Below are 57671 nucleotides of genomic sequence, written 5' to 3' on the forward strand. Positions count from 1 at the left end.
ATATCAGGCCACGCTGGGTCAGTTCTCAGTGGCAATCAACACCTGCACTTCCATCAGCGGAATCAGTTCACGCGCCACGAAAGGTGAAGTGACGAAGAGACTGACAAGGAAGATCGCCGGAACCGTAAACATCACCTTGATGTCATAAGTTTCCAGCAATGGCCCCAGCAAACCTTGTGATCCATACAGGAAGAGATAGGTCACGCCGGCCACGATGGGCGAGACTGAAAACGGTATCTCAACGAAAGTGATCAGCAACCGCCGCCCCGGAAAACGGAACTTGGTTACAAGCCAAGCAACACAAACACCGAACGCCATATTGATCGGCACCACGACGATTGCTGTGAGAATGGTCAGCCAGACCGCATGCAATGTATCAGGCTTCAATATTTCACCGAAGAAGACATCGACGCCCTTGCTGAATGCGTAGGAGAAGATAATGGCCAGAGGCGCTCCAATGCAGACCACCGACAAGCCAGCCGCCAGCCAGATCAACAGATTGCGCACCGGTCCGGAATTTCGTGCCTGCAGGCTTGCGCTAGCGTTCTGCATAACGAAGCTGCCTTGCTTGAATGAGATTGGTCACAAGAAGCATCACGAAAGCCGTAATGAGCATCACGAATGCAAGTGCAGCGGCTGCAGGATAGTCATACTCGTCGAGTCGGATGAAAACGAGCAACGACGTCACTTCGGTTTCAAAGGGGAGATTGCCAGAGATAAAGACAATCGAACCAAACTCACCGAGGCTGCGGGCAAAGGACAGCGACGAGCCTGCAAGGAAAGCTGGAAAGATGGTCGGCCAGATAATGTGTGAGAATGTCTGCCAGGAGCTGGCCCCAAGGCTGCGGGCAGCTTCTTCCACATCAGCACTCATATCTTCAAGCACCGGCTGAACCGTGCGGATAACGAACGGGATGCTGGTGAAAAACATCGCGATCATGATGCCGAGCGGCGCATAAGCAACCTTTATCCCGATCGGTTCAATGAACCGTCCAAACCAGCCATTTTGGGCAAATAGCGTCACCAATGCCAGACCGGCTATGGCAGTCGGCAGCGCGAAAGGAAGATCGACGGCGGCATCGATCAGACGTTTGCCGGGAAATTCATATCGCGTCAGTACCCAAGCCAGCAGAAGACCGAACAAGCCGTTAAAAACAGTGGCCACTGCGGCTGCGCTCAAGGTGATCTTATAGGTCGCTAGCGCCCGATCTGAAGTCACAATGCTCCAGAAGTCACTCCAGCCAAGACTTGCCGTTTTCAGAATCATGGCCAGCAGTGGCAAGGCCACGATAACAGCCAGATAAAGCAAAGTGCAGCCGAGGGTCAGTCCGAACCCCGGCAGCACAGAATTACGTTTCATGCTTAGAAGCGCCACTGGATTTTTCCAAAAAGCAAGGCGATCCCGTCCGGGATCGCCAGTTGGCTTTGTTATTTGCCTGTGAATAGCTGATCAAGCACCCCGCCTTCGGCGAAATGTTCCTTCTGCACCTTCTCCCAGCCACCGAAAGCATCTTCAACCGTCACGAGACGCACATCAGGATAGATGTCCTTGTGCTTTGCAATGACATCCTTGTCGTGCACACGGTTGAAGTTCTGAGCCAGAATTTCCTGACCTTCCGGCGAATAGAGATAGTTCAGATAGGCTTCCGCTATCTTGCGCGATCCACGCTTGTCTACCACCTTGTCGACGACCGTAACGGGAAACTCTGCCAGCAGGCTGACTTCCGGTACGACAACATCATATTTGTCCGGTCCGAGAACCTTTTCGGTTCCGCGTGTTTCTGCTTCAAACGTCACCAGCACGTCGCCAATGCCACGTTCGGCAAAAGTCGTCGTTGCTCCACGTCCGCCGGTATCGAAGACTGGAACATTCTTGAAAATCTTCCCGATGAACTCGTGTACCTTCGCCTGATCACCCTTGAACGCCTCGTTCGCATAGGCCGTCGCAGCAAGATAGGTATAGCGCGCATTGCCTGAGGTCTTCGGGTTCGGGAAGATCACCTTCACGTCGTCACGCGCCAGATCGTCCCAATTCTTGATGTTCTTCGGATTGCCCTCACGAACGAGGAATGCAGGGAGCGAATAGTAAGGCGAGGAGTTGTTAGGAAGCCGCTTCTGCCAGTCCGCGGGAATCAGATTACCCTTGTCATGGAGGACCTGAACGTCGGTCACCTGATTGAAGGTCACCACATCCGCCTCAAGCCCTTCCAGAATAGAACGCGCCTGCTTGGAGGAGCCAGCATGGGATTGATTGACGGTTAGGTCCTCGCCGGTCTTGGTCTTCCAGTCAGCGATGAAGGCTTGATTGATCTGTTCGTAGAGTTCCCGCGCAATGTCATAGGAAACATTGAGTATTTCCTTCGGCTCCTGTGCCTGAACCGGTGCAGAGCCGAGACCGAGGGCTACCGCCGCATATAGAATAATTTTTCTCATTAGACCCATCCCCACCACGCTGTTTGCGAAAAGCGCTCTAAACTGGATTGTTTTCGGAAAACAAATCTAACGAGAGAAGAGACAAAATCAATCTAAATCATTGATTTAAATATATAAACTACTTTTATCACCATTCATGGAACCCGTACCCAAACCTCATGCTGGCGTGAGAAAATAATTCTCATCAGGAGCGAAACCATAAAATGAAATGCAAAAAGGCAGGAGACCTCCGTCTCCTGCCTTCATAACTTTCTTAGACTCTGGACTTACCAGAAACCGCGATGCTGCCAGCACCAGAGAAAGTTATGCTCGCCACGCTCCAGCCGACTACGGCGGCGGGCTGCAATCTCTTCCGCATTCAACTTCATCTCACTCCAAGGCCGCTCCAGAAAGCCCGGAACACGCAAAACCGTATTCTTCATTTTCGTAGCGAGCAGCTGAACGGTTCGCTTCATGCCTGGCCTCCTCATTGCCTTACGCTCAAATATCATCGCGTTTTCGCCGCAACAATGAACGATAGGTTAATTTTGAAGGCTTCTCGGCTTTTGTCAATAACCCACTTATTTTATCGGAGTTAACTGCGTGAAATAATTTGCGAGCCAGACCAAACAACCCGCAAATTCATTCCTGTTAAACCTCATAGTCGGATGAGGGGACAATGCGTACCTTGCCGATATGACGACCATTCATCGACTCAATCTTGAACTCCAGGCCATCGGCAACGAAGCTTTCTCCACCCAAAGGCAGGTGTCCGAGATGCCAGAGAACATAGCCAGCAAGGGTAGTATAACGGTCACCGTCATCCAGAAGGTCGCGTTCCAGAAGGCCGCTTAACCGGCGAATATCGGTAAAGCCGTCTACAAGATAACCACCCTGCCCGTCCGACTGCGCGACAGCCGCCTCTTCGTCTTCATCCGGGAACTCACCAGCAATGGCTTCCAGAACGTCGGTCGGCGTCACGACACCTTCGAAAGAGCCATGCTCATCGACGACGACTGCGATCTGGACAGGTGAATTACGCAACTGCTCCATAACGCGCAGCACGTTTGCATTTTCATGCACGACAAGCGGCTGCTTTACGATCTTGTCCCAGTCGACAGGCTTCTTGTCACCAATGTCGAGCAAAAGGTCCCGGACCAACGCCACACCGATGAACTCGTCCACCTGACGGCGCGCGACGATGACGCGAGAATGTGACAGCTCCCGAATGGCCGCATCAAGTTCTGCTTCGTCTTCATCGAGGTCAAGCCACTCGATCTCGTTGCGCGGCGACATGATGGAACGCACAGGTCGATCAGCCAGATCAAGAACGCCGCGGATCATTTCCTTTTCTTCCGGCAGGAAGACATCACTGGCCGCTGTCTGCTGGGCAATCACGTCAACCGTGTCGGAAAGCGGGCTTTCGCCGCGACTGCCACCGAGTAGACGTAGGACGGCACCCGCAGTGCGCTCTCGCAGATCGTTGGTCGTGACCAGCTTTTCGCGATTGTGTCGCGACATCTGGTTGGCCGCTTCGATCAACACCGAGAAGCCGATCGCCGCATAAAGATATCCCTTTGGAATATGGAAGCCGAAACCCTCCACGACCAGACTGAAACCGATCATCATCAGGAAGCCAAGACACAGGATGACAACGGTGGGGTGTTTGTTGACAAAATCCATCAGCGGCTTGGAAGCAAGCATCATCACGCCGATGGCGATAATGACAGCAATCATCATGACCGGCAGATGCTGAACCATGCCCACAGCCGTGATGACACTATCCAGCGAGAACACGGCATCAAGCACGACAATCTGAACGATCACCTGCCAGAACACAGCATGTACGACCTTGGAACTCTTAGGCCCATGATCATCCTCCAGCCGCTCATGCAGCTCCATCGTGCCCTTGGCAAGGAGAAACAGACCACCAATTAGCATGATGATGTCTCGGCCCGAGAAAGACATCCCCATCAGCGAAACCAATGGCTCACGGAGGGTGACGATCCAGGAAATCGACGCCAGCAACACCAGACGCATCAAAAGAGCCAGAGTAAGGCCGATAAGTCGCGCGCGATTACGTTGGTGTGGGGGCAGTTTGTCGGCCAGAATGGCAATAAAGACGAGATTGTCGATACCGAGAACAATCTCGAGCACCACCAATGTCACCAAACCTATCCAGGCATTGGGGTCGGCAATCCAGTCCATGGACCAGTCCATGATGTGTCGGCTCCTTTAAAGATCAGCAGAAATGGAAATTGGGAAATTCGTCGCAACAGCTTTGTGACCGGGCTGCATTTGTGCAGTCCAGTCTCTTCCGGGCGCAGTCTATCGGGAATTGTTCAATGCGCTGGAAGCCCGACCCCCCCTCCGGGGAATTCGGACTTCGAGAAGACGAATCGTCAGAACTGTCGTCGGGCATAAAGCGCGATGAACCTTATATGAGGTGTCGCGAGGCCTGAATCCTCAGCCACACCGGTTGCCACATGGAACATATGGTCTGTTATTATGCAGACCGAAGCCTGTAGCACAAGAGGTCGATTATTCGGCTGGAGAGACCTGAACGCGGCGCTTACGCTCCCGACGTGGACGAGCTTTGAAAAAGCGCACACCGATAACCGTCGCAATGATGGTGACGATAGTGATTCCGATCACGAACCAGAACATGTGATCGCCATCCATTCTGGCGAAAACGCCTGCTCCACGACCTGCCAGCCAGCCCGGAAGGAACATCAGCGGAGCCCATACAAGCGCGGAGAGGACATTGGCTGTCTGGAAGCGCGTCTGATCCATAGACATCATACCGGCAACCATCGGCACGGTACAGCGCACGGGGCCGAAGAAACGACCAAGGAACACTGCAGAAAAACCATAGCGACGGAAGAGAAGGCGTGCACGCGCCACACCGCTGCGGTGCTTGTTGAGCGGCCACTTGTGAATAATATTGCGGCCCAGCCACCAGCCCAGGAAATAGGAGATGATATCGCCAATCACTGCGCCGATAATCGCACCGATTATAACGGGAATGGGTTCGATGATTCCGGCACCCACGAGGCCGCCAATAGCGATCATGATCGGCGTAGCTGGAATGAACATTCCTATAATGGCGAGAGATTCGCCGAAGGCGATAACGCCCACGATAGGCCCAGCCCATGCCCGATGATCGGAAATAAACTGTCCGAGATCGCCTATTATACTTTCCATTCCGTCCTCAAATGTCGCGAACCGGATTTTGAAACGATATGAGCCGTTTCTGTTTTCTTCGGCAAGGGCAACCCGGTGCATAAAGCGCCTTGCTCTGACAAATTTTAGGGGCGGCGCCGGTGTCCGTGACTTCAGAACCACTACCAACCGATCAAGTCTTTTATATGCCGTAGTTTCTCAGACAAGCATCAATAATTGATGACATGGCTGCGACATTTGCAGCGTGACTCTACTCCCTGAACGAAACCTCCCCACCGCACGTATTAGTCCAGCATCGGCGAATATGGAGCCGCAGGGTTCCGCTTACAACGCCGAAAACGTGAAAAAATGAATCAAATCAAGAATCTCTCATTTTTGATTCTCAAAAGAGCGACCAGAAAACACAACCAGAATGCACATACCCTGAAAAAGACACCGGTAACGCGCAGATATGGATTTTCGGAAGGCCCGCATTTCCGGGCTTTTTACGCAAGCTGTTATTTTTTTCAGAAATTTTGCAGTTGGAGGCTGGACAGGTGGAAAAGAGGCCGTTATAGAACCGCTCACTTCACCGGGGCCGCTGCCTCGGCAAAGCGAGTGGGTGATTAGCTCAGTTGGTAGAGCAGCTGACTCTTAATCAGCGGGTCGTAGGTTCGATCCCTACATCACCCACCATTTTCTCTTCTGAAAACAAACGCTTCCGCTGATAACTGATCCTGATGGATCAGAAAAATTCTTCTCGCCCGAACGAATATGTGTCTCAGTGCCTGCGGATGCTTTTTCGCTTTGGAGAATGCTTCAGCTCTGGTTTGCTCATACACTCCCCAATACATTACCGATAATTAATTGGCATATTCATATGCGGTTCATCTAAAAAGACAGACATTACTCGCACGCCTTTTAGCGGCGCCCCTGTAAAGAGTAATGGAGTCAAATAGCCATGAAATCGAAAACCGCATTTATCGCTGTAATTGCAACATCTTTGCTTGCTGTACCCGCACTGGCACAAGAAAATAGCAATGCAAATACTGATAAACCGGCAGCAGAGACGGCCGTTGCCCCAAACAAGGACATGAAGGGCAAGCGTGGCCCTGTCGACCTTGAGAAATTCTCACGCATGGATGACCTCAAGGCCGCCGATACCGATGGCGACGGCGTACTTTCTCGCGCCGAAATCGAAGCACTGGCACTCAAGCGCATCGTGAGCCGGGCAGCTGACCGCATGGAGCGTCGCCTCGACGTCAATGGTGATGGCAAGGTTACGCTTGCGGAAGTGGAGAACCAGCGTAAGAAGGAATTCGCTGCACTGGATCGAAATGAGGATGGCAAAATCGATCGCAGCGAAATGCGCGCCGCGAAGATGCATCACCAAGCCAGAGGCTCTCACCACAAAGGTCCACATCACATGGGCAACCACAAAGGTGGTGAGCACAAAGGCCCGATGAAGGATCAGGCAGAGAAGCCACAGGAATAAAGCTGAAATAAAAAAACCCGGGCTCAATGCCCGGGTTTTTCATACGCCGATGTCAATTTCACCGTTCAAGAGCGGATGACGCCCTTCTTGAAAATGATATTGCCATAAAGCCGCTTCTCACCGGTCCGAATGATCGCGAACGCATCGCGAGCGCGGTGATAAAAAGCAAATCTTTCAACTGGATCGACGGAAATCTTTCGCCCTTCAGCCTTTTCTATGACCGATTCAAATTCCTTGAAAATCGCCGGCGTTTCATTGGGCGCCTGCATGACGGCGGCTGGCTTGTCGACAAAATCGTCCAAAGGCAACAGCGACAACACAGCCTCGGCCATATCCGTTGCAGTGATCCCCGGAAAGTCCAGCACGTGGACACCAGAGGACTGCGCCGGATAATTGGCATCAACAATCACGAGATCGTCTCCGTGCCCCATATCGGCAAGAACCTCGAGCAGCGAGCCGGTCAGCAATGGATTGATGTTCTTCAACATAAGACGTCAGTTCCTATAATAATTCTGTCGCCTCACACTAAACAACTCGCTTTCAGAATCGCAAGGTCCAAGTGTTGGAAGGTGACCGGTCTTATCTCGTGGTCGGGTCCAGCTTGTCGCGTAGCCAATCACCCACAAAGCTGATCGACAGCGTCGTGAACATGATCACAAATGACGGCGCGAGCATGATCCACGGTGCGCGAGTGAGATATTCGCGACCATAACCAACCATATTACCAAGGCTGGTCATCGGCGGCTGCACACCGAGGCCCAGAAACGAGAGGCTGCTTTCAAGGAGAATAATCTCCGGGAATGTCAGCGTCATCGAGACGATTAGCGTTGAAGCAATGTTCGGGAGGATGTGTTTGAGATACACTCGCGACGGCGTAGCGCCGAGCTGGGTAACCGCTGCTGCATAACCCTGTGCATTCGCTGAGACAGCCAGCCCACGCGCGATACGGGCATAACGTTCCCAGCCGTAGAAGCCCATCAGGCAGGTCAGCAAAAGAAGCGAGCTTCCGAAAAATGCCAGCACGGCAAGCGACAAAATCAGGAATGGCAGCGCCGCCTGAAAATCAGCCAGCATGACTACAACCTGCTCCACCGCGCCTCGAAAATAAGCTGCGAGGAAACCCAGTGTCGTCCCGAACACCGCTGAAATGATCGTCGCACCAAACGCGATGAGCAGCGAAATGCGAATGGATTCGATAAGGCGTGAAAGCACGTCACGTCCCAGCTCATCGGTACCCAGCCAATGCTGTGCGTTCCCCGGCAGTGCGAGGCGGTTTTTCAGGTCAAAGGCTGTGATGTTGTAGGGTTTTATCCAGTCCGCAGTCAGCGCAATCAGGATCATTGCGGCGATCCAGATAAAGCCGATGATAACCATCAGCGGAATGCTTTTACGGCTCTTTTTCGGTTGCGTGGAAACAGTGGCAGTATTGGCGGTCATATCCGTCATCGGTTCAGCCTCACGCCTTGCCCTGCGCCTGACGCAGACGCGGATCGAGATAACCATAGAGAAGATCAACAATGAAATTGGAGATCACCATCGTCGCGGCCACGAGAAGCAATATGCATTGCACGATAGCAAGATCGCGATTGGCTACCGAAACCACGAGCAATCTGCCCACGCCTGGCCAGGAAAAGAGCGATTCAACTACCACCGCACCTGCAATCAGCGATCCGACCATAAATCCGACGATAGTGACAATCGGAATGGCCGCGTTAGGCAGTGCATGACGCCAGACAACATTTCGCCAGGACACACCTTTGGCACTCGCCGTGCGAATATAGGGCTGCCCCAGAATCTCGATCATTGCGCTGCGGGAGAACCGCGCCAGAATGGCCGCGCCGCCGAGCCCCATGGTGATTATGGGTAGAATGGCATGCATCCAGCTGTCCTGCCCGCCCGAGGGCAACCAGCCCAACGAAACCGAGAACACCAGCACGAGCAACAAGCCAAGTACAAAACTCGGTAAAGTGAAGCCGATGACGGCAGTAGCCATGACAGCCCGGTCAATGAAGCTGTTGCGATGCAACGCAGCATAAATTCCGGCCGGAATGCCAAGCCCAAGTTTGATCAACAATGCCGGTATCGTAAGTTGAAGCGTCGCGGGAATGCGCTCGGTCACCAGTGCGATTGCAGATTGGCCATCGCGCATCGATATCCCAAGATCGCCGCGCGCAATAGCGCCGAAATAGCGCAAATATTGCTGCCAGAGCGGATCATCGAGCCCCCAGTTTTTCCGGAAGGCAGCTATCGCTTCCGGTGGCGCGTCCGGTCCCATGATGATCTGGGCCGGATCACCGGACATACGCAAAACGACGAAAGCAAATGTCACCACAAGAAGAATGGTCACAAATGCGCGAACCCCGCGAACCATCAAAAATCTAAGCATGAATATTGTCCGTCTGCAGGCTTCCTGCAAAATGGCAGGCCACTTTGCGTCCCGCTGGCATGTCGAGAAGTTCAGGTGTCTCGCTGCTGCAGCGCGGAGCCGCGAAACGGCAGCGGGGGTGAAACGCACAGCCATTAGGTCGCGCGGCAGGGTTCGGCGGCTCTCCCTGCAGGATGATGCGATCACTGAGAGGAGTTCCAGCGACAGGGACACTGGACACCAGCGCCTGCGTGTAGGGGTGAAGCGGTTTGGCAAAAATCTCGTCCGAGGACGCCTCTTCGACGATCCGGCCCAGATACATGACCGCAACACGATCCGAAATATTGCGTACCACCTTCAGATCATGGCTGATGAAAACCATGGCGATGCCTTCGCGTTCCTGCAAATCGCGCAAAAGATTCACAACCTGCGCCTGAATGGAAGCATCCAGCGCCGATACAGGTTCGTCGCAAACAATGAGTTGCGGCTTGCATGCGATGGCGCGTGCAATGACGACACGCTGGCGCTGCCCGCCTGAAAGCTCATGCGGATAGCGCGAAGCCTGATCGGAACGAAGGCCGACCGCTCGCATCAGCTCTGCAACACGCGCTTTCTGCTCAGCAGCGGTTCCAATTCCGTGAATCTCCAGTGGCTCGGCAATCTGACGGCCAATCGGCAACCGTCGGTCCAGAGCTGCCAGAGGGTCCTGATAGACAAGCTGCATACGCGCCCGCAAAGCGCGCCAGCTTGCGGTCTTCTGGCGAGGTAGGGCTGAACCTTCAAACGTCACCTCTCCCTCGCTGGGATCTTCCAGACCGAGAAGCAGCCGCCCGGTCGTGGATTTACCCGAACCGGACTCGCCAACAATGCCCAGTGTTGTTGCCGGAGCGACCGATATGGAAAGCCCGTCGACCGCGCGCACCGCGACCGGTTTTGCGAACGGACCTTTGCGCGATGTGTAGGTTTTGACAAGGTCACGAGCTTCGATGAGAGCGGCTGTCATTGTGCTATTGCCCTTGTGCTCGTCGGGACTGAAACATGGTCACTCATGGATGGCAGCAAATGCGAGGTAGCCGGATAGGGATGAAAGCACGAGACCATGCGCCCCTCACCGGCATCGTCCTGCGGAACACCGAGTCTGGGGAGGCTTCGCGCGCAGAGATCATTCGCGCTCAAGCAGCGTGGCGAAAATGCGCAACCTTGCGGAAGCTTGCCCGGCTCAGGAACTGTGCCCTCAATGGGGATCAGACGATTGCGCCCGCCATCAAGGTTCGGAATGGAATCGAACAGGCCGTGCGTATAAGGATGGCGCGGAGCAGCAAAGAGCGCTTCGGTCCGGGCCTGTTCAACGATACGCCCGGCATACATGACGGAAACACGTTCGCAAATTTGCGACACTGCACCAAGATCATGGCTGATAAAGACCACAGCCATGCCGGTTTCCGCACGCAATGCAGCCAATAGATCAAGAATTTGAGCCTGAATCGTAGCATCAAGTGCTGTCGTGGGCTCATCCGCGATAAGGATATCGGGATTGCCCGCCAGCGCCATGGCAATCATCAAACGCTGGTTCTGGCCACCGGAAAATTCGTGCGGATAATTATCGATGCGGCGACGCGCATCGGGTATTCCCACCAGTTCCATCAATCGCAAAACTTCTGATCGGGCTGCAGGTCCTCTCAGATTGCGATGAAGCCGCACGGCCTCCTCAATCTGGCGCCCGACCCGAATAACCGGATTTAGGGAACTCGATGGATCCTGAAAGATCATCGCAATACGGCCACCCCGAACACCTTCGAGCGTGCTGCGCGATGCGGTCAGCAATTCTGTTCCTTCAAGGAGAACACTACCGGAGATCGACGCCTTTTTCGGCAAGAGACCGAGCGCTGCCAGCCAGGTGACAGACTTGCCGCAGCCGGACTCCCCGACTAATCCGACAGCTTCGCCTCGCTCAATCGAAAGGTCGATACCATGCAGAACCGGCACGCCATCAAAGGCCACTTTGAGATTGGAAATTTCGACCAGCGGCATCATGCAATCCTTCTGGTTCATTCACAGTCGCGGGGTTTGAAACCCCAAAGGAAAAGCGAGCCCGATTGAACCGGGCTCGCCTCTACAAATGGATCAGGCCCAGTTGTTTTTGCGGAAGTCCATCGCGAAAGCGGGCGCCGCCTTCCACTTCAATGACTTAGGCTTGGCGGTGAAAGTCGCGTTCTGGTGGAGGACGGTGTAGGCTGGATCTTCACGTTCGCAGATTTCCAGCATCCGTTTGAATGCTTCCTTGCGCTTGGCGTGATCCGTGCTCGTTTCCATAATGACGGAAAGCTTGTTCGCCTCCTCATTCGTCCATTCACCAACCTGTTGCTGCTGACCATTCGGGCCATGCTGGCTGACGATAGACGAAACCGGATCGTTGAACGGTGCGGAGTTGGACCAGTCGCGCACGGCACGCCCCGGGCTCTTCTCCAGAACCTGCTGCCAGTTTTCCTGCATCTGAATTTCGACGTTCAGCCCCACCTGGTTCCACATCTCCACAAGGATCTGCGCGGTTGGGGTCTGGTTCGTGTAGTAGTTGTTGAGCAGGCGGTAAGGGATGGCATCGCCCTTGTAACCGGCTTCCTTCAGAAGCTGCTTGGCGAGATCCGGGTTATATTCCGGAACACTCCAGCCCTGAACGAACATATCGCCATAGTAGTCCCACTGGAGACCAGCCGGAACGACCGTACGACCGGCCCACAACGAATCCACGATCGCCTGACGGTCGATCGCATGGGTAAATGCGCGACGCACCAACGGATTTTCCAGCTGCGGATGGAACTTGTCGAACACAGTTAGACGGTGGTTGAGGATCGTACCGCCCTGAACCTCGAAAGCGTCATTCTTTTCGATACCTTCGATCTGATCCGGTGGAATATCGCAGGCAAACTGATATTCGCCCGAGAGCAGACCATTGATGCGGGAGGCAACTTCCGGCACCTCGATGAAACGGATTTGCTTCAGCGGTGGGCGTCCACCCCAATATTCGTCGTGAGCTTCGAGCACCAGCATGTTGTCCGGCTTGAACTCGACAACCTTGTAGGGCCCGGTGGTAACCGGCTTGCGCGCCCAGTCGAGATAGCTAGGCGACTCTTCCCAGCCACGACGGCTCATAATCTGGCTGCCGTAACGGGAGATACGGCCTTCCATGGTGACGTCTGGCGTACCGTTCTTGAAGCGCACCGTGTATTTGTCGACAATTTCGACACCCAGCAAAGCTGGCCAGGAACGACGTGCCGTCGCTGGCACTTCAAGCGGCAGTTCCTTGCTTTCACGACCGAGCGGATTTTTCTCCGTGACGTAAATCGTCTTGCCTTCGGCTGGTTGCGTGTCGCCAAACATGCGCTCCTTGCCAAAAGTGAAGGCAACGTCTTCGGCGGTCATCTCATCGCCATTGTGGAACTTCACCCCCTGGCGGAGCTTTAGCTCGACCGTCTTGTCATCGATGCGGGTCCATTCGGTCGCAAGACCAGGCACAGCCGAAAGACCGCCCAGCCAGTCGCGGTCGATCAACGCCTCCCAGATACTGGAAAAGAAAACGCGTTCGCCGACATTCGACTGTTCGCGAAGAACGTCGAGCGTGTTGCTGTTTGCCACCTTCTGCACAGCAATGGTGATCGATGGGCGATTGTCAGCCTGTGCGATTGCAAATCGCGGCAGGACGAGCGAACCGGCGGCACCGGCTGAAAGGCCAAGCATCCCGCGTCGGGTCAGATTGATCATTTGGTTGCTCCTGAGATCAATGGTTGCGCGTTGTCAGCCCTTGCGGGCCGGATCTGTAATGGGTCAGTGTCCGGTCGGCATGAGACAGCCGCCACGACAAAGCCTTCTGGGCGTAGTCGCGAACGAGAGCCGCATAAGCGGGGTCTTCAGCCAGGTTGTTGAATTCGTGCGGGTCCGCCTTCAAATCGAAGAACAGCGGCGGCAGGGCCGCAAAATGCACGTATTTGTAGTTTTCGTCCTCGATCACACAGAGGCTGCAATCATCCTGGGAGAGCTGCACCGAGTTCTGCGGCTGATCGTAGAAGACGTCGCGGAAGTCGAATTCGTAATGCAATTCTGTGCGCCAGTCGGCGGGTTTTCCCTCACCCAGAAACGGCAGCAGCGAACGCCCGTCGCAAGCGCGCGGCGTTTCCCCACCCAGCCATTCGAGGATGGTTGGCATAACATCGATGCTTTCGGAAAAACCATCTTCGATCTGGCCAGCGTGCCGGTTCTCCCCCGCGTCCTTTATAACCAAAGGAATACGGAAACTTTCGTCGTTGTAGCCGATCTTGCCGAGCAGATGATGATCGCCGAGCTGCTCACCATGGTCGCTGGTGAAGATGATTAGTGTGTCGTCCCACTGACCAGTTTCATCAAGGTAAGCGAAGACCCGCCCCAGACAATCGTCGATTTCCGTAATCAGGCCGCAATAGGTGGCGCGCATCTGGCGAATCTCGCCTTCGTCCAGCGTTGCGCCAGAGCCTTCCGCCCCATGGAAAAACGAACCACGCCTGATATGATCGATATAGTGCTTCATAAGCGGATGCTGTGCCGCTTCGGCATCCGGACTTTCCGCCCGAACCGGCGCAGGCATATCTTCGGCCTTGTACATCGCATGATAAGGCGCGGAAGCGACGAATGGCGGGTGCGGGCGGTAGTAACCGAGATGCAGGAAGAAGGGCTTGCCGTCCCTGCCCTTCAGATATGTCAGCGCACGTTCGGTGAAGAATGTAGAATCCGAGAATTCCTTCGGGATACGCGACGGTTTGTCGGTAGCACCGGGAACGGAATGCTCACCTTCTGGCAGCCAGATATCTTCCCGGTTCTCCGGCAGTTCAAAACCGTTCTGCGCCACCCAGCCGAAATATCCGTCCATATTGGGTTCGAATGCGCCCACTGAGCGAAACCCGTCCATGATATCGCCAAGAACCGTGAAACGCGGATCTCTTGGGGACGTCGAACGCGGGTCAGGCGTCGTCGTCGTGTAACCAATGAGCGCGGGATCATAGCCGATGGCGCGGAGGGCTTTGCCGAGGTTCAAATGGCGCTGATCAAGCGGAACAGTGTTCTGCACTGCCCGATGGTTCATCAGGTAAAGGCCAGTAAGCAGGCTTGCCCTTGCTGGTCCACATGGCACACAGGTTGTGACGTGGTTGCGGAAGGTCAAGCCTTCCCGGCAAAGGCGATCAAGATTGGGAGTTTTGAGGAAGGGGTCGCGCCCCTCCGCCCGCATCAGGTGGGGGATAAAATCTGCTCGCCATTGATCAACGACGATAAGCAGGACATTTTTTCTGGTCATGTTGGCCTCGTTATTTCCGAGGCTTACTAGGACCCTTATATATCAAGGGCATGACCCTTGTGTAATGTTTTGGTGAAGCTCTGATTACAGAAACGCCGGCCAAAGGCCGGCGTTTCGCTCAGATCAGCGGAATAGTCGATCATTCCGCCTTGGCTTCGATATCGACCTTGTCGAGCAGCAAGGTCGGATCCTGCGATGCAGCTACCATTTCGAGAGCGCCAATGCCTTTTTCGGCTTTCGACTTGACAGTCAGCTCGAAAATATTCGGCTTAGCCAGGAACGTCGAAAACGCCGTCGCAACATCCTGCAACTGTGGCTGCTCCGCTGCCAGCTCTTGCAGAGCGGCTGCAGCCATCAGAGACATCGTGCCGCGTACTTCGTCTTCCGACATATCTTTTTCTTCGGCATAAATTTTGATCGCGTTGGCGATAATGCCCTTTTCCTCAACCTTCAGGTTTACCTGCTTGGCCTTGAGCCCGAGCAGAGCGACCTGCATCATCACCTTATCGCCAGAGAAGAATTCCTTCGTCAGGCCGCCCATCAAACCAGACATGGATACGGAACCCATATCCTTACCGCTGATCGAAATGTCCTTGATGATCAGATCCTGATTTGCCTCATCCCAGCTTGCTTCGAAGTTTGAAGACATGGTGAGACTATCATAACCAAGCTTCCGAAGCTGCTGGTAGAACTCGTCATCAGCCTGTGTCGGCACTTTGATCGACATGTCTTCGTAAGCGACGCGCACATCGGTCGGAATACCGTTGTAAGGCTTGTTGAGAGCGACTTCATAGCTCTTCATGGCAAACTGAATGCGTTCAGGCAGCGAAGGAACCGACGATTCTTCGGTTGCAGCCTGCTCTCCTTCATCCGCATTTTCCTCGCCTGCGTCCACATCTTCAGACTTTTCGTATGGCAGATCGGCGTCGATCCCCACTACCCGAAGCGTGCCGAATTCCGGAAGCATGGTCGTGAAAGGGAAGTTTTCAACTTCGTCCTCATTCAGCGCCGCAAACTTCTTCAAGGCTTCGACTGAAGTCGCCCAGGAGAAGCCCTTCAAGGAAGCTTCCTCCATCTTCATGTAGTCCTGACCTTCGGAGAAGGCCAAGCCTTTGATGGTCGCGTCCATCTTCTGATTGTCGAAAGCAACTGCGACGCGTTCGATACCGCCCTTGCCTTTCGATGCATCAGTTGGCTCGATCTTCATGCCGAGCATTTCGACATCGCCCTTACCGATCGTGTCGAACAGGGAACTCAACTGAAGAATAAGCTCGCGCGTCTCATCCTGTGAAAGTTCGTCCGCATTTTCGAGAGACTGGAGCTTCTCCAAGGTTTCGGTGAACGGTACGGCGGGCATACGAGCCGTGAAACCGTTGCTGCGAATCTCATCGTAGCTGAAGTTCGCATCCTTCGTCTTCATGACGATGTTCTTCGCCGAAAACGGGCCATAGACCGGCTTTGCTTCCTTATCGTCCGGGCCTGCCTTTTCGGTATAGAGGCGGGCGAGGAAGACACCATCAATGTCTTTGCCCTCTGCGGCACCCATGGTGCCTGTCATCTTGTCCGTGACTTTTTCACCGTCTTCACCCGGCACTTGGATCGTGAAGTCGAAAATCGTGCCGCCCGCCGTATAACGAGCAACCTTACCGAGGTTGATATCTTCCAGCGCAACGTCTTTATAGACGATGTTCTGTTCGTTATTCGCGACTGTCTGGACAACCTTGATTTCCTGCGCAGTCAGGCGCTTTGCCGAGAAACGACCAACGCGTTCCGGCAGCGTCAGACCGCTATTGCCGAAAGTATCCTTCAGCATGGCTGTATCGAAATTAGCGTCTTCGATTGCCACGCTTGGAATGGAAATCTTGTAGTTTCCGATCTCCGTATCAATGCCCGACGCATTCAACATGCCGGTCAGGAACAGAAACTTGGGGCGACCGTCAACCGAAGCGATACGGACGTTGGAGCCATCCTTCAACGGCAACGTCACGTCGCGCAGATGAATACGTCCGAGAAAGTCGGCTTCGACGGAAGATGCTTTGCCGCCACGCTTTTCAAGCTGCGACGTGATCGTCTTCTCAAGTGTGATCTTGTATCCGGTCAAACCGGCGGCAGCGATAGCGATTACCGCAACTGCCGCCCACAGCGCCTTGCGCCCACCCTTACGGGTTCCGTTCTTTGCCTGCTCCACGATGCTGGTCCTTTCAGCGCAAATTAAAACGGTGTCTGTGCAAGCCATTGCCAGAACGAATTCGCTGACGAAAGGGAGGTTTCGACATCGCGTAAATACGGCTGAAACAACTGCTTAAAACACACAGCCTGAATCGGTCAGGCAGACAGATGCTCTAACTACCTGAAATTGCAAGCGCAAGCAGGATCGTAAAAGTTCCTCACAATATTTTTGGGCTTTCTCAAGCAATACTCGAACAAGGCAACACAAAAATCATTGGTAATTTCAACGAAATACCTTCCGCGCCATTTCAGCTATTGAGCCGGTTACTATCCCGTTCATTCAAACACACAGATACTATCAAACGCTCAAAGCGGCTGATCGGGATGCGGAGATGAACCGTAAGCGCCCCAAATGGATTGATCGAAATTCACGATGGCGCCAGTCATCAAGCCGGATTCTTCCGAAGCCAGAAATGCTATCGCGCGGGCAACTTCGACTGGTTCAATCAGCCTTCCGAAAGGCTGGCTCTTAGCCGCTTCATCCAGCCAGTTCTCCGGCGCATTGTGAAACTCGCGTTGGATACGGTCTTCGCCGTCTGATGCCATCCAGCCAATATTCAGGCTATTGATGCGAATACGATTGCGCAAAACCGAATAGGCTACGTTGCGGGTCAGTGTATCCAACGCCCCCTTGGAAGCGCAATAGGCTGCAATGAAAGGCTGGCCGCCCATGGACGACATCGAAGAAATATTGACAATCGTTCCCTCGATCTTGTCGCGCCGGAACAGCTCTATCGCTTCTTGAATGAGGAAGAATGGCGCTCGTGTATTCACCGCAAACAAACGGTCGAACAATTCCGGGCTCGTATCCAGAATAGTGCCCCGATCCGTCAAACCAGCAGCGTTTACGAGAACGTCAAGCCTTCCAAAAACACGGTCGGCTTCCGAAACGATCCTGCGGCAGTCTTCCACCTTCTCAAGATCAGCCTGCACGAAGACCGCTTTGGCTCCGAGATTTGCTAACTGATCGACTTGCGCTAGCCCTTTTTCAACCGAACGCCCGCATATAACGAGACCTTTGGCGCCTCTCTCTGCAAACAGTTTCGCAGTTGCTGCGCCAAGCCCTTGCGTGCTTCCGGTAATGACGGCAACTTTGCCATTGAATTGTCCGTTCATTCTACGCTCCGAAAATCCCGGTCAGACCCGACCGCCCAGTTCAGCAGTCAGGTCGGCGAGTTCCTGCCCACCTGCCATGAGGCTTTGCAATTCGTCCATGTCCACATCGTTCTTCGTTCGCGTTCCAAGCGTTATCCCGCGATTGAGAACTGTGAATTTGTCACCGACCGCATGAGCATGACGGACATTGTGCGTAATGAAGATCACACCCAGCCCGCGTGAGCGCACCAGATTGATGTATTTGAGAACCATCGCCGTTTGCCGGACCCCCAGCGCGGAGGTCGGTTCATCGAGGATCAGCACTTTCGCGCCGAAGTAGACGGCGCGGGCAATCGCCACACACTGCCGCTCACCGCCGGAAAGCGTTCCGACAGCCTGCTGCGGGTCACGGACATCGATCCCGATCTTGCGCATCTCCTCACGCGTAACTTCTTCCGCCTGCTGCGTATCGAACCAGCGTATTGGGCCGATGCCCTTGGTCGGTTCCCGTCCCAGAAAGAAATTCCGCATGACCGACATTAGCGGGATCATCGCAAGATCCTGATAAACTGTCGCAATCCCATGATCGAGCGCATCGCGCGGACTGTTGAAGGTGACGGGCTTTCCTTCGACCAGAAAGTCGCCGCTGGTCGGCTTGTGCACGCCAGAAAGCGTCTTGATCAGCGTTGATTTACCGGCACCATTGTCGCCAAGCAGGCAATGGACCTGCCCCGGCTCGACACTCAGCGAGACGCCGTTCAACGCTATGACGGGGCCGAAATGTTTAACGAGATTGCGAACTTCGATGATGGGTGTCGTCATGGCAAATCTCCCTCTCAGCGCTCGCCGGTCGCACGCTTGCGAATGAAATTGTTGAAGAGCACCGCGATCAGAAGCATTCCTCCCAGGAAGACCAAATACCAGTCCTGATCGATCTGGGTATAGGTCAGCCCGATCAGAACCATGCCGAAGATGATCGCGCCGAAGAACGCACCAATTGCAGAACCATAACCGCCGGTCAGCAGACAGCCGCCAATGACTGCAGCGATAATCGCCTCGAACTCCTTCTGGAAGCCACGGCGCGCATCGGTTGAACCGGCATCCAGAACGGTAAGAATAGCCACCAATGCCGCAGCCATTGCCGTGCACATGAATAGCGTTGTCTTGACGCGACGGACAGGAACACCGGAATTGCGTGCAGCCAGAGCATCACCGCCGGCCGCGAAAATCCAGTTGCCAAAGCGTGTGCGTACCAGCACATAGGTTGCAATAAGTGCGATGGCGATGAACCACAGAACCTCGACCGGCACGCCTTTTACCGAAGGCTCACCATTGGGAAATTTGTCAATCAGATCGTTTTCAGCCATCCAGGCGAAAAGTCCCTGAAAAGCATCGCCGGAAAACAGGCCTGCCAGATAACTGCCCGCTACAGCTTCCTTCACACCACGCAGCTGCGTAGCGCCACCTGTTGCCCATTTCAGCCCGACCAGCGACAGACCACGCAAAATGAACAGGAATGCGAGCGTCACAATAAATGATGGCAATCCAGTCCGGATAACAATCTGCGCATTCACCATCCCCACGAAAGCGGCGAACAGCAGCGTGACGATGATGGCGACACCGAGCGGCACCTGCCAGACGACAAGGGCAGCGGCGAAGATCAGCCCTGCAAAAGCTACCATCGAGCCAATAGACAGGTCGAATTCACCACCGATCATAAGAAGCGCTGCGGCGACTGCCAGAATGCCGAGCTGCGAAGCAGGAGCCATGAAGTTCATGATGCCGGCAGCAGTAAACATCGCCGGATTGGCAACTGAAACGAAAAAGACCGTAATTAGGATCAGGCCGGATACCGCTCCTAATTCCGGTCGGCTCAGGAGCCGTTGCATTGGGCTCGCCGACTGAAGCCGCTCATCCTTCGATAGCGCCGCTGTGTTGGCCTTTTCATGGGGAAGTGGCTCACTCATGATCTTCTCCTGATGCATTCTGGGCACAGAGACCCGTTCCCGCCCATTTTCATGGGCGGGTTCGATATCAGATAGTCGAAACAATGCTTACCGGATGCCCTTGGCCGAAAGTTCCACGACCTGCTTGGCCTTGTCCTTGGTGATCAGGTTCGGGCCCGATGGAACATTACCGCCCGGCATCAAACCGTACTTTGCATTAAGCGCGAGGAACGAGACCGGAAGGTAGCCTTGCAGGAACTGCTGCTGGTCGATGGCGAAGTCCGCCTGTCCCTTTTCAACAGCTTCCAGGAAGCCAGCCGACATGTCGAACGTCGCAACGTGGATTCCGCTGCGACCGCTTTCGGCAGCGGCTTTCACAGCCGGTTCTCCTGCAAGTGTCGCATTGAGCGTCAGGATTGTGTCGACGGCAGCATCAGATGCCAGAGCAGCGCGAACCTTGGCTTCGTTTTCAGCAGGATCGGTCGATGTCGGCAGAACCGTTACATCACCAAAGCCCTCCTTGAAGCCTGCGCAGCGCTGATCGAGCGAGACGTTACCCACTTCCTGGTTGACGCAAATGCCCTTCTTGCCGCCAGCATTCTTCAATGCTTCGCCTGCTACCTTACCGGCATCGAACTCATCCTGACCGACATGCAGCAGAGCGCCAAGCTTCTTCGAGGCATCGGAACCGGAATTCATGGAAATGACGGGAATACCGGCTGCTACAGCACGCTGGATCGATGGTCCAAGCGCATCCGCATCTGGAATGGAAACCACAATACCCTGCGGCTTCTGATTGATCGCCGCATCGATAAGCTGGGCCATCTGCACCATATCAAAGGTTTCTGGCGCACGATAATCGACCTTCGCGCCGGTATCCTTTGCCGCTTCGGCAACGCCGTTTTTGACGACAGACCAGAACGGATCCGATGCCTGACCGTGACTGACGACAACGATATTAATATCGGCCGCGTGGGCTGCGAAAGACGCAGCCAGCAACGCCACCCCGGCCACTGCCGATTTCAATAGAGATTGCATGTTCACTCCTCCCTTGTCCGGCACTCCCCGCCGGTTTGCGTTAACGCTTTACCTTCCGCCTGCTGTATTCCGGCGCTCCTCCAAGCGTTTTACCCGTTAATACATGCAGATCGTGGATCTTTTCAATAGAATGAAACATTCATAACAAATTCTCGTAGAATTATAATTCCATTTCTGGTAGCTCATGTCAATCGCATAAGCTGCCGACAATATGCTTATTTCCCAAAGGAGTTGCGCAGCACCAAACGCTTCGACCATCGTTTCTGGAGGAATGACAATGGCTGATAGAGCTGAGGTTGTGGTGGCGGGCTTGATCGGGTCCGGCTTCATGGGCAAGACGCACGCCCTTGCGCTCGCTAACGTCAATCGCGTTTTCGACCTACCTATCGATGTGCAGCTTCACACATTGGCCGATGTGAATTCTGAAACGGCGTCAAAAGCCGCAAAACAACTGGGATTTGCAAATGCCACTGGAGATTGGCGGGAATTGATCACCAACCCGGATATCAATCTCATCGACATCACGACGCCAAACCGGTTTCACAAGGAGATGGCGCTCGCCGCCATTGAAGCGGGCAAACACGTTTATTGCGAAAAGCCGCTTGCACCCACCGCTGCCGAGTGCCTCGAAATGACGCTCGCCGCAGAACGGCAAGGTGTTCAGACAGCCGTTGGGTTCAACTATCTGAAAAACCCTATGATAAAACTGGCCAAGGAAATCATCGACAGCGGAGAGCTAGGTGAAATTCGCAGTTTTCGCGGTATTCATGCCGAAGATTTCATGGCCGATGCCCGCATTCCGTGGACCTGGCGGCTCGATCCGGCAGGTGGGGGCGGAGCATTAGCCGATATCGGCAGTCACATCATTGCCGCCGCGCGCTATCTCGTTGGGCCGATAACAACGGTCATGGGAGACGCCGTCACCATCATCAATGAACGCCCAGATAGTTTGAACCTTTCGCAGATGAAACCCGTGGAAACAGACGATGTCTGCCGCGCTTTCGTGCGTTTTGAAAACGGGGCAACGGGCACAATCGAAGCGAGCTGGATCGCCAGCGGTCGCAAGATGCAGCACGACTTCGAAATTTCCGGATCGAAAGGCTCCCTCTTCTTTTCACAGGAACGCTTCAATGAGCTCGACCTGTTTCTCTTTTCCGACAAAAAAGGACAACAAGGCTTTCGCAAGATCTTTGCTGGCCCCGAACACGAACCCTATGGCGCATTTTGCGTAGCGGGCGGCCACCAGATCGGCTTCAACGATCTCAAGACGATCGAAGTTCGCGACTTCCTGTTGGCCATTGCGGGGCAGAAGACCAATCACGCCGACTTCCGCGAGGGTTACGAAGTCCAGAAGGCTGTAGAAACCATCTACGCCTCTTCCCGCGAGCATCGGTGGAAAAATGTCTAGTGGTCTGATTCCGACATTTGTATCCCTCGGATATGAGCGCTGAGCAAATGTCGGAATCAAAAAGACCACTAGTAACTTTATGAATCTAGTGGATTTTTCGAATTTGACGTTTGAAACGAAATTTATATCGGACGGGTATCAAACGTCAAATTCAATCCACTAGCCAATACGTGAGGTCGGATGGACGATGAACTCGCCATCCACCGTCATGATTTTCGCTCGAATACCATAGACGTCGTGCAGCAGTTGCGGCGTGAGAACTTTCGTTGGTTCCCCATCCGCAACGATATGTCCCTTGTCGAGCAGAATAAGGCGTGTGCAATGCTGTGCCGCAAGGCTCAACTCATGCAATGAGGCGACAACCGTCCTCCCCTCTTTTGCAAGTTCGGCAAAACTTTCCATCAATCCAAGCTGATGAGAAGGGTCGAGCCCAGCCACCGGCTCATCGGCGAGTATTACGGGCGTATCCTGCGCCAGAACGCGCGCAATCAGCGCGCGTGCCCGTTCTCCGCCGGAAAGCTCGATCGCCGACCGTTCCCGAAATCGGGTAACATCCATACGCTGCATTGCGGTCTCGATGAGCATTTTATCCTGTGCGCTCATGCTCGCAAAAACCGGCTTCAAGGCGGAGCGTCCCAAAGAAACAAGCATCTCCACGGATACCGGCCACGCGACATCACGCTCCTGCGGCAGATAAGCGAGGTTCTGTGCTTTTGTCGAAGCGCTCATGTGGCGCACATCGCCTGTGTCGAGCGAAATTTCCCCGCTGGACCTCACAAGTCCCAAAATGGCGCGCAACAATGTCGTCTTGCCAGCACCATTAGGTCCGATCAGTCCGATGAATTCACCGCCATGAATATCGAAACTTGCGTCGCTGAGTGCTGCCTTCCCGCCAAGCGTCACTGAAAGATTCTTTATCGAAAGCGATGTCATACGAGTTGCCTCCGATACTTGAACACAAGCCACAGAAAGAACGGTGCGCCAATGATTGCCGTCAGGACGCCCAGTTTCAGTTCCCGTCCCGGCATGACGACGCGCACCAATACGTCTGCCGCCAACAATAGGGCAGCCCCGCCGAAGCCACTTGCAATCAGCAATCGTGATGGACGCGCACCGACAAGCGGCCGCAGAAGATGAGGAACCACCAGTCCTACGAAACCGATTGCACCGGCGACAGCGGTGGAAGCACCCACGCAGGCCGCTGTGCCCAGCACGGCAAAAAGCTGCACACGAGCCAGATTGACGCCCATCGTTGCCGCAGCATCAGCCCCCAGTGTCAGACTGTCGAGTGAGCGCCCGAGTGCCAGAAGCATCACCCAGCCAATGAGGATGAACGGTGCGGCGAGAGCCACATGCGTCATCGATCTATCCGCCAGCGATCCGAGCATCCAGAAGACGATTTCCATTGCGGCAAATGGGTTGGGCGACAGGTTGAGCGCCAGCGCCGTCAATGCACCGGCGAGACTGGTCACCGCGACGCCGGCCAATATGACCGCAAGCGTACCAGCATTGCGCCCCGCCAGAAGCTTGACGAGAAACACCGACACAAAGGCACCTGCAAGCGCGAGGAGCGGCAAAGCCAGCGGGAACAGAAGCGAGAGACCGCTATAAATAGCAATAACAGCGCCGAATGACGCGGATGCGCTCACACCCAACAATCCGGGTTCCGCGAGCGGGTTGCGCAGGTAGCCCTGCAAGGCAGCGCCAGACAATCCAAGAGAAGCGCCGATGAGGAGCGCGAGCAGTGCCCGCGGCAGGCGGATTTCACGCATGACGAGTGCGATCATTTCGCTATCATCGCCGAAAAGCGCCCTGAGGCTGTCAGTCATACTGATCGCAGCAGGCCCTGTCAGCAGTGAAACGATGAAAAGCAAAACCACAAGCATGGCCAGCCCGACGAGCAGAAGATAGAAGCGGTTCCGTTCAGTCACGCGCCGCCTCCGCGAGCTCTGCCACAGCTTCCACACTGAATGGACCACCGCAAACCGTCAGATTATCCGCTATCGTCACCGCCCTCGCCTGTTTTTCAAGCGCCCGCAGTGCCGGATGTTCGAAATTCTCGAAAGCCAGCGCAGGCGCGCGATCTCTTGAACTGCGCACCAGAATATCCGGCTTCTCGAGCACCAGCTTTTCCAGCGGCAGCGGCGCAGAACCGCTGATCCCTGCCTTGTCGGCCAGATTGTCAAGCCCGGCACGACGCACGGCCTCATCAACCAGCGTCCCCCGGCCGGATGTGTAACTGTTGGCATAATAAAGCGCGACCGTCTTGCGACGGATCGGAGGCTGGATTGCCGCCAGAGCAGTTTTCATTTTGTCGATTTCCCGGCTGGCTTCCGCCTGTCTTCCGAGCACCTCGCCCATGCGACGCAGATGATCTTCTATATCGCCAAACGTGCGGGCAGGCGCGAACTCTTCCACACGGATACCCAGCCTGCGCAACAGCCCAACCGTTGCTCTCGACGAGAATGTGCCCGCCAGCACAAGATCAGGTTTCATCAGAAAAACTTCTTCCGCCTGCGCATGGTTGACCGGCACCTCGCGAGCTTTCGCAGCCATGACGGACAATTCAGGGTCTTGCGACAGATAGGAAACCGACCTTAGCTGCCCCTCATCGGCCAGCAGCAATGCCAACTGATCCGTACATACGTTTATGGAAACGACGCGCCGGGGCATATCCGCCGCGTCGGCTGTATTTCGAACGAAAAGGGCCAGCCCTACCGTGAGGCAGAAGCTGATGATCCGTTTTGCAGATGCCCTTTTCATTCTCTGTTCAGCCTCAGAAATTCCGGGTCAATCCGACATTGATCGTGCGTCCCGGTGCAATATAGCCAGAGCTGGTCTGATAGTCCTTGTCAAAGATATTCTCGACTGAGAACTTCAACTGCGACTGCTTGTCGATGGAATAAAGTGCCACGAAATCAGCGGTCACATAGTCTCCAAGTTTCTTGCTGTTCGCAGCATCAGCATAGCGCGAACCGCCATAGATCAATCTTGCTGTCAGATCGAGCTTTTCAATAGGAGTGAAGTTGACCTCAGCCGCCGCCTTGAAACGTTCACGATAGGGAAGATCCTTGTCCGTATCTTCATCGATTGGCTGCTTCAGATCGACCGATCCCTTGACGCCCCAGCGATCATCGAAACGATGTGCCAATGTGGCTTCGAAACCCGTAACCTTCGCGCTGGCAACATTGTAAGGCAGATAGGATGGAGCTGTGCTCATAATCGCATCGCGCAACCATGTCTGGTAGAACGCCATATCAAGGCTTGTCGAAGCCGTAGCCTGCCAGTTCAAACCAACTTCATACGAACGGGACTTTTCCGGCTGCAAATCAGGGTTGGCGAAGCCCGGATAATAGAGTTCGTTGAATGTTGGCGCCCGAAAACCCGTGGCATAGGATGATCGCAAAACAAGGTCCGGCAGAACTTCATAACTCGTACCGAGATTGTAGGTCACGACATCGCCGAACTGCCCATTATGGTCGTAACGCAGCCCGCCATCGAAGCGCAGCGCCTCATACTCCAGCGAATACTGACCAAATACTGCAGCCAGATCGCGGCTGGTTTCATCATAAGCAACGGTGGTGTTGATCTCCTCGCGATAGGCTTCCACACCAGCGGTCACGGTGTGGTTGACCGTGCCGGTGTCGAAACTCTTCTCGGTCGAGGCAAAAACGCCATAACGCTTGGTTTCAAACTGGTCCGAACCGCTCACGTCTTTCCGGAAGTTACGGCTGTTGTCGATACCGGTGCTGAATTCCAGCGTGGATGACCAATCCGCCGTATGATCGATGCGTGTTCCGATCTTGCCCGTAAATGCGGTACTATCGGCCTGGTTCGGTGACGGTGCCTTGGCATCATACTGATTGCGCCCTCGGCTTAGGAGACCGTCTGCATAGATTTTACCCCAGTCGAAATCCTTCGATAGGGCAAAGTTGAACGAGCCCTGCAAGAATCCATCGCGATCTGGTTCATGACCATAGGCATCCGATGTGGTGAAGTCATATCCTTGCGTGCCGGTTATGGCCGCACTAAAGGCATAGTCGACACCGTCGTTGCTTCTTCCCTGTATGGTCCCGGAAGCATATCCACCCCATGGATGGCTGACACCGGTAGAAAGACTGCCGCACCACGAGCGCTCACCGCAGGCTCCGCCTTGCTTGGTGATGATATTGATCACCCCGCCCATGGCATCGGCGCCGTATTGCGCAGAATGAGAGCCCTTGGCAATTTCAACACGGTCGATGGAACTCAGAGGAATGTTCGCAAGCGCAGTTGCTCCGGTTGTCGCCGACGCCGTGCGCACACCATTGATGAGAACAACCGTCTGCTTGGAAGACATGCCACGCATGTAAATGTCCGACGACGAGCCCTGCCCGCCGTTCGTCTTTATGGAGATACCGCTATAGGACTTCAGCAACGATTGGAGATCGGGAGCAGCCGACCGTTCGATATCGGCTGAATCGATAACCGTTACAGATGAGGTCGAGCGCTGCAGCGAAGACGCGCGGCGCAATGGTGTAACCACGATTGTATCGAGGACGACACTGTCAGCACTATTCGGCAGACTTTGAGCAAGCGTCGTGGACGGCAGCGCAAGAACGCTGGCCGATACCAATAAAACAGATGATTTCAAAAGATGCATTTTCCCTCAACCCGCCGAACCGAAGAACGATACCGGCTTTTCCTCGCACCGCAGGTTGAAGTGATAGTGGCACTGAAGGCCCTTCTCCCTGACGGCAACATTTCAACAATGTCACCGCCACGGACAGCCGCGCCTGGACACACCCCGTATCCATGCATGGGTGACCGGATACGGCAGGTCTCCTGACTTCCGGGTCGTCGCTTTCCCTCCGCCTTCCCGAGTGCATCGACTGCTCTCAGTGGCTTTTACCGCTTGCACGGCTGTGGAGGATAGCTCTCCGGTTACAGTTGCGGGGGCAGTCGCGGCATCAACCAGGATGGCTTCACCGTGTTCCCTTTTCATCCGCCTGAACAGCGGAACCGTTTCCTGAGAATTGCGATAGCAACATGGTTAAGGATTCGCAACTCCACTAAAGCACAATCCGGCACAGAAAACTGAATCACATTCGCAGGGAATGGATTCAGCCTCCTGATTTTAAAGAATTTTCCTATCGCAGGAACGCACGGAAACGCTGAAGCGCGAAGTAGAACAGCACAGAGCCAATGACGATCAGCGCCAGAAATTGCGGCCAGACGACACCCAGCCCTGCTCCGCGAAACAGGATCGATTGGGCCAATATGACGAAATGCGTATTCGGCGCTGCCAGCATGATTGTCTGGATGATTTCAGGCATGCTTTCGCGAGGTGTTGTCCCTCCCGAAAGCACCTGCAAAGGCAAAAGCACCAGCATGAGCAACATTCCGAACTGCGGCATCGAACCGGCCGCCGTAGCCAGAAAAATACCAAGGCTGGTCGTTGCGAAGAGCTGGAGCGCAGCACCAACGAGAAACAGCGACACCGACCCATAGATAGGAACGGCAAGCAGCCCCTGTACCACGAAGACCAATGCGAATGCAGAAGCAACCAGCACGACAAGCCCCATGGACCAAATCTTGCTGACCATGATTTCAACCGGCGTCACGGGCATTACCAATAGATGCTCTATGGTTCCGTGTTCGCGTTCCCGAATGAGCGCCGCGCCCGTCAGGATGATCGATAGCATCGTAACCGATGAAATCACATTGTTGATCGCACCAAACCAGCCCTTGTTCAAATCCTGATTGAATCTCGCTCTGAGATTGAGTTCAACCGGCGTTTGTGCGCTACCGCGATAGCGATTGAGGAATTCGCTTACCTCGCTCGACACAATCGACTGCACATAGCCGCCACCGGTAAAGGCCTGGCTCATTCGGGTTGCATCGACATTGAGCTGAATTGTCGGCGAACGACCCGCCAGAAGATCACGCTGGAAATTCGGCGGTATGTTCAGTGCGAAAGTATCAAGCCCCTCATCCATCCGGGCATCCATTTCATAGGATGAAATCAGCTTCGGAGGCACGAAATATGGCGGATAAAATGCCGTCGTGATCCGGCTCGAAACCGGCGACTGATCTTCGTCGACAATCGCTATCGCCGCATTGTTGAGGGTTTCGGGCATTGCTTTCGATGCCGTATAGATCGCAAGCGTAAAGGCATAGACAATCAGGATCAGCAGCATCGGATCGCGCGCCAAACCACGCAGTTCCTTCACTCCAAGCTGGAATATGTTAGATATCCGCATCTTAGCTCGCCTGTTTCTTGAGAAGAACGATAGCGAGCGCCATGAGAACCGGCACCGCGATTAACAACGGCAAAAACGAACCTGCCAGATCGACAAAACCCAGTGCCTTGGAGAAAACCCCGCGAGAAATGGTCACAAAATAAGTCGCGGGATAGATTTTACCGATGAACGCGCCCGCACCTTGCAGCGACGATACGGGGTCAATGATACCGGAATATTGCACAGCCGGAATGAGTGTCAGAAGTGCCGTTCCGAAGATCGCTGCAATCTGGCTGTTCATGAAGGTGGACAGCACCAACCCCATGCCGGTCGCAATTGTGACATAGAGCAGCGCCGCCAGCGCATAAGTCGGAAAACTCCCTGTGAACGGCACCCGGAAAATAAACACCGCAAAGGCTGTCAGCATCAGGAAATTCAAAAATGCCAGCCCGATATAGGGCAACTGCTTGCCGAACAAAAACTCGAATTTCGTCACCGGCGTCACGTAAAAATTGATGATCGACCCCAGTTCCTTTTCCCGAACCACGCTCAACACTGCCAGCATCGAAGGGATCATGAGAAGCAGTAGCGGAATCACTGCCGGCACCATCGCTACGAGGCTTTGCACATCTGGATTATAACGGTAGCGTATCTCCAGGTTGAAACTGCCAACATTCGCCGCATTGCCATAAAGCTCGCGGGCTTTTTGCGTCAGCCAGTTGGCGTGCATGCCTTGAACATAGCCTTTGATCGTCTCGGCACGAGTGGGCATCGCACCGTCAATCCAGGCAGCAACTTCCACCGGGCGGCCGCGCATGACATTTGCGCCGAAATTCGGCGGTATCTCGATAGCCAGACTGATCTCTCCATCGCGCATTCGCCGGTCCAGATCATCATAATCGGTTATGGGAGCCTGTTCAGAAAAATATCGCGAGCCTGCAATCTGCTGCGTGTAATCGCGGCTGATCGTCGTATCGTCACGATCAAGCACGGCGAACTTCAGATCCTCGACATCCAGGTTAATACCGTAACCAATAACGAACATCAGGATAACGCTACCCAGAATAGCCAGCGTTGCGCGGATCGGATCACGCTTCAGTTCCAAAGCCTCACGTCGTGTGTAAGCCAGCATTCGCCGCAGGTCTGGCAACCAGCCTGGAGTCTTCTTTGGGTGTGTTTCGCCTACCTCTCCCATTTGATCTGAATTGGCTACCGGCAATGGCGCTGACTGTTCTGTCTCGCCAATAGCGTCCTGCAGATATGCGACGAAGGCTTCCTCCAGAGTTTCAGCATTGCGACTCTTGGTAATCGCCTTCGGCGTATCGCTGATCAGCACCTTGCCCGCATGCATCAGTGAAATCCGGTCACAAAGCTCCGCTTCGTTCATGAAATGGGTGGAGACGAAAATCGTCACATTGTCCTTGCGCGACAAATCAGCGAGGATTTGCCAGAAAGCATCACGAGCGACCGGGTCCACACCCGATGTCGGCTCATCGAGAATGAGAATATCAGGTGAATGGATCAAAGCCACAGCCAGTGACAGGCGCTGGCGGATGCCGAGCGGCAAGGCATCGGGTAAGGAATCCATGACCTCAATGAGATCAAAGCGTTCGGTCAATTCCTTGATACGGCGTTCGGTCAGATCCGGCGCCATATCGAACAATTTGGCGTGGAGTTCCAGATTCTGACGAACGGTCAACTCCGAATAAAGCGAAAATGCTTGCGACATATATCCGACATGGCGGCGTATATCGATATCCTTGGGATCGACCTCTCGCCCGAACAGTCGCGCCGTTCCGTCGCTGGCAGGCAACAGTCCGGTCAGAACCTTCATGGTCGTGGTCTTGCCGCAACCGTTGGAACCCAAAAAACCGAAGATTTCACCGCGCGGAATTCGAAAACTTACATTATTCACCGCAGTGAAGCTGCCAAAACGAACGGTGACGTGTTCTGCCTCAATGGCGATTTCAGCATCGGCACCGAAATCCCGGTGCGGAATTTCTATGTCCTGATGGCCTTTCCGCAATTCCTCCGGCAGGAGCGCAATGAAGGCCGCATCGAGATTTGGAGTGTTGGTGCGCTGCAGCAATTCCTGCGGTGTACCCGTCGCCAGAATCTGTCCATCATTCATCGCGACCAGCCAGTCGAAACGCTCGGCCTCTTCCATATAAGCGGTCGCGACAATGACGCTCATTCCGGGGCGATCCTTGCGGATATCATCAATCAGCTCCCAGAACTGGCGCCGGGATAGGGGGTCGACACCGGTCGTCGGCTCATCGAGTATGAGTAGATCGGGATCATGGATGAGCGAACAGCAGAGGCTGGTCTTCTGCTTCATGCCGCCCGATAGTTTGCCAGCCGGACGATCGGCGAAAGCCGACATACCCGTGCGCGCCAGAAGATCGGCGATACGACGCTCACGTTCTTTTCGATTATGCCCGAACAGCCGTCCGAAAAAGTCGATATTCTCGAACACCGAAAGCGTGGGATAGAGGTTCTTCCCAAGTCCCTGCGGCATATAGGCGATACGGGGATAGGCAGACTGGAGATGACGCTTGTCCGAAATATCACCGCCGAGAACCTCGATGCATCCCTGTTGCATCGTTCGCGCTCCGGCGACCAACGATAACAGGCTTGATTTCCCGACCCCGTCAGGTCCGATCAGACCGACCATGCAGCCGACGGGAATATCAACGTTGACGTCGCGCAGAGCGCGCGTCTTCCCATAGGACAGCCCTACGCCTTGCGCCCGGACGACAAAGCTGTCGTCATTGGCGCCAGCTTTGACAGTAGAACCATTCATTTCACGGTTTCCGCGAGATTCTTCGGCCATTCGGCATTGGGGTCAAGCTTGACATAGGCCATGCCCGGCAATCCGGTTTTCACCTGTTGGATATATTTTTGAAGCAGTTCTTGCGGGATTTTTGCCTTCACGCGGAACATCAGCTTCTGGCGCTCTTCCTCCGTTTCTACGGTCTTCGGCGTAAATTGGGCCACATCGGCCACAAAGCTGATCTTTGCAGGAATGACATATTGCGGCGCGGCATCGAGAACAATCCGGGCGTCGGCCCCCATGGCCACCCGCCCGGCCTGCCCCGTCGGCAGGAAGAAAGTCATGTAAACGTCGCTGACGTCTACAAGATTGAGCACCCTCCCACCTGCGGAAAGCACTTCACCCGGTTGGGCAACGCGGTATTGAACACGTCCCGGCTTCGGCGCTCTCAAAGTGGCGTCGTTGATATCGGCCTCAATGCTCGCGATTGCCGCCTTGGCGGCTTCAACCGATGCTTCGGCATCCACGACCTGTGCCTTGGCAGCCCCAATGGCGGCCTCAGTGGCCGCAAGTTGCGCCTTGGCTGCACCGACAGCCGCCTCCGCACCCTGCGCAGTTGCACGGTCATCGTCCAGGACTTGCTGGGAAACCGTGCGCGATTGCGTCAATTGCTGGGAGCGGGCCAGACGGCGCTGGGCGGCATCCAGTTGCGCTTCGCGCTGTGCCACCGTCGCTTCTGCAGCCGTGTGTTCGGCTTCGCGCTGCGTGACAAGACTGCGCGCTGTCTCGATACCGATCTCAGCACGGCGCAATTGCGCCTCAGCCTGCTTGCGCTGGCTTTCCAGCTGATCCGTATCCATACGTGCGAGAATATCATCTGCCTGAACGAAATCCCCTTCATCTGCGAGGATTTCGCGAATGCGACCCGGGCTCTTCGTCGAAATATCGATCTCAACCGCCTCGATGCGTCCATTGCCCTTGGCGATACCGTCCGGCAACCCATCGCCGTTCAGCGCTTTCCAGGCATAGTACCCGCCTGCGGCAAGGACGATAATCGCTCCAGCCAGTATCCATTGCTTACGGTTGAAAGCCATAATGAAACACCCTCATTGCCATCGTCGTCACAATACCGTCTTCAAATGAAGCACCGGCAAGCGGTCGCTGCCTGCAAGGGTTTTGATTGTCCCCACCGCCCCGCCTCCGGCGTCTGCCAGAACCTTCTCGGGAGGATATGGAACTACCTTTTCATTTAGCAACCGGTGAATTGGGGGAAGCGATCCAGAATCGTAAACTCCCGGTTAAACCTGCTCTAATCGGAGTAAAGGCTGCCCGCCTTGATTAGGATCAAGAACCGCTAAAATACAGAACAATGTTGCTAGAGACGCGGGTGCTGATTTTATGAAACAGAGGGGAGTAACGTCGACAGCACCCGCTGGCTGTCGACAGACGACGTTACAGAAAGATCGCGCTCATGCGCTCGACAGATTGATTTAGCCGGGGTGCCATTCGAGTAGGGCCTCGGCACCCCGGGTCACCGACTCTGGTGGAAACCGGCAACGATTGTTGGTTAGCACCCGCTCAAACGAAGCTCTTTGATTTCAATCAAACAAACAACAATTCCGCAAATCGTCGTCGTTTTTTTGCCGTTAGTTTTTCCGTGGCCTGCACTTGCCCCACGTCTTTTTCAGATAGTTCGACACACCTTTCAGCTTCGGGTCGGAGAGGAAACCCTGACGAAAGAGAATGCTCCCTTTCACCTCCGGCAAAGATTCATTGAATTCTAGCTGGCGCTTGATTTCGGTCACGCCCTCGCCCGCCTGCCAACTGGGTTCAAGTGTGGTTCCAGAACCGGCCCGATAGAGTGCCAAACCAATATAAAGATCGGTCTTCGTGCCGCGAACGGTATCGGCCCACCATTTCGCAATCGTCCCGTAAGACACATCTTTGCGGCCAAAGGACCAGTAAATCTGCGGCGCGATATAGTCGATCATGCCTTCTTTCACCCAGCGCCGGGTGTCAGCAAAATCTCCGTCATAGTTCGTTTTCCCGGCGCGAGTTGCAGAACCACGCGGATCGTCCGCAGCGTTGCGCCAAACGCCACTCGGACTGATGCCGAAGCGAACATTTGGTTTGATGGCTTTTATCTTGTCTGAAATCTCTCGCACCAACGTATGGGTATTGTAGCGACGCCATTCGTATTTGCTCGAGAACCGTGTCCCAAACCGTGCATATGATTTGTCGTCGTCAAGTTTCGACGATGCTGTCTCGTAGTAGAAGTAGTCATCGAACTGAATCCCATCGATATCGTATTTCTGGACGACCTCTGCCGTCACATTCGTCACCCATTCACGGACAGCCGGAATGCCAGGATCAAGGACGTAACGGTCGGCTGAAACACCGACCCAGTCGGGGTGGGACTTGAAAACACTGACTGGCGACTCGTTTGACGAATTCCGCAATTCCTTGCGGGTAGACGGCTTCGTATCCATCGAAACACGGTAGGGATTAAGCCATGCATGCAGTTCTATGCCGCGCTTATGCGCTTCCTGAATTGCAAATTTCAGCGGATCAAAGCCGGGATCTTTACCGAGAGTTCCAGTCAGATAGGACGACCACGGCAAATAGGATGACTGATAAAATGCATCGGCAGTCGGCGAAACCTGAAAGATGACAGCATTGATACCATGCTCAGATGCTTCATCGAAAAGTCTGAGCAGCTCTTCTTTCTGACGCTTTATGCGTTCAGCATCGTCCTCGATACGGGACGAACTGCGTGACGGCCAGTCGAGATTGAGAACTGTCGCTATCCAGCTGGCATGAAATGCATCGCAGTCGAGGGGCATGAAATCGTTCCGTCTAAACAACTCGTCAGGCAAGGGTTTGAAATGGTTCTTTAACGCATCAGAGCGCCGTGCGTCCATTTGGACGCACAAAGGTCGCTCTAATTTACTGAAATTACGCATCGTGCTTTCCAAAAAATCGATCCCGATTTTTGGCCCGATGCTGTAGCTTAAAGATGGAAAAGCAACAGCGAGGGCAGCATGTACAAGAATATTCTCGTAACCACCGATGGGTCAGAATTTGCAGAGCGCGGGCTCGTCCACGCATTTAAACTGGCACGAACAGTCCGCGCGAAGGCGACGGTACTGACTGTGACCGCTCCCTATTCCGTTTCGGGGCTTCCTGGCGGCTGGACTGATAGCCCTGCCTTCATCGAGCGCTTCGAGCAGGAATGGAATGAATATGCCGATAAATCCCTCGCTCGTGCCCGCGAACTGGCGGCTGAAACGGAAGTCGAAGTTCATACGCTGCATGTGGTTGCCCCACATCCGGCGACATCGATCATTGAAACTTCTAAAGAACTGCGCAACGATCTTATCGTCATGGCCTCTCATGGTCGTCGCGGACTGAAAGGTATGCTTCTTGGCAGTCAAACCTACGAAGTCCTGACGCGCAGCAACACACCGGTTCTAGTGGTAAAATAAAGCCACATCGAAAGGGCCCGAAATTATCGGGCCTTCTTCCTTTTCAGCCAGTCTGGTGACCCGTCGCGCTTTCGATATCGATACGGAAGAAGATCGGTTCAAGTTTGCGTTCGTGTCCGTCCTTCGCGACCGTCTTTATGTATGCCGGTTCCCACCAGGTCGGTTCCGAAGCCATAAGCGCGACGATCGCATTTTTTTCCTCATCACGATCGATTTCCCGATAATGACCGTTCAGCACAACGGTGCGCCAGTTTGTCCGGGATTCGATATGATCGAAAAGAATACAAACTGCATCATTCTTGCGCAGGGCCTCGGTCTTCTGCCCATCGGTGGTAAAAGAATAGAGCGAGCCGCCACTGAACCGGAAACTAAGCGGTACGATAAACGGACGATTGTCGAGAACATAAGCCAGCCGCCCGAGATGGGTGTGCTGTATCATGTCCCGGATATCGTATTCCGACATTTCCCTGATCATCATGGCACGCCTCCGCTGTTTGTTTATCTGCCAACAAACTAACATAGGGCGGGCCTACAGCTTTGACTGTAATCAAAACACAAGTAGAGCTAATTTATCAGACGAACAAACGCCCTTCCGCGATCTTGACCGCCGTGCCTCCAATCCTCGCTCCCGTGAGCTGCTGCTTGGCAACGTCCAGTTCGAGACGAATCCGCGAAGGTCGCCCCATCTCCATTCCCTGCTCGATCCACCACTGCGAACTGCCGTCAACAGGTTTGTCGTTCTTCTGAATCATGCCTGCAAAGGCGGCTGCAGCCGAGCCCGTAGCCGGATCTTCATAGACATTCGCCCCCGTTACAAACATGCGCGCATGGAAATTGCTGTCGAACAAAATCGTTTCGCGGCAATAGACGTAAATCGGCAAAGGTCGGCCATCGACGTGTGGGAGGCTTTCGTTCACATAGACCGGGTCAATGGACACTTTTGCTGCGGCAATCAGATTGTGAACCGGCACGAGCAGATAAGGTGTGCCCGCGCTCCAGACGCCAGGCACATGGTTCTCAAATCCGATCTCATGTGTACCGAGACCGATCGCAGCAGCGGCCTCTTCTTTCTCGACCTTGACATCAACTCGCTCCGGCAGGCGGGGCAGATCGAACTCGGCGAAGGCGCTATTTTCGCCCAATATCACGCCGCAGCGAACAATACCGACCTTCTCTTCCAAAGCCACGAGCCTGTCGGTCTCATCACCAGTTTTACGACGGCGAGCCAGCGACACGGCAGCCCCCACTGTCGGGTGCCCGGCAAAGGGAAGCTCATAATCAGGCGTGAAGATACGCACCGCCGCTTCATGTGCGGGATTGTTCGGGGGAAAAATGAAAACCGTTTCGGAAAGATTGAACTCGCGTGCGATGGCCTGCATACGCGCATCGGTCAAACCTTCGCTATCATGGACGACAGCCAGCGGATTTCCAGCCAGAGCCTTGTCGGCGAAAACGTCGAAAACCTCATAGAATCTGCCGGAAACGGCGGCGTCATTCATCCCTTATTCTCCCCTCGACCTACACACAAAACCGACTGCGAGGTCGGTTTCACTCCAATGTCTCATGCTTCGCATTGTCTGCGAGCATAGCCAATTTCGCGCCGCTGTCATCTGCAAGTCTGGCCAAGCTTTAGAGATTGTTGAAATGCCAGTCGGCAAATGCTCGCACATAGGACGGTGTTGCGTCTCCCATCGTTCGAGCTGCCTTCACTGGTATGATCTCTGATAGTTCCGGTTCTTCCTCCGCAGAAAGATATCGTTCAATCCGTGATACCAGATCGGTTGACGGCGCATCGAAATAATAACGGCGGAAAAGCGCGATGCTACGGTTTCCTGTCACAAGATTGATCTGTCGCTCCGCACGCGCGTCAAGAAGATCAAGACCCGTTTCCTCGCGAACCTCCCGTTGCCGATTGGCGTCATAATCGACAGCTCCATCGACAATGTCATTATCATCCACTGAGCCCGCCGGAAAATAGACCCTTCCCGCCCCGGCATTTTGTGTGCTCATACGCCCGGCGATCAAATGTCCTTCGCTCGAGACGACCACACCGACACCGAAAATGTGCCACGGACGTTCCTGCGATACGTCATGCCGCCAGTGCATCAGCGTTGCAAAACTGGTGCGCTTGAAGCCAGCCTGAAACACGCCGCCAATCAGTTCTGCGTGTGGTGCCAGATAGAATTCGCCATCGAACAAAGTAGGGTTGGCCGCCCGCTCACGTGTCCAGTTCGAAGCAATCGCTTCGTGGTTATCCACGGTATATGATAAAGGACCGGGCAGTACCCGGACATCGGCACTGTCAATAATGTGGACAGTATTTTCCCGAACCTGCTTCATCGCTCAAACCATGTTCAATGTCACTGCAACCGGACAATGATCGCTTGCTTTCGGGCGATCCCAACCTGTTCTAGGATAACGCTCGATCTGCTGATCAGGTGGAAAAATCGTGCGCCAAGGCTGGCCACGCCGAATGATATTCGGAACCGCCTTCTCATTTTTCTTCGCAAAAGAAGGCGATGCCATGATGTAATCAAGCTGGCAAAGATGACGCTCCTGCGGCCCGCGCGTATGGTAAAGCGTCCAGCGGTCCATAACGGGACGGCGCTCGACCAGATTGACCGCAAACCCATCGGCTAAGAGCACGTCCAACGCACTTTCTTCTTCAACCATTGGCGTGAACTGATAGCCGTTCCATTCATCGCCCCCGATAATGATCCGCTCACGATAATCATTGAAATCACCACAAATCAGCCAGCGGCGATCTGCAACATTGGATGGTCCGAACTTATCCTCGATGATACGGCGCATGGCGCGCGCCTCTGCGCGTCTCACCGGCAGAGATGCTGTCCGTCCGTCAAATCCGTTGCGCGCGCCCGTCATCGATTTCAGATGCGTAACGAAGAGCGATATGGGCTTCCCGGCAATGCGGATATCCAAATTCAGGCAATCCCGCTTGAAGATTCGGTCATGGGGTTCCAGGCCAAGTTCCCCAAGTACGGGCTCGTAGAGGCCAAAATCATTATAGGTTACATAAGCATAGCTGGTGACTTCGTCGACTTCGATGGGCTGCCCGTCCCGTGTCGTGTCGCGCATCATAACGGCAACATCTATGCCGCGGCTGTCATTGCCATCTATGAGATATTTATGTCGGAAACCGTGGCCTATCATCTTGAAAAGATAGCCATATTCAAACGCATTCAACGCCGCCAGATTATCCACCTCTTGCAGGCAGAGAATATCGGCCCGCGTTTCGGCAATCGCCAGAGCCGTCATCTGGCGTGTGTCGTCTGCGTGCGCCACAGCGCGCGCCTGCTCAAGAAGGCGATACTGCGCCTCATCGTTGATTTCGAACAATTGCAGGGTGCGATCCTGATGCAATTCATTGCGAAAGCCGGAAAAATCAAACCGGCGCATCAGATTTTCGACATTGAAAGTAGCTATGGTAAACATGTCTTCGCAATCTCTCTGCTTGCTGGGCGATTGGCAAGAGGATGATTTCCGAAACCAATAAATTTCTGCCGAAGCGGTGACTTGGATATAAAGTATACCCATATATCGGGAGAACGTTGATTAAAGCGAGCTGAAACGATGCGAAAAATTGTGCGCCTGACGATACTGACAGGGCTATTCGTTGCAGGCATTGCAAGTGTGGGTTCAGCCGTCGAACTGCGTAACAGCCAATATCTTCCCTCGCTGAAACCGAGCGGACCGTTGATTATCGGCGGTCAGGCAGGTGCCAATCGCACAGATCCGAGCGCTCGCAACTGCTACGGTTCAACGCTTTGCCGGGAAAGTGGAACTTATATCACCGAACATGGCGTATTGAACTACAAGAACGGCGATGCTCTGCAATATCGACGCACGATGCAGCCACCGACTGCGGGCGCGCGCCCCAGCAGCAATCATATCCAGTGGTGTTCAAACCGCTATCGCAGCTACCGAACATCCGACAATACATTCCAGCCGTTGGCTGGTCCCAGAACAGGCTGCAATTCGCCATTCCAGTAAGAAAAAAGCCGGGTCTGAACCCGGCTTTTTTTATTTCCACCAACCTAGGCGGCAGCGGATTTCGTATGAGCACGTATCAAACGACCAAGGCGCTTGATGCCTTCATCGATCATCTCGTCGTTGGCGCATGAATAGCTGAGGCGCAGCGTGTTGGCACCGCTACCATCGGCAAAAAATGCCCGCCCCGGAACAAACGCCACTTTCTCGCTATCGATGGATGCAGCAAGTAGCGCTGCGCCATCCATGCCTTCCGGCAGCGTGACCCAGATGAACATACCGCCTTCAGGCTTCGTCCAGCTTGTGGTTTCAGGCATATATTTCGCCAGCGCTTCGAGCATCTTGTCGCGACGGTGCTTATAAACCTTGTGCAGCTTCGCGACCTGAGTACCAAAGCCGCCGCTCGCAACACGCTGAATAGCGATCTGGTTGATCGTGGACGAATGAAGGTCCGCAGCCTGTTTCATGAGAACAAGCTTACGAATGACTGGCTTCGACGCAACCACATAGCCGACACGCAAACCCGGAGCCAGCGTCTTGGAGAAGGAACCGCAATAGATGGTGCGGGTCTTCTCGATGTCACTGCCATTGCGGGCAATGTCCAACGCCAGAATTGGCGAAATCGCATCGCCATTGTAGCGAAGATACTGATAAGCCGCATCTTCGATAACCGGAATATCGAGCTCATCAGCCTGTGCGAGCAGTTTCTCACGACCGGTAAGATCGACGGTTTCCCCTGTCGGGTTGCTGAAATCGGCAGACAGATAAGCGAACTTGACCTGACCGCCGGCTTTCTTGGCAGCCTCTGCATAGGATTCCGGCGTGCGGTTGCCGTTGATCGCCAGCATATCGTAATTGGGCTCGTAAGCGTTGAAAGCCTGCAGCGCGCCAAGATAGGTCGGTGCGGTCACCAGTGCTGTGTCGGCGGGCGACAAAAACAGCTTGCCCAGATAATCGAGAGCCTGCTGCGAACCCGATGTGATGAACACATTGTCTTCCGTGCAGGGAATGCCAATCTTGGCAAGTTCTCCGACCAACCAGGTGCGCAGCGGCTTGTAGCCTTCCGAAACGGAATATTGCAGCGCTGCGTTGGCTTCTGGACCCGTAAGAATGTCCTTATAGGCTGCCTGGAATTCTTCGTGCGGGAAAAGAGCCGGATCAGGAATTCCGCCCGCAAACGAAATAATATCTGGGCGTTCCAGAAGCTTCAGCAGTTCGCGGATTTCCGATGCGCGCATACGTTTCGAGCGCGTTGCAAATACATTTTCCCAGTCCAACACGGGAAATCTCCTCAATTAGACTATCCGTACATTTTACGGAACTTGTAATAGCTAAGTCTCCTCAAAACTTGGCTATTGGATGTGAAGCTCTAGCGCACTTTTCGGCAAGCGAGAACAGCTTTTCCCATGCTTCTATGGAATAAAGATATTCGGAATTGTTTTGGGCCTCAAAGTGCACGAAACGAAAAATCTGGCACAGAATTTGGGTTCTTTTCGTTCGCCTTACGTTGACGATCAACCCGGCCATAGAGTGCCAACTATGAAGGGGGCGCAAGAAGCGCCCCCTTTTTTCGACCTTCATCGAGGTCGAAAACCAGATGGACTTCTGGTCCTGGGGCCAATGTCATTTGCAGACGGCCAGAACCTGAACCCCGCCGATTTTAGTTGCGAGCCTTGTCGACAAGCTTGTTCGCTGCGATCCATGGCATCATGCCGCGGAGCTTTTCGCCGACTTCTTCGATCTGGTGGCTATCGTTGTTGCGACGGATGCCCTTGAAGCGAGCAGCACCTGCGCGATATTCTTGCATCCAATCGGAAGTGAACTTGCCAGTCTGAATGTCCTTCAGAACGCGCTTCATTTCTTCCTTGGTTTCAGCAGTGATGATGCGCGGACCAGTGACGTATTCGCCCCACTCTGCAGTGTTCGAGATCGAGTAGTTCATGTTGGCGATACCGCCTTCGTAGATCAGGTCCACGATCAGCTTCATTTCGTGCAAGCACTCGAAGTAAGCCATTTCCGGCGCATAGCCAGCTTCGACCAGAACTTCAAAACCGGTGCGGATCAGTTCAACCACGCCGCCGCAAAGAACAGCCTGCTCGCCGAACAGATCGGTTTCGCACTCTTCCTTGAAGGTGGTTTCGATGACGCCTGAACGACCGCCGCCAACGCCCGAAGCGTAGGAGAGAGCCAGATCATGAGCATTGCCCGAGGCATCCTGATGAATGGCGATGAGGCAAGGAACGCCGCCGCCCTTCTGGTATTCGCCGCGCACCGTATGGCCTGGGCCCTTCGGTGCGATCATGACGACGTCAACCGACTTCTTTGGCTCGATGAGGCCAAAATGCACGTTGAGACCATGAGCGAAAGCGATTGCCGCGCCATCACGGAGATTGTCGTGAATGTGTTCCTTGTAGATATCAGCCTGCAGTTCGTCAGGCGTTGCCATCATCATGAGATCGGCCCACTTGGCGGCGTCAGCAACATTCATCACCTCGAAGCCGTCAGCCTGTGCCTTCTTCGCGGTCGCAGAGCCTTCACGAAGGGCCACACGCACGTTAGCGGCACCGGAGTCTTTGAGGTTCAGCGCATGGGCGCGGCCCTGGCTGCCATAACCGACGATAACCACCTTCTTCGACTTGATCAGGTTAACGTCTGCATCCCGATCGTAGTAAACGCGCATTTCCTTATTCCCTTCGTTCAGATTGTTCTTCGGTTTCCTAGCGTCCACCGATGTGATTAAGCCCCATAGAGGGCGAAAAACTGCTTGGTGGCGCGCCGGGCGTCCCGGATGACCACGTCGTCAGTCAGTTCCAGATGGTCGCCAAGCAGCAACCGTATTTGCATGTCCCGGACGACAAGCCCGAAAAACGTGCGAAATGCCTCATCGATATCGTCAAAGGCCAGCAAACGTGCCTCCTGCCCCATATGGAGAATGGGCTTGAGGCGCTTGGCCATGGCCACAGGACCGTTGGCCAGCACGATATCACCTAATGTGGACTTGCCGGACGCCGCATGGCTGACCGCCAGCCGGTTCAGGGCAATGGAGGTTTTTCCCGACAGCACCAGCAGCCAGTCGCGCGCGAAATGTTCCAGACTCGAGAAAAGAGATTCCGCATCCAGCTTTTCTCGGGTCAGCGGCACAACACGGACCTTCGATGCCTGCCAGCGAACCATCGCCGTCAGCAGACCATCGCGATCACCAAACCATTTGTAGAGGCTTTCTTTCGAGCAGTTGGCGGCACGTGCAATGCTTGCCGTCGTCAAAGCGCGGTCCCCGCCCTCCACTAGAAGGCGCAACGCCTGCTCCAGAACATCGTTCTGACGCGGCGAAAGAGCCTGCTGCTTTTGAGCCTGCATTTCGTCGCTGGTATCAGTCACGGGTCTTTTCCTCCACCTTGTACCGTACGGTACGGTTCCCAATTCATAATTACTGTTTCTTCAGCGGTCAAGCATGTTTTCAAAAATTACGGTCGCCTAAAGCGGGATTAATTTCATCGACAACAAATGCAAAAAAGCGCCTCCCCGAAACCGGAAAAGCGCTCTTTAAAACTATCAATTCAGATGAGTTACAGATTCACCTGCGTTCCAATTTCCACCACACGACCGGTGGGGATCTGGAAATATTCGGTCGCGTCCGATGCCGTTCGGGCAAGCAGGATAAACAGCTTGTCCTGCCAGAGCGGCAAGCCGGAATGGGCCGATGCCTTGAGCGAGCGGCGCGACAGGAAGAACGACGTCGTCATGATATCGAATTTCCAGCCAAGCTTTCGACAGATGCCGAGCGCTCGTGGAATATTCGGTTGCTGCATATAGCCGAAGGTAAGCGTCACCTGCATGAAGCGCTCGTTATATTGGGATACACGCGCGCGGTCGGCACTTGAAACCCATGGCTTCGATGCCGTCACAACCGTCAGTATGACGTTATTCTCGTGCAAAACCTTATAGTGCTTCAAGCTGTGCATGAGCGCGGTGGGAGCGCTTTTGGGATCGCCCGTCAAGAATACAGCCGTGCCCGGCACGATGGTCGGCGGACGTTTGGTCATTTGTTGGACGATGAGATCCAGTGGAACTTCAGCCTTGCGGGTCTTGTTAAAGAGATGCCGCGTTCCGCGCACCCAGGTCCACATGATGAGAACAAGTATCGCGGCAATACCAATCGAAGCCCAACCACCCTCATGGACTTTGATGATATTTGCACCGAAGAACATAATATCGATGATCAGGAAGCCAACAATAATCGGCAGGGCGCGGCTCACGCGCCAATTCCAGATGCGTGTCATCACGATATAGAGAAGGACCGTCGTGACCAGCATGTTGCCAGTAACTGCAATGCCATATGCAGCGGCCAGATTGCTGGACTTCTCGAACCCAAGCACCAGAATAACCACCGCCAGCCCTAAAAGCAGATTGACGCGCGGAATATAAATCTGGCCGTGCAGCTTTTCCGAGGTGTGCTGGATTTCAAGGCGCGGCAGAATGTTGAGCTGAACAGCCTGACGTGCCACCGAATAAGCGCCCGTAATAACTGCCTGGCTAGCGATAACAGTCGCTGCAGTTGCCAGCAGGACCATTGGCAATAGCGCGAAGCTTGGCATCATCTGAAAGAATGGCAATGCAGCGGCTTCGCCATGTGAAAGGATGAAGGCTGCCTGTCCAAAATAGTTGAGCAGCAGGCATGGGAACACGATCCAAAGCCATGCGCGAACGATTGGCTTGCGTCCAAAATGACCGAGATCGGCGTAAAGAGCTTCGGCACCGGTCATTGCGAGGAACACGGCACCAACCGTGATAAAGGCAATGCCCGGGCTGATCATCAGAAAGCGTACAGCATAATAGGGATTCAGCGCCACCATCACCGTAGGATCATCGAAAATATGCCAGAGACCCGACGCACCCAGCGCCAAAAACCACAATGCCATAATCGGTCCGAAGACGATGGCCACCTTGCCAGTGCCGAGTTTCTGGACCGAAAACAGCGTCACAAGAATGACGACAGTTATCGGAACAACGAACGGAGTAAGATCAGGAGCGACAATCTCAAGACCTTCCATCGCCGATAGAACGGAGATTGCGGGCGTAATGACCGCGTCACCGAAGAACAGCGCCGCACCGCAGATGCCTACCCCCAAGATAAGGTCAGGCCGGCCTTTCAACGCACCTCTGACAAGAGCCATCAACGAAAGAATGCCGCCTTCGCCGTTATTATCGGCGCGCAGAACAAACAGCACATACTTGATGGTCACAACCAGCGTCAGTGCCCAGAAGATCAGAGAAACAACGCCCAGAATGTCACTGCGGGCGAGAATGCCATCGCTCGCCGCCGCATGAAGGGCTTCACGAAAAGCATAGATGGGGCTGGTGCCGATGTCACCGTAGACAACGCCCAGCGCCCCAAGCACCAGCGTTTTCATGCTCTCATTGTGCTGTTCGGCATCTTCAGCAAAAGCGACGCTTTCAGGAACACCAACGGCAGGCATAGCGGCCTGTGTGGGCGTGTCATTGCCATTTAGCTCGCCGCTCATATGCAGGCACCTCGCAACTTCCTGAAAAGATTCTGGCTGGAGTTACTGGAGATCGATTTCAGATAATGAGTGTATTCGCAAAAAGTTGCGAATTGCCGCATCGTCGCCGCACCGTTTCCCAAATCAGCTTTAATCATAAGCTTGGTATCGATTGAACGTAGCAATTCGTCCGAATGCAACCGCAATAGAACTGCCTCGGCGCAGAAAGCAGACGTCGGAAAACTGCTTCAATGCTTCCCTCATACGATCCTGCGTCCCCCAACGCATCTGAATAGTGGCGGACGCCTAAAGCTTGTCTCACCCGAATGCAAATGCGCTTTTTGCAAAGCTTCAACCCGAGCCATGCACCAAGCGCATTAACTAACATCTTATGCCAATGCCGCAATATAGCGGCTTACAGTTACCGGAATTCCATACATGAGTGCATCGGCGGTCAATCCATGTCCAATGGAAACTTCACTCAACTGAGGGATACGTTTTATCAGCGCAGGCAGATTGTCTACTGTAAGATCATGCCCCGCATTGATATCGAGGCCTAGCGCCGTAGCGGCATTTGCAGCCTTTTCCAATCGATCCAGTTCACGTATTGCGGCTGCCGGGTCATCATAGGTCGCACCATAAGGGCCGGTATAGAGCTCCACACGGTCCACACCGATAGCAGCTGCGCGTTCGTATCCAAGCGGATCGGGGTCGGCGAACAATGACACCCGCATTCCGCCCGCTTTCAAACGGGCCACGATAGGAGCCAGAAAGTCAGATTTCGACACGAAATCCCATCCATGATCCGAGGTCGCCTGTGTTGGATCATCAGGAACGAGCGTCACCTGCTCAGGCTGATGTTTCTCCACCAGATCGAGAAATGCTTCGCTTGGAAAACCTTCGATATTGAACTCCGCTTGCGGAAACTCATCATCGATCAAAGCGCGTATATCACCCAGATCGGAAAACCGGATGTGACGCTGATCGGGACGCGGATGCACTGTCAATCCCGCAGCGCCTGCGGCAAGCGCAGCGCGGCCCAGACCGGTAACGCTTGGCCAAGGCAAATCACGCCGATTTCGCAGCATCGCAACAGCGTTGAGATTGACCGATAATTTCGCAGGCATTGGAGACTCCCGGATAGATATCCCGCTTTATAACGCCTGCCACGAAAAAATGTGAGTGCTTTGCCGTCGCACCGCAGCCGCAATCCCCAACCATGAAATCTGCCTGCAACAATCTGGGTTTGCATAGTTTTTCCAGTTCGCATCAATTTGGAGACTGTCCGCAACCTTTGCCCCCGCTTCGACGTTTAAATCTGATCAATGATGGAGGTCTATGATGCGAAATGAGGACATACCCGTCATTCGCCGCATTCCAACAAACCGGGAAGACGTTTTTGCTTTTGCAATCGAAGGACATCTCGACGATGCGTCATTGGAGAACCTCTACGGGCTTCTTGACGCAGCTTACGAAACACATGAAGAAATTGACCTCCTGATCCGCCTAACCGGATATGAAGGTTTCGACTGGACGGCTGCATTCTCGGAAAGCATGCTGTCCATGCGCTCCAAATCCCTGAAAAAGCTTCGCCACTATGCAATCGTCGGCGGCCCCCTGTGGATACAGGCCAGCATAACCCTCATGCAGCCTTTCCTGTCGATAGAACTTCGCGCTTTCGAAGCAGACGAAGAAAACGAGGCCTGGGAATGGCTGAGTGCCCGACCGACAGACGAGTAATTATTTTACAATGGTCAAACGTTCGGCAGCCCGCGTGATCGCCGTATAAAGCCACCGCTCACGCGTATCGCGAAACGCAAAACTTTCATCGAAGAGCACGACTTCATCCCATTGGGAGCCCTGTGCCTTGTGCACAGTTAAAGCATAACCGTAATCGAAATCGTCGTAGCGTTTTTTGGTCTGCCACGGAATTTCACTGTCGGGGTCTTCGAACTGCGCCTTCAGCAGCTTGATCTTCGCCACACCGCGATCATCATCCTCAGGTGTAACCAGCAGATTGATACCGGGCTTTACCGTTTCCTTGGACGATGTCATCACCTTCCAGAGCGATCCGTTGAGAAGTCCCTTGGCAGGATCGTTGCGCAGGCAAACCAGCTTGTCGCCAGCCTGCGGGTAATCAGCAGTAAAGCCTTTTAGCTCCCGAAGGCGCTGGTTATAGCGGCGGCGCGTCCGGTTGGTACCGACGAGCACCTGATCGGCGGCTAACACCATCTCCTGATTGACGTCGCCTTTTCCGATAACCTTTGCAGCGCCATGGTCACCATAAGGAAGTTCACGCCCTTCCCGCACATCAAGCGCCATACGGATGATCGGATTGTCCTGCGCCTGACGATGAATCTCGGTCAGGAGATAATCCGGGTCGTGTTCGGTGAAAAAACCGCCGCCGGAAATCGGCGGCAACTGCCCCGGATCGCCGAGCACGAGGATCGGAGTGCCGAAACTCATCAGATCGCGTCCCAGCGCTTCATCGACCATGGAACATTCGTCGACGACGATCATCGCCGCCTTGGCGACAGGACTTTGGCGATTGAGAGAGAAAGTCGGCGCGATGGAAGTCTTGCCGGTCGTTTCATCTTCGATCGCTTCTTCGCCGCGCGGGCGATAGATCAGCGAATGAAGCGTGCGAGCATTGCTGGCGCCTTTCGAGCGCAAAACCTGTGCCGCCTTGCCGGTAAAGGCTGCAAACTGCACATCGCCATCCACATGCTCGGCAAAATAGCGGGCGAGCGTTGTCTTGCCCGTACCCGCATAGCCGAACAATCTGAAAATAGGGCTGCGGCCGTCTTTGAGCCACTGCCCGACGGCCTTCAGCGCCTGATCCTGTTCCGGTGAAAACTGCATGATCCTTTCAGACAGGATTCGCCGCCCGAAAACAAGATCAAACCGTGATCAAACGGTTTTGCTCACCAGCGCTGCAAATCTGTCAAGATCGACATTGCCACCACTGACGATCACCCCCACACGCTTGCCTTGCAGCTTCGACGCCATCTGTCGTGCGCCAGCAAAAGCGAGACAGCCTGTCGGTTCGACCACCATTTTCATCCGACTGGCGAAGAATTTCATACCGTCAACCAGTTCATCGTCGCTAGCGGCCAGAATATCACGAACAGTTTCGCGGATGATGGCAAAGGTCATGTCGCCAAGAGCTTGTGTCTGGGCGCCATCCGCCAAGGTCTTCGGCACGTCGATGTGCACAATCTTGCCGGAGCGGAACGACTGCTGGCCATCATTTCCCGCCATCGGCTCGACACCGTAGACGTCGCATTCCGGCGACAAGGCTTTTGCCGCTAGCGCCGAACCGGCCAACAGGCCACCACCGCCAAGACAGACGAACAGGGCATCGAGGGGACCGGTTTCCTCAATCAATTCCTTTGCCGCAGTTCCCTGCCCGGCGATGATATCCGGATGATTGAATGGCGGAATGAGGGTCAGCCCACCGTCTTCGGCCAGACGCTTCGAAAGCACATCGCGGTCTTCTTCGTAACGGTTATAGGTCACAACCTTCGCGCCGTAGCCTCGCGTTGCATCAAGTTTCGCGCGCGGCGCATCCTCAGGCATGATGATAGTCGCGCCAATACCGAGCAGTTTTGCCGCAAGCGCGATCGCCTGCGCGTGATTACCGGACGAGAAAGCCAACACGCCTCGCGCTTTTTGCTCATCCGTAAACCGCGACAGAGCATTGAAAGCACCACGAAATTTGAAGGCACCTATGCGCTGGAAATTCTCGCACTTGAAAAAGAACTGAGCGCCGGTTTCGCGGTCGATAGTTGACGACGTGAACACCGGCGTATGGTGTGCGTATCCTTCGATCTGCTTTGCGGCCGAAATAACATCATAATAAGTTGGAAGCTGGTTCATAATTCGCCTCTTCATTCTCTATTTCAGCATCGGCCATAGGCTCAGAACGAGCAGCAGGGCCATGATAAGGTTGAACCATTTCAATCGAACAGGGTCAGAAAGCCAGTTGCGCAGCAATGTGCCAAACCCTGCCCAGACCGAAACGCTCGGCAAATTCACAATCGCGAAGGCGGAGCTGACCAGGAGCACGGCGACATAATAGTTGTCGTGATTGGCATAGGTGGCAATTCCCGTGATCGCCATTACCCAGGCTTTCGGATTGACCCATTGAAATGCCGCTGCCTGCAAGAAAGTCATTGGCTCAGCTTTATCTCGATGCTTTGCCTCTCCGATGGAACGCGACATAGCAATCTTCCAGGCAAGGTAGAGCATATAGGCGCCACCAGCGAATTTCAGCGCGGCATAGAATGACGGCACCGTTTCGATCAAAGCGCCGAGCCCGAAGCCGATCGCAAGCAGCAACACGAAGAAGCCCACACCGATCCCCAGCATATGCGGGATCGTTCGACGGAAACCAAAGTTTACGCCTGATGCCAGAAGCATGAGATTATTTGGCCCCGGCGTAACGGACGACACGAAGGCGAAGACAAGAAGCGCCAGAAAAATTTCAACAGACATAGGACGGCCCCAATTTATGGGGACAAATTAGCTCAATAAAAAACCGGCACAATCGAAACATTGTGCCGGTTTTCAAACATATTGTATCGATTTCAGTTGTAAGCTTTTACATGCCTTCCGGGCCACGGTTCATGGCTGCAACACCCGTACGGCAGGTCTCAACCAGTCCGAGTGGCTTCATGATCGAGATGAACTGATCAATCTTGGCAGTCTTCCCGGTGATCTCCAGGATGAAGTGATCCGTCGTCGCATCAACCACCTTGGCCTTGAACGCGTCGGCAAGACGAAGCGTTTCCGCCCTCACCTCACCTTTGCCGGCAACCTTCACCAGTGCCAGTTCACGTTCAACCGGACGGTCGTGGCCAAGCTCAGAGGCGCGATGGCTGAGATCGACGACGCGGTGAACTGGAACAATCCGGGCCAGCTGGTGGCGGATCTGGTCAAGCACGTGCGGCGTGCCGCGCGTCACAATCGTAATGCGCGACAAGTGCTTTTCATGCTCGGTTTCCGAAACCGTCAGACTTTCAATATTGTAGCCACGTCCGGAGAAAAGACCGATCACGCGGGCAAGGACACCCGGCTCGTTGTCAACGAGTACCGCAAGCGTATGCGTTTCCGGCGTTTGCGTTTCGGCTGCAATGAAATAGGCCGATCCGGAAGCTAGGTTCTGTGCATTCATGATTTCTTTCCTCCGGATCAGACGAGCGCGCGGCCCTTGGCATCGATGGCGTTGGCGACAGCTTCATCCGTTGCTTCATCCGGCAACAGCATTTCGTTATGCGCCTTACCCGATGGGATCATTGGGAAGCAGTTGGCGAGATTTGCCACGCGGCAATCGAAAATAACCGGCTTGTCGATGTCGATCATTTCCTGAATGGCGGCATCGAGGTTGCCCGGCTTGTCACAACGGATACCATGTGCGCCATAGGCTTCAGCCAGCTTCACGAAATCCGGCATCGCCTCGGTATAGGAGTGCGACAGGCGATTGCCATGCAGGAGCTGCTGCCACTGGCGCACCATGCCCATATACTGGTTATTCAGGATGAATATCTTGATTGGCGCATTATGCTGGATGGCAGCCGACATTTCCTGAATGCACATCTGGATCGAGGCATCGCCCGCGATATCGATAACCAGTGCATCAGGGTGTGCGATCTGTACTCCGAGCGCTGCCGGCAGGCCGTAACCCATGGTGCCGAGGCCACCAGAGGTCAGCCAGCGGTTCGGTTCCTCGAAGCCATAGAATTGCGCAGCCCACATCTGGTGCTGACCAACTTCCGTGGTGATGTAAGTCTTCCGATCCTTGGTCAGTTCATAAAGCCGCTGAATTGCATATTGCGGCATGATGACGTCCTTGTTCGGCGCATAGGCGAGCGAATTGCGGGCACGCCAGCGATCGATCTGTTCCCACCAGGCACCGATTGCCTGCTTTTCCGGCTTCTTGTCAGAGGCACGGAACTGCCGAACAATATCTTCCAGAACATGCGCAACATCGCCGATGATCGGAACATCAACGCGAACGCTTTTGTTGATGGAGGATGGGTCGATATCGATATGAATTTTCTTCGAGTTCGGAGAAAATGCGTTCAGACGTCCGGTAATACGGTCATCGAAACGGGCACCGACGCACAGCATGACATCGCAGTCATGCATGGTCATGTTGGCTTCGTAAGTGCCATGCATACCGAGCATGCCGAGCCAATTCTTGCCGGAGGCCGGATAGGCGCCCAGCCCCATCAGCGTGGATGTGATCGGGAAATTGCTGATCTCAACCAGCTCGCGCAGCAGACGGGAAGCTGCCGGGCCGGAATTAATCACACCGCCGCCAGAATAGATGACGGGCTTCTTTGCATTGACGAGCAGACGAACGGCGTCCGAAATTGCCTGCGCCTTGCCGTCGAGAACCGGACGGTAGCTGGTGCGCGGCGCGGTTTCCGGTGGCGTGTAAATACCCTTGGCGAACTGGATATCCTTCGGAATGTCGACCACAACGGGACCGGGACGACCGGTGGAAGCGACATGAAAGGCTTCATGCAGGATGCGCGCCAGATCGTTGACGTCCTTCACCAGCCAGTTGTGCTTGGTGCAGGGGCGCGTGATACCAATCGTATCGCATTCCTGAAACGCATCGGAGCCGATCAGCGTTGTCGGAACCTGACCAGAAATGCAAACCAGCGGAATGGAATCCATCAGGGCATCCTGCAGCGGCGTAACTGCATTGGTCGCACCCGGACCGGAGGTAACAAGCATCACACCGACTTTGCCGGTCGAACGCGCATAGCCTTCCGCAGCGTGTCCTGCGCCCTGCTCGTGTCGGACCAGAACGTGCTGAACCTTGTCCTGCTGGAACAGTTCGTCATAGATCGGAAGCACAGCGCCGCCGGGATAACCGAAGATGCTCTCCACACCCTGATCGATCAAAGCCTGAATGACCATTTCTGCGCCGGTCATTTCGCGTGGATTGCTTGCTTCCTGCGTTTCTGCGGCGTTTGCGTCCGCCTCACGTTTACCTGCAGTCATTGTTCTCTTCCCGTCGTCTGCATTTCATTTCTGATTTGGATAATAAAAAAGGCTCCCGAGGGAGCCTGTCTTTCGCGCATGGGAGCTTTCGCCGGATGGTTACACCATCCTGCCCATGCGCGCCCGTACCACAAGAATAATAATCGTGTTCATGGTGGCGGACACTAATAGCCGGATTTGGCGTCGTCAACGCATAAATACATCGCCCGCGATATTTTCTTAGGCTCACCCGCCCCAAACGATAACTTTATTTCAACGGAAGATTCTTATCCTGACACGAAACCTCCTGTTGAAAGTTGGGGCGGAGTGGGCAGCATGAGCGAAATTGGGGACAGTTCCAACGCGCGAGAACAGAGCGAATATGTGCAGCGCAATCGCACGGAAGGCTATGTCATCCAATGCGATGGCGAGAGTGCCATCGTCTCAGCGCTATCAGGCCCCTCTTCGGCAGCATCTGACGATTATTGGGCCGTAGGTCAGCTTATATCCATTCAGGCAGGCGACAATCGCGTCGTGGGACTCATCCGCAACGTGCTTGTTCCCGGTGATGTCTGGATACGCGGCGGTGACAACACGCTCCATGTCCATGTCGAGTTTCTGGGTGAAGTTCGCGTGCAACCGACCGGGCAGACCACTTTCAACGGCGGTATTTCGCAGTTTCCCCATCCCGGCGCTATTGCTCACCGTATCCGCGCCACCGACCTTGCCGCCATTTATGCGCAAACAGGTCACAGCAGCGTTTCAATCGGTACACTCACGCAGGACGCAACCGTTCCGGCTTACATATCGGTCGATGATCTTATCTCCCGGCATTTCGCTATCGTCGGCACAACGGGCGTCGGCAAGTCGAGCGCAGTCATCCTGCTGCTACGCCGGATCGTCGCCGAAAAGCCCAATCTGCGTGTGCTCATTCTTGATCCACACAATGAGTTCGCGAGCGCATTTCCCGATCTGGCCGTGGCGGTCGATCAGACGAATATCGAACTGCCATTCTGGATGCTGCGGCTGGATGAATTTGCAGATGTGATCTTTCGCGGGCGCGCGCCGGACCCGATGGAACTCGATATATTGCGTGATCTGGTCCAGCTAGCCCGCGAAAAAATGCAGGGCACAGAACTGTCAGCCGCGAAAACATTGCGACGGCAGCTTGCCGACCGCCAGAGCGTCAGCGCCGACACGCCCATCGCCTACCGTCTGCTTGACCTGATAGCCCTCATCGATGAGCGTATGGGTCTCCTCGACAGCAAGGCGGAACGTCCCTATCTGCGCAGCCTCAAAGCTCGGCTTGAATCGATCTCTGCCGATCCCCGCTTCCGTTTCATGTTCGCTGTAACTGGCGGCTCGGAAACAATGCGACAGGCCATTGGCCGGATTTTTCGCATCCCGCTGAACGGAAAACCCATCTGCACATTCCAGCTTGCAGGCTTACCATCCGAGGTTGTCAACGCTGTTGCTTCCGTCTTGTGCAGACTGGCATTCGATATCGCCCTTTCAAGTGAGGGCAGCCTACAGACACTGGTAATCTGCGAGGAAGCCCACCGCTATATTCCAACCGACCGCGACGCCGGGTTCTGGCCGACAAGGCAGGCAATATCCCGAATTGCCAAAGAAGGTCGAAAATACGGTTCCTATCTCGGAGTTATAAGCCAGCGCCCCGGCGAGCTTGATCCAACGATCCTCTCACAGTGCAATTCGATTTTTGCGATGCGGCTCGGTAATGAACGTGATCAGGAAATCATCAAAGGTGCCATTCGCGGCGGCGCACAGAGCATGGCAGGCTTCCTGTCATCCATCGCCAACCGCGAAGCGATAGCCTTCGGCGAAGCGTTCTCAACACCGATGCGTCTCACATTCGAAACCATCCCACCTCATCAGCTTCCCGGACGCAGCAAAAGCGAGAGCGCTCTTTCCAGCTGGCGCAACGACGAAAAGATATCCCTCGACCGTATCGTTGAAAAATTACGTGCTTTTGAGAACAGTTCACAGACGGAACCGGTGGACCAACTCGGAGACGAGGATAATCTGTGGGGCAGCCCAGTCTCTACCAGTCGCCGTGACCAAGCGCCTACCGACGAAGCTTACCATCGCTCATCTTCTTCGCCGAGGCCACAAACATCACTCAGTCTCGACACAAAACAGAGTATTGAGAAGATGGGCGAACTGGTGCGCAGCTTTCGCAAGGATCGCGAGCGCTAGATAGTGTAGCGAATCCGAAAATCCTATCAGCCTGAAGCTAGGCGCAGACGCGGTTACGGCCCATATTCTTCGCGGCATAGAGCATCTTGTCAGCGCGACGATAGAGATCTTTCGAGGTCTCGCGCCGATCCCATATCGCAAGACCGATACTGACGGTAACGCCAAGCTTTTCATCGCCGAGATCGATTTCGAGCGTCGATATGGCCTTGCGAATACGATTAGCAAGCTTGATCATCAATTCCGCGTCCATGTTCGGCGCAAGGACTGCGAACTCCTCGCCACCAAGCCGGGCGACAACATCATGATACCGTGTATAGTCCTTGAGACACCGCGCCACCTCCTGCAGCACGACATCGCCAATGTCATGTCCGTAGGTATCGTTCACGGCCTTAAAGTGATCGAGATCGATAATCATCAGTCCGACAGGCCGCTGTATACGGTCAAACTGGACCAGATATTCCTTTAGCGCCTCGTCGAAATAGCGCCGGTTCTGCATACCAGTCAGGCTGTCCGTCAACGCAGCATGTTCGAGGGTCTGCGACCGTTCGGAAAGATCCTGCGTGATGACCTGCAGTTTGCCGTGGTCCAGCGCATCGGTGCGAATTTGGGGATAGATCAGGAACAACCCGCAAGCGATTGTCGCAATCAGCACCCAGATTGTGACGTGGTTCAGCTGGTCGAGTCTCGAAACCAGTTCATAGGCGCCCGCATCAAGAGGCAATGTCTGCAATTGTCCGATGTCGACACGAGCTTGATAAAGCAACAGCCCGATACCGAACATCAGAACAATCAGAATAAAAAATGCCCGTTCCGATTTATGAAACCGCATAGCCCGCGCCCACCTCTCCTGTTTCAGAGAGTGCCAGCGAGTTATTTCGTTGTCGTTAATTGAGCGAAGGCATCATCGGAATTTGCGTGCGTGCACCAGCTATCATCAAGCTGATTTCGAAACCAGGTCGACTGACGCTTTGCATATTGCCGGGTGGCGATAACCGAACGTTCAATGGCTTCTTCCCGCGACATCGAGCCTTGCAAAAATGCCGTGATTTCACGCACACCGATGGCCTTCATTGCAGGCAATGCCGGGTCGACATCTAGCGTCAGCAACGCTTTGACTTCATCAATCGCACCATTGTCCCACATCAGGGCAAACCGCCGGGCAATACGTTCTGAAAGCCATGTCCGTTCCGGCAGCAAGACGATCTTGCGGGCGCTATCATCGTTTACCAGTGCCTGCCCTTTCGTCTGTTGCCACACAAGAAGCGACTTTCCGGTGCCCTCAAAAACTTCCAGCGCCCGAACGATGCGCTGGCTGTCGAAAGGTTGAAGGGTTGCGGCCATATCCGGGTCACGTTCGCTGAGAAGCCGGTGAAGAAGTTCCGGACCGTCCGTCTCCATAAGTCCTCGCCAATAGGCGCGAACATCACCCGGCACCTCTGGCATCTGCGACAGTCCACCGAGAAGCGCTCTGAAATAAAGCCCCGTCCCGCCAACAAAGATCGGGGTCCTGTGCTTCATGGCAGGTTGGGTTAGCAGGTCAGCTACATCATCCAGCCATCGTCCGGTCGAATAGGACATCGATGGCGCGACGTGTCCATAGAGATGATGTTCTGCCGCAGCCAGATCCGCTTTGTTCGGCCGCGCAGTCAGAAGGTCAAGAACATCGTAAACCTGCATGGAATCAGTGTTCACAATGAAACCGCCGGTCTCATGAGCCATGCGAATGGCAAGTGCCGACTTGCCGCTGGCCGTCGGGCCAGCTATCAGGATTGCATTCGTGATCGCACCCTCATTCATCGTCGGAATTGCTCTCCATGTCCCAACAGGTTTCTCTCGTCGCCACTTTGATTGCCAATCCGGCCAAGGCCTCGCTTGCATCAGCGCTTGGGATTAAAGCCTCAGCGGCAGTGAACGCAACTGGACTCTACTGGCTGGCCGACAACATTGCCTGCGACATTGCGCTTCCATCGGGGATCAGCAGTGACGAAGCCGAAACCCTGCTGCGCCATTCGCTTGATGGCGCGCCGGTCGACGTGGTGGTGCAGGAACAGGAGCACCGACGCAAGAAAATTCTGATTGCCGACATGGATTCCACGATGATCCAGCAAGAGTGCATCGATGAACTGGCAGAGGAAGCCGGGCTGCGCGAGCATGTGGCTGCAATCACCGCGCGCGCCATGAACGGCGAGATCGCTTTCGAACCAGCCTTGCGCGAGCGGGTCGCCTTGTTGAAAGGTCTGCCGCTCAACGTAATCGACAAGGTCATTTCAACCCGCATTACACTGATGCCCGGCGGCCCGGAACTCGTGCGCACCATGCGTAAACATGGCGCTTACACGGCGCTGGTGTCCGGCGGTTTCACCTCATTCACCCAGCGTATCGCCGAAATGATCGGCTTCAACGAAGAACGTGCGAACAGGCTGATCGACGATGGTTTGCATCTGACCGGGCTGGTCACAGAACCAATTCTCGGCCGGGAAGCCAAGGTCGAGAAACTCGAGGAAATCGCCGAGCGCCTTGGTCTCACACCAGATGATGCAATCGCAGTAGGTGACGGGGCGAACGATCTCGGCATGATCCAGCTTGCAGGCACTGGCGTCGCACTCCACGCAAAGCCGACTGTGGCAGCGCAGGCCAGAATGCGGGTTGACCATGGCGACCTGACCGCCCTCCTCTATATTCAGGGCTATCGAAAGACGGATTTCGTTCAATGATCATTCTGGAAACGCCACGCCTCATCATCCGGAACTGGGAAGATCACGACCGCGACCTGTTCCATGTCATCAATTCAGATGAAGAAGTCATGCGTTTCTTTCCCTTTCGTAGAAATCGCTCGCAATCGGATGAACTGTTCGACCACCTCCGGAAGATGATTTCTGAAACGGGTCTCGGTTTCTATGCGCTGGAAGAAAAAGAAGAAGGTCAGTGCATCGGTTTCGCCGGTCTCGCCCGCACTGACCTTGAACCTTATTTACCGGATGGCACCGTTGAAATCGGCTGGCGGCTGGCCCCTCCCTTTTGGGGCAAAGGCTATGTGACCGAAGCGGGCAAAGCGCTGATCGAATATGCTTTCGGCACCCTTGGCCTCACCGAAGTGGTTTCCTTCGCCGTCCATAATAATGAGCGGTCTACGGCCGTCATGCGTCGCATCGGCATGACCCGCGATCCGTCGAGCGATTTCGACCATCCGCGCGTGCCGGATAAAACTCCGCATTTGAAGCTTCATTCCGTCTACCGCATTCAGGCAGCCTGACCAGCCACCCAGCCCGAAGACCATGCCCACTGGAAATTATAGCCGCCGAGCCAGCCGGTAACATCGACAACCTCGCCGATGAAAAAAAGGCCGGGAACGGATTTGGCTTCCATGGTCTTGGAGTCGAGATCGCGCGTATCGACCCCTCCAAGCGTAACCTCCGCCGTACGATAGCCTTCCGAGCCGGCGGGCTTGATGCGCCAGTCGTTTATCGCGGCCTCAACACGGCGAAACATCTTGTCCGACATATCCGCCAGATGACCGGTCGCACCAATTTCCTCGGCTATGGTTTGCGCAAGTTTCCTCGGAAGATAAAGCGCCAGTGCGGTCTGCAATGCCTGCTTGCCGTTCTGTTTGCGCTGCTCACGCAGGGCTTCGAAAATGTCCGTCTCCGGTAGCATCGCAATGCGGATTTCATCTCCTTCACGCCAGTAGGAAGAAATCTGCAGGATCGAAGGGCCACTAATGCCACGATGCGTAAAAAGCATCGCTTCGGCAAATTTCGTTTTGCCGCAGGAGACAACGGCATCGACGGCAACACCGGCCAGCGGTTTCAGCCGCTCAAGTGTGTTGGGTTCAAACGTCAATGGCACCAGTGCCGGTCGTGTTTCGACAATCCGCAATCCAAATTGTGTCGCGATATCGTAGCCGAAGCTTGTAGCTCCCATCTTCGGGATAGATTTCCCGCCACAGGCCACGACCAGTGATCGACAGCGAACAGGTCCATCCGTTAGCTGAAGCGTAAAA

Annotated in this window: 50 protein-coding genes, 1 tRNA gene, 1 pseudogene and 1 riboswitch (1 of these 53 running past the window's edge); of the genes and pseudogenes, 9 read left to right on the forward strand and 43 right to left on the reverse strand. The window is 54.5% G+C overall.

All coding sequences use genetic code 11. The annotated features are described in order from the left end of the window. Nucleotides 1-42 precede the first annotated feature (42 nt). From CES86_RS05620 to CES86_RS05645, 6 genes and pseudogenes are all read right to left on the reverse strand, one after another. A pseudogene (locus CES86_RS05620) lies at nt 43-552 on the reverse strand (sulfate ABC transporter permease subunit CysW); the annotation flags it as partial. Then, nucleotides 539-1360, reverse strand: coding sequence for a sulfate ABC transporter permease subunit CysT (cysT, locus tag CES86_RS05625; RefSeq protein WP_094513862.1), 822 nt, complete (start codon nt 1358-1360; stop codon nt 539-541). The gene cysT and the pseudogene CES86_RS05620, both read right to left, overlap by 14 nt. Nucleotides 1361-1428: 68 nt before the next feature. Continuing rightward, nucleotides 1429-2433 (reverse strand): sulfate ABC transporter substrate-binding protein, encoded by a 1005-nt coding sequence (locus CES86_RS05630; protein WP_029928951.1) that lies wholly within the window; start codon nt 2431-2433, stop codon nt 1429-1431. A 266-nt stretch (nt 2434-2699) separates the two neighbouring features. After that, nucleotides 2700-2888: a hypothetical protein gene (locus CES86_RS05635; RefSeq protein ID WP_010659814.1), complete on the reverse strand. Its 189-nt coding sequence runs from the start codon at nt 2886-2888 to the stop codon at nt 2700-2702. Between the two features lie 175 nt (nt 2889-3063). Further along, entirely contained in the window at nt 3064-4632 is a 1569-nt protein-coding gene (locus CES86_RS05640; protein WP_094513863.1) for a TerC family protein, read from the reverse strand. A 321-nt stretch (nt 4633-4953) separates the two neighbouring features. Then, complete coding sequence (locus tag CES86_RS05645) at nt 4954-5616, reverse strand: DedA family protein (protein ID WP_010659812.1); 663 nt, start codon at nt 5614-5616, stop codon at nt 4954-4956. A 578-nt stretch (nt 5617-6194) separates the two neighbouring features. On the opposite strand from CES86_RS05645, the gene CES86_RS05655 reads away from it, so the two are divergent. Continuing rightward, nucleotides 6195-6270: transfer RNA gene (locus tag CES86_RS05655), tRNA-Lys, on the forward strand. Nucleotides 6271-6535: 265 nt separating this feature from the next. Beyond that, complete coding sequence (locus tag CES86_RS05660; RefSeq protein ID WP_029928953.1) at nt 6536-7069, forward strand: EF-hand domain-containing protein; 534 nt, start codon at nt 6536-6538, stop codon at nt 7067-7069. A 65-nt stretch (nt 7070-7134) separates the two neighbouring features. On the opposite strand, the gene CES86_RS05665 is transcribed toward CES86_RS05660, so the two are convergent. From CES86_RS05665 to CES86_RS05720, 12 genes are all read right to left on the reverse strand, one after another. After that, nucleotides 7135-7557 carry an RbsD/FucU family protein gene (locus tag CES86_RS05665; RefSeq protein WP_010659810.1) on the reverse strand — a complete coding sequence of 141 codons (423 nt, stop codon included), beginning with the start codon at nt 7555-7557 and terminating at the stop codon, nt 7135-7137. A gap of 91 nt (nt 7558-7648) precedes the next feature. After that, entirely contained in the window at nt 7649-8515 is an 867-nt protein-coding gene (locus CES86_RS05670; protein WP_010659809.1) for an ABC transporter permease, read from the reverse strand. Nucleotides 8516-8525: 10 nt separating this feature from the next. Beyond that, nucleotides 8526-9455 (reverse strand): ABC transporter permease, encoded by a 930-nt coding sequence (locus tag CES86_RS05675; protein WP_012091824.1) that lies wholly within the window; start codon nt 9453-9455, stop codon nt 8526-8528. Continuing rightward, nucleotides 9448-10437 carry an ABC transporter ATP-binding protein gene (locus tag CES86_RS05680; RefSeq protein ID WP_094513864.1) on the reverse strand — a complete coding sequence of 330 codons (990 nt, stop codon included), beginning with the start codon at nt 10435-10437 and terminating at the stop codon, nt 9448-9450. The genes CES86_RS05675 and CES86_RS05680 overlap by 8 nt, the downstream gene beginning before the upstream one ends. Beyond that, nucleotides 10434-11468 (reverse strand): ABC transporter ATP-binding protein, encoded by a 1035-nt coding sequence (locus CES86_RS05685; RefSeq protein WP_029928957.1) that lies wholly within the window; start codon nt 11466-11468, stop codon nt 10434-10436. The genes CES86_RS05680 and CES86_RS05685 overlap by 4 nt, the downstream gene beginning before the upstream one ends. Before the next feature lie 90 nt (nt 11469-11558). Further along, complete coding sequence (locus CES86_RS05690) at nt 11559-13193, reverse strand: ABC transporter substrate-binding protein (RefSeq protein WP_010659805.1); 1635 nt, start codon at nt 13191-13193, stop codon at nt 11559-11561. A gap of 16 nt (nt 13194-13209) precedes the next feature. Continuing rightward, nucleotides 13210-14754 carry a phosphoric/sulfuric ester hydrolase PehA gene (gene pehA / locus CES86_RS05695; RefSeq protein ID WP_029928959.1) on the reverse strand — a complete coding sequence of 515 codons (1545 nt, stop codon included), beginning with the start codon at nt 14752-14754 and terminating at the stop codon, nt 13210-13212. Between the two features lie 139 nt (nt 14755-14893). After that, a complete protein-coding gene (locus CES86_RS05700) occupies nt 14894-16942 on the reverse strand; it encodes a hypothetical protein (protein WP_029928961.1) in 2049 nt (682 codons plus the stop codon). 347 nt (nt 16943-17289) lie between these two features. Then, entirely contained in the window at nt 17290-18099 is an 810-nt protein-coding gene (locus tag CES86_RS05705) for an SDR family oxidoreductase (RefSeq protein WP_029928963.1), read from the reverse strand. A 21-nt stretch (nt 18100-18120) separates the two neighbouring features. Then, nucleotides 18121-18900: an ATP-binding cassette domain-containing protein gene (locus CES86_RS05710; protein WP_010659800.1), complete on the reverse strand. Its 780-nt coding sequence runs from the start codon at nt 18898-18900 to the stop codon at nt 18121-18123. A gap of 14 nt (nt 18901-18914) precedes the next feature. Then, nucleotides 18915-20045, reverse strand: a complete 1131-nt coding sequence (locus tag CES86_RS05715; protein WP_010659799.1) for an ABC transporter permease — start codon at nt 20043-20045, stop codon at nt 18915-18917. Between the two features lie 87 nt (nt 20046-20132). Continuing rightward, on the reverse strand, nt 20133-21062 hold the full coding sequence (locus tag CES86_RS05720; RefSeq protein ID WP_012091817.1) for a sugar ABC transporter substrate-binding protein: 930 nt from the start codon (nt 21060-21062) through the stop codon (nt 20133-20135). A gap of 277 nt (nt 21063-21339) precedes the next feature. Here CES86_RS05720 and CES86_RS05725 point away from each other — a divergent pair, with 277 nt between their 5' ends. Then, nucleotides 21340-22470, forward strand: coding sequence for a Gfo/Idh/MocA family protein (locus CES86_RS05725; protein WP_036596328.1), 1131 nt, complete (start codon nt 21340-21342; stop codon nt 22468-22470). A 159-nt stretch (nt 22471-22629) separates the two neighbouring features. Here the strand turns inward: CES86_RS05725 and CES86_RS05730 are convergent, their stop codons facing one another. The 8 genes from CES86_RS05730 to CES86_RS05765 form a co-directional block, all read right to left on the reverse strand. Continuing rightward, entirely contained in the window at nt 22630-23403 is a 774-nt protein-coding gene (locus CES86_RS05730) for an ABC transporter ATP-binding protein (protein ID WP_094513866.1), read from the reverse strand. After that, nucleotides 23400-24401, reverse strand: coding sequence for a FecCD family ABC transporter permease (locus CES86_RS05735; RefSeq protein ID WP_094513868.1), 1002 nt, complete (start codon nt 24399-24401; stop codon nt 23400-23402). Before CES86_RS05735 ends, CES86_RS05730 begins: the two co-directional genes overlap by 4 nt. Next, nucleotides 24394-25233, reverse strand: coding sequence for an ABC transporter substrate-binding protein (locus CES86_RS05740; RefSeq protein ID WP_094513869.1), 840 nt, complete (start codon nt 25231-25233; stop codon nt 24394-24396). The genes CES86_RS05735 and CES86_RS05740 overlap by 8 nt, the downstream gene beginning before the upstream one ends. A gap of 13 nt (nt 25234-25246) precedes the next feature. After that, the gene (locus tag CES86_RS05745; RefSeq protein ID WP_094513871.1) at nt 25247-27112 is read right to left on the reverse strand and encodes a TonB-dependent receptor domain-containing protein; all 1866 of its coding nucleotides are present in this window, start codon (nt 27110-27112) and stop codon (nt 25247-25249) included. Between the two features lie 155 nt (nt 27113-27267). Continuing rightward, nucleotides 27268-27491, reverse strand: a riboswitch (cobalamin riboswitch). 108 nt (nt 27492-27599) lie between these two features. Then, nucleotides 27600-28712 (reverse strand): ABC transporter permease, encoded by a 1113-nt coding sequence (locus CES86_RS05750; RefSeq protein ID WP_012091811.1) that lies wholly within the window; start codon nt 28710-28712, stop codon nt 27600-27602. A 1-nt stretch (nt 28713) separates the two neighbouring features. Beyond that, on the reverse strand, nt 28714-31494 hold the full coding sequence (gene rbbA / locus CES86_RS05755) for a ribosome-associated ATPase/putative transporter RbbA (RefSeq protein WP_012091810.1): 2781 nt from the start codon (nt 31492-31494) through the stop codon (nt 28714-28716). Continuing rightward, nucleotides 31491-32558, reverse strand: a complete 1068-nt coding sequence (locus tag CES86_RS05760) for an HlyD family secretion protein (RefSeq protein WP_012091809.1) — start codon at nt 32556-32558, stop codon at nt 31491-31493. Before CES86_RS05760 ends, rbbA begins: the two co-directional genes overlap by 4 nt. A 552-nt stretch (nt 32559-33110) precedes the next feature. Further along, entirely contained in the window at nt 33111-34307 is a 1197-nt protein-coding gene (locus CES86_RS05765; RefSeq protein WP_040129204.1) for a glycoside hydrolase family 10 protein, read from the reverse strand. Nucleotides 34308-34505: 198 nt separating this feature from the next. Here CES86_RS05765 and CES86_RS05770 point away from each other — a divergent pair, with 198 nt between their 5' ends. Then, nucleotides 34506-34949, forward strand: coding sequence for a universal stress protein (locus CES86_RS05770; RefSeq protein ID WP_094513873.1), 444 nt, complete (start codon nt 34506-34508; stop codon nt 34947-34949). Nucleotides 34950-34992: 43 nt separating this feature from the next. On the opposite strand, the gene CES86_RS05775 is transcribed toward CES86_RS05770, so the two are convergent. From CES86_RS05775 to CES86_RS05790, 4 genes are all read right to left on the reverse strand, one after another. After that, nucleotides 34993-35427 carry a pyridoxamine 5'-phosphate oxidase family protein gene (locus CES86_RS05775; protein ID WP_094513874.1) on the reverse strand — a complete coding sequence of 145 codons (435 nt, stop codon included), beginning with the start codon at nt 35425-35427 and terminating at the stop codon, nt 34993-34995. Between the two features lie 94 nt (nt 35428-35521). Continuing rightward, complete coding sequence (locus CES86_RS05780; protein WP_010659786.1) at nt 35522-36448, reverse strand: PhzF family phenazine biosynthesis protein; 927 nt, start codon at nt 36446-36448, stop codon at nt 35522-35524. 130 nt (nt 36449-36578) lie between these two features. Further along, entirely contained in the window at nt 36579-37289 is a 711-nt protein-coding gene (locus CES86_RS05785) for an NUDIX domain-containing protein (protein WP_012091806.1), read from the reverse strand. A gap of 3 nt (nt 37290-37292) precedes the next feature. Further along, nucleotides 37293-38402: an endonuclease/exonuclease/phosphatase family protein gene (locus tag CES86_RS05790; RefSeq protein WP_012091805.1), complete on the reverse strand. Its 1110-nt coding sequence runs from the start codon at nt 38400-38402 to the stop codon at nt 37293-37295. 138 nt (nt 38403-38540) lie between these two features. Between CES86_RS05790 and CES86_RS05795 the strand changes: the two genes are divergently transcribed. Next, on the forward strand, nt 38541-38960 hold the full coding sequence (locus tag CES86_RS05795) for a BA14K family protein (protein ID WP_029928991.1): 420 nt from the start codon (nt 38541-38543) through the stop codon (nt 38958-38960). 44 nt (nt 38961-39004) lie between these two features. Here the strand turns inward: CES86_RS05795 and CES86_RS05800 are convergent, their stop codons facing one another. The 5 genes from CES86_RS05800 to CES86_RS05820 form a co-directional block, all read right to left on the reverse strand. Next, nucleotides 39005-40237 carry an aminotransferase-like domain-containing protein gene (locus tag CES86_RS05800; protein WP_094513876.1) on the reverse strand — a complete coding sequence of 411 codons (1233 nt, stop codon included), beginning with the start codon at nt 40235-40237 and terminating at the stop codon, nt 39005-39007. 380 nt (nt 40238-40617) lie between these two features. Next, a complete protein-coding gene (gene ilvC, locus CES86_RS05805; RefSeq protein WP_010659781.1) occupies nt 40618-41637 on the reverse strand; it encodes a ketol-acid reductoisomerase in 1020 nt (339 codons plus the stop codon). 56 nt (nt 41638-41693) lie between these two features. Next, a complete protein-coding gene (locus tag CES86_RS05810) occupies nt 41694-42335 on the reverse strand; it encodes a TetR/AcrR family transcriptional regulator (RefSeq protein WP_010659780.1) in 642 nt (213 codons plus the stop codon). A gap of 188 nt (nt 42336-42523) precedes the next feature. After that, complete coding sequence (locus CES86_RS05815; RefSeq protein WP_010659779.1) at nt 42524-44479, reverse strand: potassium transporter Kup; 1956 nt, start codon at nt 44477-44479, stop codon at nt 42524-42526. 368 nt (nt 44480-44847) lie between these two features. Next, entirely contained in the window at nt 44848-45585 is a 738-nt protein-coding gene (locus CES86_RS05820) for a pyridoxine 5'-phosphate synthase (RefSeq protein WP_094513877.1), read from the reverse strand. A 214-nt stretch (nt 45586-45799) separates the two neighbouring features. Here CES86_RS05820 and CES86_RS05825 point away from each other — a divergent pair, with 214 nt between their 5' ends. Then, nucleotides 45800-46198 (forward strand): SpoIIAA family protein, encoded by a 399-nt coding sequence (locus tag CES86_RS05825; protein ID WP_012091800.1) that lies wholly within the window; start codon nt 45800-45802, stop codon nt 46196-46198. Here the strand turns inward: CES86_RS05825 and CES86_RS05830 are convergent, their stop codons facing one another. The 5 genes from CES86_RS05830 to CES86_RS05850 all read right to left on the reverse strand — a co-directional run bounded on the left by CES86_RS05830 (nt 46199) and on the right by CES86_RS05850 (nt 51475). Next, nucleotides 46199-47320, reverse strand: coding sequence for an ATP-dependent DNA helicase (locus tag CES86_RS05830; protein ID WP_094513879.1), 1122 nt, complete (start codon nt 47318-47320; stop codon nt 46199-46201). 48 nt (nt 47321-47368) lie between these two features. Then, nucleotides 47369-48337 carry a threo-3-hydroxy-L-aspartate ammonia-lyase gene (locus CES86_RS05835; protein WP_094513880.1) on the reverse strand — a complete coding sequence of 323 codons (969 nt, stop codon included), beginning with the start codon at nt 48335-48337 and terminating at the stop codon, nt 47369-47371. A gap of 18 nt (nt 48338-48355) precedes the next feature. Then, on the reverse strand, nt 48356-48955 hold the full coding sequence (locus CES86_RS05840) for a LysE family translocator (protein WP_010659774.1): 600 nt from the start codon (nt 48953-48955) through the stop codon (nt 48356-48358). Nucleotides 48956-49061: 106 nt separating this feature from the next. Continuing rightward, nucleotides 49062-49634 (reverse strand): acetolactate synthase small subunit, encoded by a 573-nt coding sequence (gene ilvN, locus CES86_RS05845; RefSeq protein WP_094513881.1) that lies wholly within the window; start codon nt 49632-49634, stop codon nt 49062-49064. Nucleotides 49635-49651: 17 nt separating this feature from the next. Next, nucleotides 49652-51475 carry an acetolactate synthase 3 large subunit gene (locus CES86_RS05850; protein ID WP_012091798.1) on the reverse strand — a complete coding sequence of 608 codons (1824 nt, stop codon included), beginning with the start codon at nt 51473-51475 and terminating at the stop codon, nt 49652-49654. A 315-nt stretch (nt 51476-51790) separates the two neighbouring features. On the opposite strand from CES86_RS05850, the gene CES86_RS05860 reads away from it, so the two are divergent. Next, on the forward strand, nt 51791-53671 hold the full coding sequence (locus tag CES86_RS05860) for an ATP-binding protein (protein ID WP_010659771.1): 1881 nt from the start codon (nt 51791-51793) through the stop codon (nt 53669-53671). A gap of 37 nt (nt 53672-53708) precedes the next feature. Here the strand turns inward: CES86_RS05860 and CES86_RS05865 are convergent, their stop codons facing one another. Both CES86_RS05865 and miaA read right to left on the reverse strand, forming a co-directional pair. After that, on the reverse strand, nt 53709-54500 hold the full coding sequence (locus CES86_RS05865; RefSeq protein ID WP_012091797.1) for a GGDEF domain-containing protein: 792 nt from the start codon (nt 54498-54500) through the stop codon (nt 53709-53711). A gap of 41 nt (nt 54501-54541) precedes the next feature. Next, entirely contained in the window at nt 54542-55468 is a 927-nt protein-coding gene (miaA, locus tag CES86_RS05870) for a tRNA (adenosine(37)-N6)-dimethylallyltransferase MiaA (protein WP_094513882.1), read from the reverse strand. A 17-nt stretch (nt 55469-55485) separates the two neighbouring features. Here miaA and serB point away from each other — a divergent pair, with 17 nt between their 5' ends. Continuing rightward, the gene (serB, locus tag CES86_RS05875) at nt 55486-56385 is read left to right on the forward strand and encodes a phosphoserine phosphatase SerB (protein ID WP_094513884.1); all 900 of its coding nucleotides are present in this window, start codon (nt 55486-55488) and stop codon (nt 56383-56385) included. Next, nucleotides 56382-56924 (forward strand): GNAT family N-acetyltransferase, encoded by a 543-nt coding sequence (locus tag CES86_RS05880; RefSeq protein WP_094513886.1) that lies wholly within the window; start codon nt 56382-56384, stop codon nt 56922-56924. The genes serB and CES86_RS05880 overlap by 4 nt, the downstream gene beginning before the upstream one ends. On the opposite strand, the gene CES86_RS05885 is transcribed toward CES86_RS05880, so the two are convergent. Further along, on the reverse strand, nt 56912-57671 hold the 3' portion of the coding sequence (locus CES86_RS05885; protein ID WP_094513888.1) for a BaiN/RdsA family NAD(P)/FAD-dependent oxidoreductase. It continues 419 nt past the right edge of the window; 760 of the gene's 1179 nt are visible here — the last part of the coding sequence; its start codon lies off the right edge, out of view; it ends in the stop codon at nt 56912-56914. The genes CES86_RS05880 and CES86_RS05885 overlap by 13 nt on opposite strands.

Source organism: Brucella lupini (assembly GCF_002252535.1).
Taxonomy (GTDB): domain Bacteria; phylum Pseudomonadota; class Alphaproteobacteria; order Rhizobiales; family Rhizobiaceae; genus Brucella; species Brucella anthropi.

Coding starts and splice junctions, on each gene's coding strand:
- cysT (WP_094513862.1), bottom strand. CDS start 1,360: ATGAAACGTAATTCTGTGCTGCCGGGGTTCGGACTGACCCTCGGCTGC.
- CES86_RS05630 (WP_029928951.1), bottom strand. CDS start 2,433: ATGAGAAAAATTATTCTATATGCGGCGGTAGCCCTCGGTCTCGGCTCT.
- CES86_RS05635 (WP_010659814.1), bottom strand. CDS start 2,888: ATGAAGCGAACCGTTCAGCTGCTCGCTACGAAAATGAAGAATACGGTT.
- CES86_RS05640 (WP_094513863.1), bottom strand. CDS start 4,632: ATGGACTGGTCCATGGACTGGATTGCCGACCCCAATGCCTGGATAGGT.
- CES86_RS05645 (WP_010659812.1), bottom strand. CDS start 5,616: ATGGAAAGTATAATAGGCGATCTCGGACAGTTTATTTCCGATCATCGG.
- CES86_RS05660 (WP_029928953.1), top strand. CDS start 6,536: ATGAAATCGAAAACCGCATTTATCGCTGTAATTGCAACATCTTTGCTT.
- CES86_RS05665 (WP_010659810.1), bottom strand. CDS start 7,557: ATGTTGAAGAACATCAATCCATTGCTGACCGGCTCGCTGCTCGAGGTT.
- CES86_RS05670 (WP_010659809.1), bottom strand. CDS start 8,515: ATGACGGATATGACCGCCAATACTGCCACTGTTTCCACGCAACCGAAA.
- CES86_RS05675 (WP_012091824.1), bottom strand. CDS start 9,455: ATGCTTAGATTTTTGATGGTTCGCGGGGTTCGCGCATTTGTGACCATT.
- CES86_RS05680 (WP_094513864.1), bottom strand. CDS start 10,437: ATGACAGCCGCTCTCATCGAAGCTCGTGACCTTGTCAAAACCTACACA.
- CES86_RS05685 (WP_029928957.1), bottom strand. CDS start 11,468: ATGATGCCGCTGGTCGAAATTTCCAATCTCAAAGTGGCCTTTGATGGC.
- CES86_RS05690 (WP_010659805.1), bottom strand. CDS start 13,193: ATGATCAATCTGACCCGACGCGGGATGCTTGGCCTTTCAGCCGGTGCC.
- pehA (WP_029928959.1), bottom strand. CDS start 14,754: ATGACCAGAAAAAATGTCCTGCTTATCGTCGTTGATCAATGGCGAGCA.
- CES86_RS05705 (WP_029928963.1), bottom strand. CDS start 18,099: ATGAACGGACAATTCAATGGCAAAGTTGCCGTCATTACCGGAAGCACG.
- CES86_RS05710 (WP_010659800.1), bottom strand. CDS start 18,900: ATGACGACACCCATCATCGAAGTTCGCAATCTCGTTAAACATTTCGGC.
- CES86_RS05715 (WP_010659799.1), bottom strand. CDS start 20,045: ATGAGTGAGCCACTTCCCCATGAAAAGGCCAACACAGCGGCGCTATCG.
- CES86_RS05720 (WP_012091817.1), bottom strand. CDS start 21,062: ATGCAATCTCTATTGAAATCGGCAGTGGCCGGGGTGGCGTTGCTGGCT.
- CES86_RS05725 (WP_036596328.1), top strand. CDS start 21,340: ATGGCTGATAGAGCTGAGGTTGTGGTGGCGGGCTTGATCGGGTCCGGC.
- CES86_RS05730 (WP_094513866.1), bottom strand. CDS start 23,403: ATGACATCGCTTTCGATAAAGAATCTTTCAGTGACGCTTGGCGGGAAG.
- CES86_RS05740 (WP_094513869.1), bottom strand. CDS start 25,233: ATGAAAAGGGCATCTGCAAAACGGATCATCAGCTTCTGCCTCACGGTA.
- CES86_RS05745 (WP_094513871.1), bottom strand. CDS start 27,112: ATGCATCTTTTGAAATCATCTGTTTTATTGGTATCGGCCAGCGTTCTT.
- CES86_RS05750 (WP_012091811.1), bottom strand. CDS start 28,712: ATGCGGATATCTAACATATTCCAGCTTGGAGTGAAGGAACTGCGTGGT.
- rbbA (WP_012091810.1), bottom strand. CDS start 31,494: ATGAATGGTTCTACTGTCAAAGCTGGCGCCAATGACGACAGCTTTGTC.
- CES86_RS05760 (WP_012091809.1), bottom strand. CDS start 32,558: ATGGCTTTCAACCGTAAGCAATGGATACTGGCTGGAGCGATTATCGTC.
- CES86_RS05765 (WP_040129204.1), bottom strand. CDS start 34,307: ATGCCCCTCGACTGCGATGCATTTCATGCCAGCTGGATAGCGACAGTT.
- CES86_RS05770 (WP_094513873.1), top strand. CDS start 34,506: ATGTACAAGAATATTCTCGTAACCACCGATGGGTCAGAATTTGCAGAG.
- CES86_RS05775 (WP_094513874.1), bottom strand. CDS start 35,427: ATGATGATCAGGGAAATGTCGGAATACGATATCCGGGACATGATACAG.
- CES86_RS05780 (WP_010659786.1), bottom strand. CDS start 36,448: ATGAATGACGCCGCCGTTTCCGGCAGATTCTATGAGGTTTTCGACGTT.
- CES86_RS05785 (WP_012091806.1), bottom strand. CDS start 37,289: ATGAAGCAGGTTCGGGAAAATACTGTCCACATTATTGACAGTGCCGAT.
- CES86_RS05790 (WP_012091805.1), bottom strand. CDS start 38,402: ATGTTTACCATAGCTACTTTCAATGTCGAAAATCTGATGCGCCGGTTT.
- CES86_RS05795 (WP_029928991.1), top strand. CDS start 38,541: ATGCGAAAAATTGTGCGCCTGACGATACTGACAGGGCTATTCGTTGCA.
- ilvC (WP_010659781.1), bottom strand. CDS start 41,637: ATGCGCGTTTACTACGATCGGGATGCAGACGTTAACCTGATCAAGTCG.
- CES86_RS05815 (WP_010659779.1), bottom strand. CDS start 44,479: ATGAGCGGCGAGCTAAATGGCAATGACACGCCCACACAGGCCGCTATG.
- CES86_RS05820 (WP_094513877.1), bottom strand. CDS start 45,585: ATGCCTGCGAAATTATCGGTCAATCTCAACGCTGTTGCGATGCTGCGA.
- CES86_RS05825 (WP_012091800.1), top strand. CDS start 45,800: ATGCGAAATGAGGACATACCCGTCATTCGCCGCATTCCAACAAACCGG.
- CES86_RS05830 (WP_094513879.1), bottom strand. CDS start 47,320: ATGCAGTTTTCACCGGAACAGGATCAGGCGCTGAAGGCCGTCGGGCAG.
- CES86_RS05835 (WP_094513880.1), bottom strand. CDS start 48,337: ATGAACCAGCTTCCAACTTATTATGATGTTATTTCGGCCGCAAAGCAG.
- CES86_RS05840 (WP_010659774.1), bottom strand. CDS start 48,955: ATGTCTGTTGAAATTTTTCTGGCGCTTCTTGTCTTCGCCTTCGTGTCG.
- ilvN (WP_094513881.1), bottom strand. CDS start 49,634: ATGAATGCACAGAACCTAGCTTCCGGATCGGCCTATTTCATTGCAGCC.
- CES86_RS05850 (WP_012091798.1), bottom strand. CDS start 51,475: ATGACTGCAGGTAAACGTGAGGCGGACGCAAACGCCGCAGAAACGCAG.
- CES86_RS05860 (WP_010659771.1), top strand. CDS start 51,791: ATGAGCGAAATTGGGGACAGTTCCAACGCGCGAGAACAGAGCGAATAT.
- CES86_RS05865 (WP_012091797.1), bottom strand. CDS start 54,500: ATGCGGTTTCATAAATCGGAACGGGCATTTTTTATTCTGATTGTTCTG.
- miaA (WP_094513882.1), bottom strand. CDS start 55,468: ATGAATGAGGGTGCGATCACGAATGCAATCCTGATAGCTGGCCCGACG.
- serB (WP_094513884.1), top strand. CDS start 55,486: ATGTCCCAACAGGTTTCTCTCGTCGCCACTTTGATTGCCAATCCGGCC.
- CES86_RS05880 (WP_094513886.1), top strand. CDS start 56,382: ATGATCATTCTGGAAACGCCACGCCTCATCATCCGGAACTGGGAAGAT.